Raw genomic sequence first — 57,068 nt, 5'->3', positions numbered from 1 at the left:
TTTCCCGCGCATCCTCGGCCCGTCGATCATGCGCCTGATGGACGTGATGCTGGCCCTGCCCTCGCTGCTGCTGGCAGTGGCGATTGTCGCCATCCTCGGCCCTGGCCTGATCAACACCGTGATCGCCATCGCCATTGTCTCGCTGCCGTCCTATGTGCGCCTGACCCGCGCAGCAGTGATGGGTGAACTGAACCGCGACTATGTCACCGCCGCCCGCCTGGCCGGTGCAGGCCTGCCACGGCTGATGTTCGTCACCGTGCTGCCCAACTGCATGGCGCCGCTGATCGTGCAGGCCACCTTGAGCTTCTCTTCGGCGATCCTCGATGCCGCCGCCCTGGGCTTCCTCGGCCTCGGCGTGCAACCGCCAACCCCTGAGTGGGGCACCATGCTGGCCTCGGCCCGCGACTACATCGAACGCGCCTGGTGGGTAGTGAGCCTGCCTGGCCTGACCATTTTGCTCAGCGTGCTGGCAATCAACCTGATGGGTGACGGACTGCGCGATGCGCTGGACCCGAAACTCAAGAATGCCGCCTGAGGAGATCGCCATGTCACTTCTACAAATAAAAAATCTGAATGTGCGCTTTGGCGACGCCACTGCGGTACCGGTGGTCGACGGCCTGGACCTGACGGTCAATGAGGGTGAAGTACTGGCCATCGTCGGCGAGTCGGGCTCGGGCAAGTCTGTGACCATGATGGCGCTGATGGGCCTGATCGACGCCCCCGGGCGCATCACTGCCGACGCCCTGACCTTCGACGGCACCAACATGCTCAAGCTCAGCGGCCGGCAACGGCGCAAGGTGGTGGGCAAGGATATGGCGATGGTCTTCCAGGACCCGATGACCGCCCTCAACCCCAGCTACACCGTGGGCTTCCAGATCGAGGAAGTGCTGCGCCAGCACCTGGGCCTGCGCGGCAAGGCCGCTCGCCAGCGGGCTCTGGAGCTGCTCAAGAAGGTTGAAATCCCCGGCGCCGAAAGCCGCCTGGACGCCTACCCGCACCAGCTCTCCGGCGGCATGAGCCAGCGGGTGGCGATCGCCATGGCAATTGCCGGCGAACCCAAGCTGCTGATTGCCGACGAACCGACCACGGCCCTGGACGTGACCATTCAGGCGCAGATCATGGAGCTGCTGCTCAATCTGCAAAAAGAGCAGAACATGGCCCTGATCCTGATCACCCATGACCTTGCCGTGGTCGCCGAGACCGCCAAGCGGGTCTGTGTGATGTACGCAGGCCAGGCCGTGGAAGTCGGCCAGGTGCCGGAGCTGTTCAACGTGCCAGCACACCCCTACAGCGAAGCACTGCTGGCCGCGATCCCCGAGCATAGCGAAGGCGCCGAACGCCTGGCGACCCTGCCGGGCATCGTCCCCGGGCGCTATGACCGTCCTGAAGGCTGCCTGCTCTCACCGCGCTGCCCCTATGTGCAGGACAGCTGCCGTCGGCAACGGCCAACCCTCGATCCCCAGGCCCATAGCCAGGTACGTTGTTTCTACCCGCTGAACCAGGAGGTGGCGTAATGACCGTCGTCCTTACCGCCCGTGAACTGACCCGTCACTACGAAGTATCCCGCGGCCTGTTCAAGGGCCATGCCCTGGTACGCGCGCTCAACGGTGTGTCCTTTGAACTGGAAGCCGGCAAGACCCTGGCCGTGGTCGGCGAATCCGGCTGCGGCAAGTCGACCCTGGCCCGCGCCCTGACCCTGATCGAAGAGCCCTCCTCCGGTTCGCTGAAGATTGCCGGCCAGGAAGTCGCCGGGGCCAACAAGGCCGAGCGCAAGCAGTTGCGCAAGGACGTGCAAATGGTCTTTCAGAGCCCCTATGCCTCGCTCAACCCGCGGCAGAAGATCGGCGACCAGCTGGGCGAGCCGTTGCTGATCAACACCAACCTGTCCAGGGCCGAACGCCGCGCGAAAGTCCAGGCGATGATGCAGCAGGTCGGCCTGCGCCCCGAGCATTATCAGCGCTACCCGCACATGTTTTCCGGTGGTCAGCGCCAGCGTATCGCCCTGGCCCGGGCAATGATGCTGCAACCCAAAGTGCTGGTGGCCGACGAACCGACTTCGGCCCTCGACGTATCGATCCAGGCCCAGGTGCTGAACCTGTTCATGGACCTGCAAAAAGAATTCAACACCGCCTATGTGTTCATCTCCCACAACCTTGCGGTAGTGCGCCATGTGGCCGACCAGGTGTTGGTGATGTACCTGGGCCGGCCGGCGGAAATGGGGCCCAAGGAGGACATCTACAACAAGCCGCTGCACCCCTACACCCAGGCGCTGCTGTCGGCCACGCCGACCATTCACCCCGACCCGCTCAAGCCGAAGATCAAAATCTCCGGCGAGCTGCCCAACCCGCTGAACCCGCCACCGGGCTGCGCTTTCCACAAGCGTTGCCCGTATGCCACCGAGCGTTGCGCGGCTGAGGAACCGGCGTTCAGGCAGGTGGGAACGCGGCAGGTGGCGTGCCACTACGCTGAGCAGTTCCTGTAACTGTATCGCGGGGCAAGTCGAAGCGTCGCACCGCCGCTCCCACAGGGCACACTGTAGGAGCGGGCTTGACCCGCGATTGGCCCCTCCATCACTATCGAGCAATGACCCCAGCCCCTCTCCCCGACGGCCCGGCACAAACCCCGGAAACCGCCGCCACCGTCCTGCGCTACCACCTGTGCTGGAAGCATCGCGACCTGGACGGGGTGATGGCCTTGTATCACCCCGATATCCAGTACAACGACTACTTCCAGAACCGTGTCCTGCACCTTGATGAGCTGCGTGACTACGTGCGCGTGAGCATGCCCCGCGAAGCCGATGAAGACATCGTCCACAGCGACCGCATCCGCGTCGATGGCTGTACCGCCTTCATCCAGTACCAGGTCACCCTGCGCGGTGGCGAAGGCCTGGTGGCGTTCCAGTCCAGCGAAGCGATCACCGTGTGCGACGGGCTGATCTGGCGGGTCAACGAATACGCCTCGCTGGTCCGTTCCCCCAGCCAGGACACCGGCCACAATGACCTGCGCCCGGCCGTCAGCCGCCTGGGCCTTTCACCGCGCCAGTTGAGCTTCATGGCCCAGGACCTGGAGCAGTATTTCCAGCGCCAGCAACCCTACCTCGATCCGGAACTGGACCTGCAACGGGTGGCCCGCGAAAGCGGCTACAGCCGCAACCAGATCTCCTACCTGCTCAATCAGGTGCTCGGCCAGAGCTTCTACCGCTACGTCAATCAGGCGCGCTTGCAGCACTTGCTGGCCCGCCTGGAAAGCACCACCGCGCGGGTGCCCATCGACGAGTTGGCGTTCGCCGCCGGCTTCAACTCGCTGTCGGCATTCTACAAGTGCTTTCGCCAGCACACCGGTCTGTCGCCCAAAGCCTATGTGAAGCAGAATTCTCTGCGTGCACGCACGTAAGACACAGCCCCCCGCAAGCTTCTAGGATCGCCACAGACCGTTTTGATGTGGAGCCGAACAATGCTGGCATGGCGCAGTATCAGCCTGTGGATGGACCAACTCGATGAGCCGTTGAACGCGCGCCCCGCACTGCAACAGGACCTGGACGTCGACGTTTGCATCATCGGCGCCGGCTATACCGGCCTGTGGACCGCCTACTACCTCAAGCGCCTGGCGCCGCAACTGAGTATCGCCATCGTCGAAGCGCAGATTGCAGGCTTCGGTGCCTCCGGACGCAACGGCGGCTGGCTGATGGGCAACCTGCTGGGTGAAGACCGCCTGCTCGCCGGTTGTACGGCCGAACAACGGCGTGCTGCTTACGAGCTGCTGCACAACATCCCCGATGAAGTCGCCCAGGTGCTGCAACGTGAAGGCATCGACTGCGACTACCGCAAAGGTGGCGTGCTGTACTGCGCCGCGCGCTACCCCGAGCAGGAAGCCAGCCTGCGCAATTACCTGAACAAGCTGTACAAACAAGGCCTGAACGAGGCCGACTATCGCTGGCTCAATCCCAGCGAGCTGGCCTCCCAACTGCGCATCAGCCGCCCCTTTGGTGCAATCTTCAACCCCAATGTCGCCACCCTCCAGCCGGCCAAACTGGTGCGCGGCCTGGCCCGCACGGTAGAGGCCATGGGCGTGAAGCTCTTTGAGAACAGCCCCGTGACCCAATGGCGCGCTGGTGAAGCACGCACCTCCCAGGCACGGATCAAATGCCAATGGCTGGTGCCGGCGGTCGAGGGTTACTCGGTCAACCTGCCGCCGCTGGGCCGCTACCAGATGCCGGTGCAAAGCCTGCTGGTGGCCACCGAACCGCTGTCCGATCAAGTCTGGGAGCAGATCGGCCTCGACCGCGGCCAGGCCTTCAGCGAGAACAGTCGCCAGGTCACCTATGGCCAGCGCACCCTGGACAACCGCCTGGTGTTCGGCGCCCGTGGCGGCTATCGCTTCGCCGGGCGCCTGCGGGAAAACTTCGACCTCAGCGAGAGTGAAATCGGACTGCGCCGCTACCTCATCGGCGAGCTGTTCCCACAACTGAAGGACGTCAACATCACCCACGCCTGGGGCGGCAACCTGGGCATGGCCCGGCGCTTCCAGCCGCACATGTTCTGCGACCGCAAACAGGGCATCGCCCTGGCCGGCGGCTACGGTGGCGAAGGCGTTGGCGCCAGCAACCTGGGCGGGCGAACCCTGGCCGAGCTGATCCTGGAGCGCCGCGGCGTGCTTACCGAACAGCCCTGGGCCAGCCACGACCGGGCCCTGCACAGCCTGCCCGGCTGGGAGCCCGAACCCTGCCGCTGGCTGGGCTACAACGCGATCATCAAAAGCTTCGTCCATGAAGACCAGACCCTCGCCAACCCGGCCAGCGCCCCCTGGCGCCGACGCCTGGCCAGCGGTGTGGCCGACTTCATGGAAGGTTTCATGCGCTGACTTTTCGATCCCCCTGCACAGGATTCACCGCGATGAGCATTACTCAGTTCAAGAACACCGACTGCGTCACCCTGGCCGAATCCAACCCGGTGGCCGTGCCGCTCGGCGAGCCGGTCTCTATTGCCTCGGTCACCTGCGTCGAACGCAGCGATGGCGTTGAAACCGGCATCTGGGAATGCACCCCCGGGCGCTGGCGCCGGCAGATCGTCCAGCAGGAGTTCTGCCACTTCATCAAGGGCCGCTGCACCTTCACCCCTGATGGTGGCGAGCCGCTGACCATCGAAGCTGGCGACGCCATCCTGCTGCCGGCCAACAGCACCGGCATCTGGGATATCCACGAGACCGTGCGCAAAACCTACGTGCTGATTTTCTGATCATTCGATCGCCTGCCTCCTTCGATAACAAACAGACCAAGCAAGGAATCCAGACATGCGCCCATTGCTCTTCGCACCCTTGTTACTGGCCGCCTCCGTCGCCCAGGCGGCCGATTCGGTGAAGATCTACAACTGGTCCAGCTACATCGCTCCCGACACCCTGAAGAACTTCCAGCAAGCCAGCGGCATCGTGCCGACCTACGACGTGTTCGACAGCAACGAAACCCTCGACGGCAAGCTGATGACCGGCAACTCCGGCTATGACGTGGTATTCCCGTCCAACCACTTCATGGCCCGGCAGATTCAGGGCAAGGCGCTCAAGCAACTGGACAAGCGCCAGCTGCCCAACTGGAAGAACCTCAACCCGGTACTGCTCAAGGCCCTGGAGGTCAACGACCCTGGCAACCAGTACGGCTTTCCGTACCTGTGGGGCAGTACCGGCATCGGCTACAACATCGACAAGGTCAAGGCGGTGCTGGGCGACAACGCGCCGATTGACTCCTGGGACCTGATCTTCAAGCCCGAGTACATCAGCAAACTCAAAAGCTGCGGTGTTGCGGTGCTCGACAACGGCCCGGAACTGCTGCCGATTGCCCTCAATTACCTGGGCCTGCCACATCACAGCCAAAAGCCTGAGGATTACGACAAGGCCAAGGCGCTGCTGATGAAGGTGCGCCCATACATCAGCTACTTCCATTCTTCCAAGTACACCGGCGACCTGGCCAACGGCGATGTCTGCGTGGTGGTGGGTTTCTCAGGTGATGTGCTGCAGGCCAAAAATCGCGCCGAAGAGGCCAACAATGGCGTAAAAGTCGGCTACTCGATCCCCAGGGAGGGCGCGCCGATGTGGTTCGACATGGTCGCCATGCCGGCCGATGCGCCGAACGAAAAGGCCGGCTACGCCTATATGAACTACCTGCTCGAACCCAAGGTGATGGCCAACATCAGCAACCACGTGCAGTACGCCAACGGCAACCTCCAGGCCGACACCCTGGTCGACCCAGCCCTGAAGTCCAACACCATGATCTACCCGAGCGACGAGATGCTCGGCAAGCTGTATGCCCTGGAGGCGATGCCCGCAAAGATCGACCGCCTGCGCACGCGGATCTGGACCAGTATCAAGGCCGGCAATTGATCTATGTAGTGCTTCGACGCACAAACGTCCCGGCAGACTGAAGGGTGCCGGGGCCAGTTGGCATACCGGCATACCTTGAGCACTGACGAGGCCTGCCCATGCCGCTGCGCGATCTCCCCTGTTTTCACCGTGACGTCCTGCGTGCGGGTTTTCTCCAGCATCTGAACCTGGCACACACAGCCGGTCTGCTCGACGACGAGGAGTACCGGCAGCTCCCTCTGCTCGCCCCCACCGCTGGAACGCCTGCATACTCCGGCCATTGGCGGCTCGACGGGCTCGACGCGCTGACCGCCCAGAGCCAGGCCTTGCCCCTGGACAGCAGCGTACTCATCAGCGATAGCGCAAGCAGGGTGTTTCTCTACAACCCGGATATTGGTCTGCAGCGCTTCGTCGACCGCCACCAGGCTATGGCTGAAATACTCAAGCAACTGAGCCAGCCAAGCACTGCACTGGCCTATGTACGCTATGCCACCCCGGAGCAACAAGAGTGGCTGGCCACCCGCCAGTTCGTCCAACTGCAGGTCAACCTGCTGGACCTGCCGCTGTTCGATCACCTGATGCTCACACTCAACAGTAACCTGAACCGTGCGCTGTGGCAGATGCACCAGCTGTTGAGCAACCAGCCCGAGGCCGAACAGGCCATCAGCAATACCCTCAATCGCGTCCTCAAGGGCTCCCCGCACGGCCCGGGCTCATTCGGCTATCTGGCCCCATACGCCACCTCCACACCGGCGACCCTGGATGACTTGCTGCTGGACCTGCTGCGCGAACCGCAGGCCGGGTTCAGCGGGCAATGGTTGATCAATGGTCAGCCCAGCAGCGACCACTCAACGCCTGGCACAGCGCTGCTACGTGCACGCGAGATCCTGGCCAAACAGTGCCAACGTATCCTCGAGCAATACTGGTCGAATGCCCCGGCAGGCAAACCCAGCCGTCGCGAGCAACTGGCGTCACTGCTGCGCTGTCGCCTGCAGCTCGCTTTAGAGCAGGTCCACCGGCAAGGTGCACTCGGCAGCCTGGATTACCGCAACCTGTCGAACTGGCTGAACCCGGGCGACACACCCTTGCTGCGCACCTGCACAATAGCGTTGATGGATGAAGATCAGCCTGCAATGTTCCTCGATGCGCTGCTGGTCATCGCCTCCAGCAACTCCCACGACGAACCTTGCTTCACCTACAGTGCCCGCTACGGGCTAGAACGCTTTCCCAGTGCCAAGGCTTTGCTGGCGAGCATCAACGCTCCCCTTTCCCGCACACGCTGGCTCGATTGCGCAGCACCCGGGCAACGCCTGCACCTGAGCAAACTGGCGCTTACCCAGAGCAAGCTGGTGGCCCTGGCAGCGTCAGGCGTGCAGCCGTTTGTCGACAACCTGCTCGATGGACAGCGTCAGCGTCTGGTCGCAAGCCTGACTCAGCCCAACGGCATCGACCTGCACGCCTGCTTCCAGCAGGCACGTGAACTGGGCAGCATGCTCGACCCGCAACTGGACGACCTCGCCCCATTGAGCCCCGCACGTCCTTCGCTGAGCGTCCTGCAGCAGGTCGCCGCCAACCTGGCCAGCCCGGCATCGGTCGGCAGCGAGGCCCATCTGCTGCAACAGTTGCTGGACGACTATGGCCATATGCAAACCCAGCGCCCGGGATTGCGCGCCATCACCCAGGCACTGCTTCAACTGCACCTGGGTGGCCTATTGGCGACGCAACTGCCACTCACCGCCATCACCGTGCGTCCGACCGCCGCCCACGCCCACGCCACACAGCCGCTGCACGCCCTCGCCTGGCGCTATGTCGCGGCGCAGCAATCGGCTCGGCCAGTAACACAACGCTATCAACTGAGCACCGAGTCGGCTGACGCAAATGAGCTGGCCACGCGCCTGCCCTGGATCGTGGTGGATCAGGGCCTGCGCAAGGTCGCCCAGGCATTGCCTTTACGCCTGGAGAAAATCCTTGCCCGCGATGCGCAGTACACCCAGGCCTACCAGCGTCGTCTGTTGAGTCTGTGCTTGGCCCTGGAACGGCGCCTGCCGGGTGCGGCCCAACGGCCGCCCCCGACCTGGCTGAGCGCCGGCTTCCCAGGTTCAGCCATCACGGTGCAACGCTACAGTGACCTGCTCGCAGGCTTTGAACAGGGTCTGGCTGCCGGCCTGCCGGCCAGCGAACTGGAGCGTCTGGCCCAGGGTCACGACAGCCTCGACAGGGGCCTGCAGGCCCTGCAGCGTCTGAGCGACCTGGCCCTGGATCTGCAGCAAAGCAACCAGTTGCCCGACTGGCTGGGCAAGGCCTCTTCAACACAGCGCCGACATTACCTGCAGGCGCTGCTCGGCAGCCTGGCCAGTGGCAGCGGCGCACGCGACTATCTGTTCGAGGTACCGACACTCGAGCAATACAGCCGCGACCATTTGCAAACGCAGCTGGACCTGGATTTTGGTCCTGCCGGCCTGCGCGCGGAAGATATCCAAGTGACCAGCAACCGCTGGATCGCCGCCCCCGTAGCCATCGGCCAGATTCCCTCGGCGTTTCCCGCTGCCTATGAACGCCATCGCCAGTCCCTGGTGAGCTACGCCCAGAACCACTTCCATGACTGGCAAAACCCCATCCTGCATATCGAACCGGCAACTGGCGTACAACTGCCCAATACCTTGAACGCCCGCTACCTGCTCAACCTGGTTCGGCAACTGGATATCGGTGGGCGCTACCAGTTGCTGCTGCGCTCAATCTTCGATCCGAGCGACGCGCATTATCAGACGCGCCTACAACTGTTCTGCCAGCAACTACCCGGCCAATTGCTGGAAATTGCCTGGCGCGCACGGCTGCAGGGAACGCTGGATGACCGCGGCCTGGCGTGCATCCAGCAACTGATGCTGATGCCACAAAGCAGCAGCCGGGCCGCTGTCGACGGCGGCAAGGTCGAGTTGATGCCCCTGCTGTTGCAATGCGCCGACCTTGCCCCCGACCCGGTGCCCGGCCTGTGCCTGATCAGCCCAGGGAGCCAGGGCCCGCTGCTGCTCTACTGCCCCTATGAAGCAAGCGCCCCGCTGCGCCAGTTCCGTCATGAGCAGGATCTGCTGCAACAGCTCAAAACCGATCAGACGTTGCAGCAATTGCTACTGTCGCGCCTGCCGCCGGACACACGCAAGCGTTATGCCCATGGCGGCTTCAGCGAGCCGCATCTGCCGGTCATCATCGAGTCTGACTTCGACCTGCCCTGGAGCCGGCCGGCGCCACCGCACCTGGTCCTGCAACCGATCCAGGGCAATATCCTGCACTGGTTGTTCCTGGACAACGCGCAGCAGTTGCAGGCCATGGCCAAGGCTCAACTGAGCAGCGCCGACAAGGTTCGCTGGCAAGCCTTCACACAACTGCTTGGCGATCTCTGGCAAACCGTCAGCCTGTTCCTTCCCGGCAGGCTCGGCTCACTGCTGGCATTCTGGCAAGTGGAACTTGCCGCCGTGCAGGTGCTGGACAGTATCGGCAGACGCCACTGGAGCGAGGCACTGGCCCAGTTGGGATTAGGCCTGGTCCTGGCCCTGCCGTTCGGCTGGAACGCCAGCACTGGGGAACCCAAGGCGCAATTCTGGAACAGCGTACGCAAGCTTGCACAATACGACACCACGCTGCTGCACTATGAAGCCCCGGGGCAGGAACTGGCAGCGTTGCAACTGGACCCCTCGACCCAGGTCTATCGCGCGGCCGAAGGCGAGGATCGCTTTATCGATCTCAATAGCCGGATCTATCACGTCCGCCAGTCAGGCAGCCGCTGGTACCTGCAAATCGGGAATGGCGAACCCGGTCCCAGGCTGCTGCTGGATGCCAATAGACGCTGGCTCATCGACCCGGCGCAACCCTTGCCACTGGAGTACGGCGGGGCCCTGAGCCACCTCAGCGGCCGTTTCAGCCGTTGGCGCGCCTCTCGCGCAAACACGGTGATCCTGGCCGTCGGTATGCGCCGAATCCAGCGCCTGTTCCCCGGCCACGCCCGCAAGATACGCGATGCCCACCGCATTGCCGTGCATGACCTGGTGACCTGCCACAGCAACCTGGACCGGGCTTCGGCCACACAGCTATCGGCCGAGACCGCACAGATCCTGGAAGCGTTTTTCGAACTGCCCCAGGTGACCGATGACATTCTGGAATTGGTACGTAGCAACGTGCAAAAGCTGCTGGCCAAGATGCTGGCTACGCACTACTCCCCCTCGCACTCGCAACGCTACGTCCTCGGCACCGATGCTAACGCGCCCGCCGGCTCTATGGCTTTTGTCCTGCCATTCGACTTCTCCGGACAAGTGTTTCTGCTGGACGACTTCTTCAACTTCAGCCCCAGCAGCTATCTGCCATTGCAAATGATCTATCGTCCCGAGGAAGCTGCGGACATGACCCGGGCCATGACATTGCTTCACGAGTTTTCCCACCTGGCCTGTGAGACCCGGGATATCCGCTACCTGGATGGCACCACCCCTTACGCTGACTGGCTGGTCCCGGGCGAGGAACGGACAAGGCTCGCAGGGTTGCATCAGGATGCTTTCTCGGCGCGTACTCCGGCCAACCAACTGTTCGTTGTACAGACCCCGGCCGGGCGCCTGCGCGACCTGCAGGCCATTGACCGCAACGGCTTGCGCCGGATCCTTGACATCACCGGCGCACAGAATCTGCATGATGCACGCCTGACGTTCTACAGCGATGTGAACAAACGCGTGCGGATCATACTGGCCAATGCCGACTCGCTGGTCCTGCTGATCTACCAGTTGAGCAGAACGCTGCACCCCTGAGCCTGCCAGCAGGCCGAAAAAAACCCCGCCGGGCGTGCCTGGGCGGGGTTTGGCAGATCAATGATGCTCGCGGGTCGCGCGGAACTTCACATCCGGCCAGCGCTCTTCCATCAGCGCCAGGTTGACCCGGGTCGGGGCCAGGTAGGTCAGGTGACCACCGCCGTCGATGGCCAGGTTTTCCACGGCCTTGTTCTTGAATTCCTCGAGCTTCTTCTTGTCGTCGCAACTGATCCAGCGCGCCGACCAGACGGTGATTGGCTCGTAGGCACACTCGACCTTGTACTCTTCCTTCAAGCGGCTGGCGACCACATCGAACTGCAGCACACCGACGGCGCCGAGGATGATGTCGTTGCTGCGCTCGGGGAAGAACACCTGGGTTGCGCCCTCTTCGGCCAACTGCTGCAGGCCCTGGCGTAATTGCTTGGACTTGAGCGGGTCTTTGAGGCGCACACGGCGGAACAGTTCCGGGGCGAAGTGCGGAATACCGGTGAAGCCCAGGGCTTCGCCTTCGGTGAAGGTGTCGCCGATCTGGATGGTGCCGTGGTTGTGCAAGCCGATGATGTCGCCGGCCCAGGCCTCTTCCAGTTGCTCACGCTCGGAGGAGAAGAAGGTCAGCGCGTCGCCGATACGCAGGTCCTTGCCGGTGCGGACGTGGCGCATTTTCATGCCCTTCTCGTAGCGGCCGGAGCAGATGCGCATGAAAGCGATACGGTCGCGGTGCTTGGGGTCCATGTTTGCCTGGATCTTGAACACGAAGCCGCTGAATTTCTCTTCGGTCGGCTCGACATTGCGCTCGTTGGCCTCGCGCGGCAGCGGGCGTGGCGCCCAGTCGACGACGGCATCGAGCACATGGTCGACACCGAAGTTGCCCAGTGCCGTACCGAAGAACACCGGGGTCAGCTCGCCGCGCATGAACTCGCCCTGGTCGAACTCGTGGCAGGCGCCCTGGACCAGTTCCAGTTGCTCGAGGAAGCGCTCGTACTCGTCACCCAGGTGAGCGCGGGCTTCATCGGAGTCGAGCTTCTCGATGATCTTCACCTCGGTACGCTCATGGCCGTGGCCCGGGGTGTAGACGATGATGTAGTCGCCCGCCAGGTGATACACGCCCTTGAAGTCGCGATAGCAACCGATTGGCCAGGTGATCGGCGCGGCCTTGATCTTGAGTACCGCTTCGATTTCGTCGAGCAGTTCGATCGGGTCGCGGATGTCACGGTCGAGTTTGTTGATGAAGCTGACGATCGGTGTGTCACGCAGGCGGCAGACGTCCATCAGGGCGATGGTCCGTGGCTCGACCCCTTTACCGCCGTCGAGCACCATCAGCGCCGAGTCGACGGCGGTGAGGGTACGGTAGGTATCTTCCGAGAAGTCTTCGTGGCCCGGGGTGTCGAGCAGGTTGATCATATGCTCGCGATAGGGGAACTGCATCACCGAGGTGGTGATGGAGATACCACGCTGCTTCTCCATTTCCATCCAGTCGGAGGTGGCATGGCGGTCGGACTTTCGCGATTTCACCGTACCGGCAACGGCAATTGCCTTGCCCATCAGCAACAGCTTCTCGGTGATGGTGGTCTTACCCGCATCGGGGTGGGAAATAATGGCGAAGGTGCGGCGTTTCGCGACTTCGGCGGCCTGGTTGGTCATGGGAAATCGCCTGGCAGGTGATTCAAAAAAAGGGCGCAGATTATAGCCCAAATCTGTCTCCGAACTGAACCGTTGGGTTAATCAGCGCTGGCCAAACTCCGCTTCAGATGGGAACCTTTACGGCTGTGGAGCCGTCCACTGCCCTGATACGCAATCGGTCATGACCGTTCGTCAGGGTTGCTTTCACTGGCACTACGAGCCTGACGAGGCTTCGCTTATGGCGTGTTCCGCTCCGTTTTCGGACAACGCGCTGCTTATCGCGATCACACTGCCTGCCGCCTGGAATGGTGGCCGCCACGGGAGTGTGTTCGCCGACGACAAAAGGAGTCCGCCTGTGGCTAAACGCTATGGCAAGGGGCTGATGGGATGTGCCTTCGTGCTCGTCATCCTGGCCCTGCTGATCCACTGGATCGGCATCGAGACGATCGCGCACTACCGCGCCGATCTATGGTTCTACCTGCAAGCGCACCTGATGCTGGTGTTGCTGTCGATGGTGGCGGCATTAGCCGTGGGCATACCCGCTGGGATTGCCTTGAGTCGACCGCACCGGGTCGACCGCGCCGAACGCTTCATGCAGTTTTTCAACATTGGCAACACCATCCCCCCTCTGGCCGTTCTGGCCATTGCCCTGAGTGTCCTGGGCATTGGCGCCGGTCCCGCGATCTTCGCGCTGTTCCTCGCCTCCCTCCTGCCGATCGTGCGCAACACCTACGAAGGCCTGAAAAACGTACCCGCCTCGCTCAAGGAAGCCGCCACCGGCATCGGCATGACCCCGCGCCAGAGCCTCTGGCGGGTCGAGTTGCCCAACGCCGTGCCGATCATCGTCGGCGGTGTGCGGGTAGCACTGGCGATCAACGTCGGGACTGCACCGCTGTCGTTCCTGATCGGCGCCAATAGCCTGGGCAGCCTGATCTTCCCCGGCATTGCCCTGAACAATCAGCCGCAACTGCTGCTCGGCGCTGCCTGTACCGCCCTGCTCGCCCTGCTGCTCGACGCCCTGGTGGCGCAGTCCAGCCGCCGTTGGCTTGAACGCGGCCTGGCCCACTAAGCGAAGGAGATGTCATGAAGAGAATCGCCTTGTTACTGGGTGCGGCCCTGCTGTTCGCAGGATTTGCCCAGGCCGCGAGCAAACCCGTGATCCGCCTCGGTGCGCGGGTCTTCACCGAACAAACGGTGCTGGCTGAAATCACCGCCCAGTACCTCAACCAGAACGGCTTCGACGTACGTATCACCGGTGGCCTGGGCAGTAACCTGGCCCGCAGCGCCCATGAAACCGGCCAGCTGGACATGGTCTGGGAATACACCGGTGTCTCACTGGTGTCCTACAACCATATTGACGAACGTATGCCCAGCGCCGAGGCGACCTATGCCAGGGTCAAGGCACTGGACGCCAAGAAAGACCTGATCTGGCTAACGCCGTCGAAGTTCAGCAACACCTACGCCCTGGCCCTGCCGCGCAAGGTCGCCGAGCAGTACCCGCAGGTGAACAGCATCAGCGAGCTGAACCAGGTGCTGCGCGACGAGAAGGACCGCACCCACGTGGTGGCCCTGGACACCGAGTTCGCCAACCGTCCCGATGGCCTGGTGGGCCTGAAGCAAACCTACGACCTGCAACTGACCCGCCGCGACATCCGCCAGATGGACGCAGGCTTGGTCTACACCGCGCTGCGCAACGGCCAGGTGTTCAGCGGTCTGGTGTACACCACTGACGGGCGCTTGAGCGCCTTTGACCTCAAGCTGCTCGAAGACGACAAGCACTACTTCCCCGACTACACCGCAGCCCCGGTGGTGCGCAAGGCCGTGCTCGACGCCCACCCGCAACTGGCCAGCCTGCTCAAGCCGCTGGCCGAACAGCTCGACGACCAGACCATGCGTCAGCTCAACGCCAAGGTCGATGTCGAACACCAGAGCCCGAGCAAAGTTGCCGCCCAGTACCTGCGCCAGCATCCACCTGCACAGGAGCAGCCCTGACATGCTCGATACCTTTACCCATCTGGACTGGGCCCAGGTGCTGCACCTGACCTGGCAGCACATTACCCTGGTCGGTATCGCCGTCAGCCTGGCGATCCTGTTCGGCGTGCCGCTGGGCATTCTCATGACCCGCTTCCCATCCCTCGCCGGCCCCTTGCAAGCCAGCGCCACGGTGCTGCTGACCATCCCCTCGATCGCCCTGTTCGGCTTGTTGCTGCCGTTCTATTCCAAGTTCGGCCAGGGCCTGGGGCCATTGCCGGCGATCACCGCAGTGTTTCTCTATTCGCTGCTGCCGATCCTGCGCAACACCTACCTGGCCCTGACCAACGTCGAGCCGGGCATCCGTGAGGCCGCCCGCGGCATCGGCATGACCTTCGGCCAGCGCCTGCGCATGGTCGAACTGCCCATCGCCGTGCCGGTGATCCTGGCCGGGGTGCGGACCGCCGTGGTCATGAACATCGGCGTCATGACCATCGCCGCGACCATCGGCGCCGGTGGCCTGGGCGTGCTCATCCTCACCGCCATCAGCCGCAGCGACATGTCGATGCTGCTGGTCGGTGCCGCGCTGGTGAGCCTGCTGGCCATCTTCGCCGACCTGCTGCTGCAAGCCCTGCAACGCTCCCTGACTCCAAAAGGACTGCGCCCATGATCGAACTCCAGAACCTCAGCAAGACCTTTCACGCCAATGGCAAAGACGTCAAAGCCGTCGACTCCGTCAGCCTGACCGTCAATGAAGGCGAGATCTGCGTGTTCCTCGGCCCCTCCGGTTGCGGCAAGAGCACCACGCTGAAAATGATCAACCGCCTGATCGCGCCCACCTCGGGCAAAGTACTGATCAACGGTGAAGACACCACCGGCCTGGATGAAGTGACCCTGCGCCGGCGCATCGGCTATGTGATCCAGCAGATCGGCCTGTTCCCCAACATGACTATCGAAGAGAACATCACCGTGGTCCCGCGTCTGCTTGGCTGGGATAAGCAAAAATGCCACGAGCGCGCCCGCGAGTTGATGAGCATGATCAAGCTTGAACCCAAGCAGTATCTGCAGCGCTACCCGCGTGAGTTGTCCGGTGGCCAGCAACAGCGGATCGGTGTGATCCGCGCCCTGGCCGCCGAAGCACCATTGCTGCTGATGGACGAACCCTTCGGCGCGGTCGATCCGATCAATCGCGAGATGATCCAGAACGAGTTTTTCGAGATGCAGCGCGCGCTGAACAAGACCGTAATCATGGTCAGCCATGACATCGACGAGGCCATCAAACTGGGTGACAAGATCGCAATTTTCCGCGCCGGCAAACTGATTCAGATCGACCATCCGGACACCCTGCTGGCCCATCCTGCGGATGACTTTGTCAGCAACTTCGTAGGCCAGGACAGCACGCTCAAGCGCCTGCTGCTGGTGCGCGCCGAAGACGCCGCCGACAACGCACCGTCGCTCAGCCCGCAAACACCGGTCAGCGAGGCCCTGGAACTGATGGACGAACATGACCGCCGTTACCTGGTGGTCACCGACGGGCAGAACAAGGCCATGGGGTACGTACGCCGTCGCGACCTGCATCGCCAGCAAGGCAGCTGCGCTGATTTTCTGCGCAGTTTCAACGCCACCGCCTCGCACGATGAACACCTGCGCATCCTGTTGTCGCGAATGTACGAGTTCAATCGCTCGTGGTTGCCAGTGCTGGACGCCGAACAGGTGTTCCTCGGCGAGGTGACCCAGGAATCGATTGCCGCTTATCTGAGTTCGGGGCGTTCGCGTGGGGGTAAGTCCAGCATAGTGTCGCCGGCTGAAACGGTGTGAACGCATCGCGGGGCAAGCCCGCTCCCACACAGGTCTCGTGGGAGCGGGCTTGCCCCGCGATCAGGCCTCAGAAACCGACACTGGCCTGCACATAGAAGGTGCGCGGCTCACCCAGGTAGATCCCCGAGTTGTTGTCGCTGGAGCGGGTGTAGTACTGCTTGTCGAAGAGGTTCTTCACCCCGGCCGCAAGCTTGAGGTTCGACAGCTCCTGGCCAAAGTCATAGCCACCGCGCACCGCCCAGGTCACGTAACCCGGAATGTTGCCGTACTGGCCATCGGCACTCGGCTCGGTGATATAGTTGCCGTTGAAGCTACCGTCTGCGTTCATGCCCGTACCCGGTGCGCGCTGTTTCGATTGGGCGTAGGCATCCAGGTTCCAGGTCCAGCGATTGATCTCGTAACGCAGCCCGGCGTTGACGATCTGTCGTGAGTAGAACGGCAGGTCACGGCCCTTGAAGCCGGGGATCTCACCTTCATAAGTGGCGCGGGTGTAAGTGAACCCGGCGTTGGCACTCAAGCCTTGCAGGCGCGAATCGAGGCCGGACAAATCGTAATGCATCGAGGCTTCGATGCCCTGGTGCTTGGTCGCCCCCAGGTTGGTCCAGCCGATGTCGTTGCTGATGTACTGCAACTCGTCATCGAAGTCGATGTAGAACGCCGTCAGCTCGCCCCCCCAGGTGCCGTTGTTGTAGCGCGTGCCCACTTCATAGGTCTTGGCCTTCTCGGCTTGCAGGCCGTTGGCGGTCTGGTCGCCACTGCCACCCTGGCCGAGCTGGAAATACTGCAGGCTGCCGAAGGATGTCTCGTAGTTGGCGAACAGCTTCCACTCATCGGACAGGTGATACATCACGCTCAGCGCCGGCAGCGGCTCGTTGCTGGTCACGCTGCGGCTCTTTTCCTGCACCGGCACGCCGTTGGTACCGCGCACCGGACGCTCATGCCAGTCCGTGTTGATGTGTTCGAAACGGATACCCGGGGTGATGGTCCAGTTGCCGACATCGATCTTGTCATCGATGTAGTAGGCACTGGCTTCAGTACCGCCAGTGCGGTCCTGGAACACATGGCCGTCGGAGCTTGGGGTGACGGTCGGCACGTTGTTGACCAACGCCAGGCGGCTCGACTGCTCGTGCATCGCCTCCTTGAGGTAGCGGTAACCGACGCTGACTTCCTGGGTGGTGGGACCTGCGAAGAAGATTCGCGACACCCGTGGCTCAATGGCGAAGGTGTGGTAACTGCGTGGATACGACGACAAGGTCTTCTGGTCGCGGGCGGCAATAGTGCTGCCACGGAAGCTGTCGGTGTAGTAGGTCTGCACCTCGAACTGAGTGACATCGTCGATCTGGCGCAGGTATTTGAGGGACACATCCTTGCGCCGGCCGCTGAAGTTGTCGTAGTCCCGATCGGACTGGTACGGGTCGTCGTCGAACTGGGCCTGGGTCAGGCCACCAGGCATGTCGGCCTTGGCGTCGTAGTAATGAAAGTTGAGCCAGAACTCGTCGCTGTCGGTGACCGCCCAATGGGTCTTGAGCAACACGTCATCGATATCGTTGTCGTTGTTGCTGCTGCGATAGCCATTGCCGTTGACCCCGGAATACAGCAAGGCCGCACCCAGGCCATTGTCGGCAGTGCCGCCGAGGAACGCCGATTCGATGTGCTTCCAGCCGCCATGGCGTGACGTTTCCATCGTAGTGGACAGCTCACCGGTGGCTTTCTCGGGGATCGCCCGGGTCACGAAGTTGATCACCCCGCCAACGTTTTGCGGGCCATAACGCACGGAACCGGCGCCACGCACCACATCGATGCTGTCGAGGTTGCCGGAGGAGATCGGCGCCATCGACAGCTGCGGCTGGCCATAGGGGGCAAAGGCTGCCGGGATGCCGTCGATCAACACCGTGGAGCGTGGCGACAGCCGCGAAGTCAGGCCGCGCACGCCAACGTTCAAGGCGATGTCACTGCCGCCAGTACCGTTGGAGTCCTGCACCTGAACACCCGGCACACCGCGCAGCACGTCGCGAACATTCAAGGCACCCTGCTCGATCATCGCTTCGCGGCGCACCACGGTACGGGCGCCAGGATGATTCTGCACCACGGTTTCTTCGGCGCTACCAAGCCAGTCGCCAACAACCTTGACGTCGGTCGGGGCCAGTTCGAGGCTGCCAGTGGTCAGGGTCCCGGCAGTCTGTGCCGAGTGCAGGACGACGGTGCCCTGGGAGATTTCGTAGGTCAGGCCACTGCCCTCAAGCAACGCGCGCAATGCCTCTTCGGCTTGCAGCTTGCCGGAAACCGCTGGTGCCTGCTTGCCCGCCACCAGCTCAGGGCTGAAGAACAGTTGCAGCGATGTCTGCTGACCCAGTTGGCTCAACGCCGACGCCAGAGGCTGAGCCTGGATCTGGATACTGGCGACTGCCGGTGCGGCGTAGCTGCTGGAAATACCGCCGCTGACAGCCAGGGCCAGGGCCAGGGGCAACCAGCGGGAAGAACGCGGGGAAAATTTGTTGTTGTTCACGTCGTCAAGAGGTCCTGAAGGTCCATACAGATGTCAATGCCATGCAAATGGAAATGCTTGGCAGTTGCAGTTGGCCAGGAAGACGAACAACTGAAAATAAACCTGAATCTATTTTGCGATTATTTCGCTGGAGCCATCGGCATGGGCCTTGATCGCTACCGGCAGGATGCTTGGCAGCGCCCGCAACAAAGCGTCGGTATCGTCGGCACTGAAGGTGCTGCTCAGGCGCGACGCGGCAATTCTTCCGGGGGCGACACGCAGCGGCTGTTCCCGATAGCGCGAGACTTCCTTGACCACCTCGCTCAGCGGCGCATCGTTGAACACCAGCTTGCCGTTGCGCCAGGCGGTCAGTGCAGCGGCATCCACCGCATAGGGCGCAGCCACCTGGCCCTTGCTGTCGATATGCGCGCCCAGCCCGGCACTGAGCAGGGCCTGGGAAGCATCGCGGCCTTCGACCCGTACCGAGCCGTGCTCGACCGCGACGCGGGTTTGCTCAGGGTCCTTACGAACATCGAAGCGGGTGCCGGTCACGGTCACCGTGCCATTACCCGTGCTGACCACAAAAGGCCGCGCACTGTCGCCGGCGACACTGAACATCACCTCGCCCTCTCGCAGCTCGATGCGGCGTTGGCCGGCACTGAACTGCACGACCAGGTGCGTGCGGCCGTTGATTTCAAGCTGTGAACCATCCGGCAAATCGAGCTGACGCCGCTCGCCCAGGGCGGTCTGCAACTGGCCCTGATAATTGAGCTGATGCTGCTGCCAGCCCACCCAGCCCAGGCCCAGCGCCAGGGTCGCAATGCCGGCGGCCAGCGCCTGGCGCAGAATACGTCGACGCGGCAACTGACTGACCGGATCGGCCTGGCAAAGGGCTTCGAGGCGGGCCCGGGGCACCTGCCCGGCAGCATTCCACAGTGTATCCAGCAGATCGAATTCATACTGATGCTGGTGGTGCTCGGCCAGCCAGCGCTGCAGTTCGCCCTGTTGCGCTGGCGCCAGGTCACTCTCGCGGCTGCGGGCAAACCAGAGGGCGGCCTGCTCGCGCACGGATTCGCTGCCACAACGGCACGCGTCCTGATTCATGAAAACATTCGCCTGACTCATCTCGTCGACACATCCAGGTGCTCACGCAGATGCCGGAGCGTGCGGATCATATACTTTTCGACCATGTTCTTGGTCAAGCCCATGCGCTCGGCGATCTCGGCCTGGGTCAAGCCTTCGAGTTTCTGCCAGATAAATACCCGTCGGCAGTTGAGGGGCAGTTCTGCCAAGGCGCGCTCTACGCTATCGGCCAGTTCCACGGCATTCACATAGGCCTCCGGGTCGCCGCTGGCACTGGCACTCAACTCGAACGCGTCCTGTTCCAGCGCCTGACGGCGGTCTTCACGGCGGTAACCATCCACCGCAATGTTGCGCGCGGTCTGGTGCAGGTAAGCCCGTGGTTGCTCGACTCCGGTCTGGTCGTTTTCCAGTACCCGCACAAACGCATCATGCGCCAGGTCCTCGGCCTGCTGACGACTGCGCAACTTGCGCGTCCAGGTGCCGATCAGCTCGTGGTAGTGGTCGAGAAAGCCTTTGTGTCGCGACACGGTGCGGGAGTCTTCGCAGGCGATAAAGAATGGCGTGAATAGTAATGTTTCTTATTAAGACCGGCAATCGGAGATCGCCGCGGCCGACGAAGCGCTGTTGGCGAAATTAGTTCTTAAAAAAGTGTGTGGCGAACCTGCTGTCAGAGCGGAAAAAAATTTGAACGGCAGCGTCGAAATCGCACGCACACAAGAACCACCATGCAGCCGAAAATTCCCGATATTTGCCGCACTTTCGCCACCAACTCCGACGATCATATCCATTTGCGTGTTCTACAGAAGATCCCAGCGTATACGGGTATTTTTAACGCTTTTGCCATCAAATTGAACATCTACTGTTTACCTGGGTCGGTTACAAAGAGGCCGACCCTTCCAGGGCGACGGACGTATGCAAAAACGCGACATTTTTTGTTGATCTTGAGCCCCCCAGGTCCTAAAGTTCGCGCCGAACGTCCATGCTGGAAACGATCCATCCGGCTCAAGTACTGACGACGAGACAGCAAGGTCACCCGTAGCCGCTTTATTACGCACGGTTGACCTTTTTGCTTTCGGCGACATGCCTTGGGAAGTAGGCGAACCAAAGTGGGGATACGGAGGACGTTCAGTTGCAGCCACTTATTTTTTCAGTTTGCCCATGGAGTCCCTAAGCATGTCGATTCAGGTCGAAGACTACTTCGCGCGCGATACCTTCCAGAAAATGAAGGCCTTCGCCGACAAGCAAGAAACCCCGTTCGTGCTCATCGACACGCAGATGATCAGCCAGGCCTACGACGACCTGCGCGCCGGTTTCGAATTCGCCAAAGTCTATTACGCGGTCAAGGCCAACCCGGCCGTGGAGATCATCGACCTGCTCAAGGAAAAGGGCTCAAGCTTCGACATCGCCTCGATCTACGAGCTGGACAAAGTGATGGGCCGCGGGGTCAGCGCCGATCGCATCAGCTACGGCAACACCATCAAGAAGTCCAAGGACATCCGCTACTTCTACGAGAAGGGCGTGCGCCTGTACGCCACCGACTCCGAAGCCGACCTGCGCAACATCGCCAAGGCCGCCCCAGGCTCGAAAGTCTACGTGCGCATCCTCACCGAAGGCTCGACCACCGCCGACTGGCCCTTGTCGCGCAAGTTCGGCTGCCAGACCGACATGGCCATGGACCTCTTGATCCTCGCCCGTGACCTGGGCCTGGTGCCTTACGGTGTATCGTTCCACGTCGGCTCGCAGCAGCGCGATATCAGTGTCTGGGACGCAGCGATCGCCAAAGTGAAGGTGATCTTCGAGCGCCTGAAAGAGGAAGACGGCATCGAGCTCAAACTGATCAACATGGGTGGCGGCTTCCCGGCCAACTACATCACCCGGACCAACAGCCTGGAAACCTACGCCGAGGAGATCATCCGCTTCCTCAAGGAAGACTTCGGCGACGACCTGCCGGAAATCATTCTTGAACCGGGCCGTTCGCTGATTGCCAACGCCGGCATCCTGGTCAGTGAAGTGGTGCTGGTAGCCCGTAAATCGCGTACTGCCGTCGAGCGCTGGGTGTACACCGATGTGGGCAAGTTCTCCGGCCTGATCGAAACCATGGACGAGTCGATCAAGTTTCCGATCTGGACCGAGAAGAAAGGCGAGATGGAAGAGGTCGTGATCGCAGGTCCCACCTGCGACAGCGCCGACATCATGTACGAGCACTACAAGTACGGTCTGCCGCTGAACCTGGCGATCGGCGACCGCCTGTACTGGCTGTCGACCGGTGCCTACACCACCAGCTACAGCGCGGTGGAGTTCAATGGTTTCCCACCACTCAAAGCCTACTACCTCTGATTTGGCAGCGATGGCGACGCCTAGGCGTCGCTATCGCCTCTGCGGTGCACTAGCAGGTCACGCCAGTATCTGTACGTGTCGAAGTCCGAAGGTCAAGACCTGTCCCTTACGCACATTCAAATAGTGCCAACCATCATCGCTTCGGTGATTGCAGACCCGGTAGCCATCCTTGTCTCGCAGATGAAAGCGCTCCCTCTGAGCGCCTGATTGCTCATTGAGCCGCTCGATTTTCCACAACGGCGCATCCTGTTCTCTGTAGAAACCCAAGTAGCCATTGCGGCTGATGTTCATCTTGCGCCCCTGGTAGCCCTCTACGTCGGAGGCGCAACTGACCTGGTAGTGGATCCTGTCACCCTTGGTCTGCAGATAGTCGAAACGAAACTGGATTCCGGCGACCTGTGCGCCCATGTTCTGTATTTGTAGCCAACCGCTGCTGGCCAGGTCGGTCCCACTCAGCGAGTGAGTCGTCTCAGAAACACCCACCCAGCCGAAGTGCTCCGGTGTGATGCAGATCAGACGGGCCAGAAAAGATTGCATGTGCGGAATATTCATAGAGCCTCCTGCTCTTTCGTTCAGCCCGGTTGGGCTGGGGCTAAAACTTGCTCCAACTCCCTGCGCAAGTGAATCCAGCAGCCCTTCCCATCCGAGGTCACGTCTCGACGCATGAACAGGGTCCGGACATACAATCAGGATTACGCCTGCAATTGCCGCAGGCGTTGCTTGTAGAAGGGTAGCAACGCCCTGATCCTGGCATTATCAACCTGCTCCAGACTGGCAATGCTGCTGCGCAAAAAGTTGGCATTGCCATGTTCCAGCGCCCGACGTAACCAAACCAGCGCCTCCTCGATTTCGCCTTGCTCGAGCAAAACGCTGGCATGACTGAATTGGCCACGAAAATCACCCGCCAGGGCTGAACGTCGATACCAGCGCCTGGCCCTGGCCGGGTCAGCCGTGCACCCTAGGCCCAACTCCAGATAGCGCCCCAACAAGTTCATCGATTTGGCGTGCCCTTTCTCGGCTGCCCGGCGATAGGTTGCCAAGGCAAGGCCCTGATCCATTGCCACTCCCCGTCCGGTACCCAGCAGGTTGGCATAGTTGTACAAGCCCCAATCCAACCCTGCCTGTGCCGCCTCCCGGTAGTGGAAAGCGGCCAGAACCAGGTCACACGCACCGCCCCAGCCATGCTCCAGGCAGCGCCCGAGCATGTTATGAGCCATTGCACTACCCGCTTGGGCTGCAATAGCGAACCACTTGCGGGCCAGTGGCAGGTCCTGCTCGATGCCTCGCCCATCCAGCAGGATCTGCCCCAGCAGCAGCTGCGCCTCGACACCTCCTTGCCCCGCGACGACGAGAACCGCCTGGGCGGCTTTGCCCGGACTGTGCTCGAGCATCTTTTGCAACTGTTCGGTGTCAACCAGCTCTTTGCGTCGCAGTTTAAAACTCACTTCAGACCTCGGCCCAGCGGCGCAACAGGTTGTGGTAGGTGCCGGTCAGCTGGATCAGTGCCGGGTGCTCGGGCAGGTCGGCGCTCAGTTGCTGGATGGCGTTATCCATCTCGAACAGCAGGGTGCGCTGGCTGTCTTCGCGCACCAGGCTCTGGGTCCAGAAGAACGCCGCATAACGGGCGCCACGGGTCACCGGATTGACCTTGTGCAGGCTGGTGCCCGGATACAACACCAGATCACCTGCCGCCAGTTTCACCTGCTGCAGGCCGTAGGTGTCCTGAATCACCAGCTCGCCACCGTCATAGTCCTCGGGGTTGCTCAGGAACAACGTCGAAGACAGGTCGGTGCGTACCCGCTCATGACTGCCGCGCGGCTGGCGCAGGGCATTGTCGATATGAAAGCCGAAATTACCGCCTTCGCGGTAGCAGTTGATCAGCGGCGGAAAAACCTTGTGCGGTAATGCCGCCGACATGAACTGCGGGTTCTGCCACAGGCGCTCGATCAACGCTGCGCCGATCTCCTTGGCCAATGGATGAGCTTCAGGCAATTGCAGGTTGTGCTTGGCCTTGGCCGACTGGTGACCTGCGGTGATCTTGCCGTCAGCCCACTCCGTCTGCTCCAGCGCCTCGCGAATACGCTGGACTTCCTGGGTGGTAAACAGCCCGGAGATATGTAGCAGCATGGTGTGAACACCTGAGGCGAGAAAAGACGTCAATGGTATTGATTCCCATTGCCCCTATTCAAGCCTTTTCGGCGGGAGAGACGTTTCAGCAGCAAAAAACCGCCAGTTACAAATCGTAAAGATTGTAAATTCAGCGCAATTGGCAATGCTTCTCAATTGTTACCAATATTTGTTTACATTATATTTCGCGGCCTAAAAACCTGGGGAAGGGGACCACCATGCCGCGACACTATGTGCCAACCGCTGTCAGTTCACCACGCTTGCTCACTTGCGCCATTGGTGTAGCGCTCAGCGCTACCGGCCACGCGGCTTTTGCCGCCGATGCTGAACCTGTCAAAAATGGCGCAATTGCCCTGGACGCGACCAGCGTTACCGGCCAGGCAGAAACTGCCAGCACCGACTACAAGGTCGAGCGTGCCTCTTCGCAGAAATACACCGCACCGCTGCTCGATACGCCGCGCACCGTGACAGTGGTCCCTCAGCAAGTCATCAAGGACACCAACGCCCTCAACCTGCAGGACGCCCTGCGTACCGTGCCCGGGATCACCATGGGCGCCGGTGAAGGTGGCAACCCGTCCGGCGATCGTCCGTTCATTCGCGGTTTCGACTCGCAGAGCTCGATGTACCTGGATGGCGTGCGCGACACCGGCTCGCAAACCCGCGAGATCTTCGCCATCGAATCGGTCGAAGTCGCCAAGGGCCCGAACTCGGCCATCGGCGGTCGTGGTGCGGCAGGCGGCACCATCAACCTGGTCAGCAAGCGCGCGCACCTGGGCAACTCGACCGACGGTGCCTTCACCTGGGGCTCGGACCAGACCAAGCGCTACACCTTCGATGGCAATTACCAGTTCCTCGACACCGCCGCCTTCCGTCTCAACCTGATGAGCCACGAGAGCAATGTGGCCGGGCGCAACGAAGTCAACTACGACCGTTGGGGGGTGGCACCGTCGCTGGTCTTCGGCCTGGGTACCCAGACCCGCCTGAGCCTGGACTACTACCACATGGAGAGTGATGACCTGCCTGATTCGGGAATTCCCTATAGCCTCAGGTCCGGCAGCTCCGCCAACCGTACTTCGGCCAACCCGGACAAACCCACCGACGGCGGCGACAGCGACAACTACTATGGTCTTGTGGGCCGCGACTTCTACAAAAGCCGCGCCGACATCAGCACCATCGCCCTTGAGCACGACCTGAGCGATTCGCTGACCATCAAGAACACCCTGCGCCACGGCAATACTCTGCAGGACTACATCTTCAGCCAACCCGATGACAGCAAGGGCAACATCCTCAAGGATGAAGTCTGGCGTCGTCCGAACAACCGTGTCTCCAACACCAGCACCACCACCAACCAGACCGATCTGTTCGGCGAGGTTTACATCGGTGGTTTCAAGAACAGCTTCTCGACCGGTATCGAGTTGAGCCGTGAAGCCTCGGTCAAGACCGGTTACGACGTCACCGGCTTCAGCTCCGGCAACTGCAGCAGCGCAACCGGGCAGATATCCGGTGTCTGCACCTCGTTCACCGATCCAAACCCCAACGAAGCCTGGAATGGCACCGTCAGCCGCACCCTGGCCGGTGCCGACACCACCAGCAACACCCGCGCCATCTACCTGACCGACACTCTGGAACTGGACCCGGCCTGGTTGCTGACCATGGGCCTGCGTTATGACCACTTCGACACCAAGGCCAAGACCAAAGTGGCCAGCGGTGCGACCAGCTTCAAGACTGAAGACACCAGTGAGTTCGTCACCGGCCAGCTGGGCCTGACCTGGAAACCGGCCGAAAACGGCAGTGTGTACATTTCCTACGCGACGTCAGCGACGCCAGCAGGCGCCTCGCTCGGCGAAGGCAGCGACGGCAACCCACTGCTGACGGCCACCACCAAGAGCGACCTGAAACCGGAAGAAACCACCAACTACGAAATCGGCACCAAGTGGAACCTGCTGGACGAGCGCCTGGCGCTCACCGCAGCGATCTTCCGTACCGAGAAAGAGAATGCCCGGGTTCTGGTCAGCACCAATACCTACGAGAACGTTGGCACGAGCCGCGTTGATGGCCTGGAACTGACCGCCACTGGCAAACTGACCAACGACTGGCAAGTCTTTGCCGGTTACACCTACATGGATGCCAAGTTGATCGATGGTGGCAAACAGAACGTTGGCGGCGTGTTTGTCGACAGCCCGAACAACGACAACCAGATGCCCAACACGCCAAACAACAGCCTGACCCTGTGGACCACCTACAACGTCACGCCGAAACTGACCGTCGGTGGCGGTGCCTTCTACGTCGATGACGTGTTCGGCAACGTCAACAACACCGTGATGGTCGACTCCTACTGGCGTTACGACGCAATGGCCAGCTACAAACTGACCAAGAACGTCGACCTGCAACTCAACGTGCAGAACCTCACCAACGAGGTGTACTACGACAAGGCCTACGCGGCCCACTACGCCAATCAGGCCGCCGGGCGCACTGCCCTGCTGACCACCAGCTTCCACTTCTGACAGACGCTGACTGGCAAGCCCCGTTCATTTAGGTGAACGGGGCTTTTGTGTATCAAGGCATAATGTGCGTCGCATTCGCATTTGCGACACGACAAGGTGGTTGATGTGGTGAAGAAATCCCTGTTTCAACTGCACTGGTTCTTCGGTATCACCGCAGGTCTGGTGCTGGCCCTGATGGGAATTACCGGCGCTGCCTGGTCGTTCCAGGACGAGCTGTTGCAGCTGTGCAACCCTGACGTGCTCAAAGTCGAGGTGCGCCAGGAAGGTGTACTGCCGATGCCCGAGCTGGTTCGGCGTATAGAGGCAGAACAGGGCGACAAGATCGCCATGCTCTGGATCCAGGCCGACCAGGACAAAGCGGCGCGGGTGTTCTTCACCCCTGCCCCGGGCGAACGCCGGGGCCTGATGCGTTATGCCGACCCCTACACCGGCAAGTTGCAGGGTGAGGTCGGTGGCCAGGCGTTCTTCGACCTGATGCTCCAGTTGCACCGCTTCCTGGCCATGGGTGACACCGGCCGGCAGATCACCGGCGCCTGTACCTTGATGCTGATTTTCTTCTGCCTGTCCGGGCTGTACTTGCGCTGGCCGCGCAAAGCACTGAACTGGCGGGTCTGGCTGACCCTGGAGTGGGCGAAAAAGGGGCGTGCCTTCAACTGGGACCTGCACGCCGTAGCCGGCACCTGGTGCCTGTTGTTCTATCTGTTGTTCGCCCTCACCGGCCTGTTCTGGTCCTACGAATGGTACCGCGAAGGCCTGAACAAACTGCTGGGCGATGCCCCTGCCGCGGGCGAGCAGCACAAGCGCGGCGAAGCTCGCGGCGGGCGCCCTGGCGGCGCCCCGGGCAAGGACAGCAAACCCCTGGTGGTCGATTACGACGCTGTCTGGACCAACCTGAAAGCGGCCGCAGGCCCCGGGATGACCAGTTACAACTTGCGCCTGCCGCCAGCGGGCGGGCAACCGGCGATGATCTTCTACCTGCTTGAAGGCGCCGAACACGAACGCGCCCTCAACAGCCTGAGCCTCGACCCGGCCAGTGGCCAGGTGAAAAAGCACGAGCGCTATGCCGACAAGTCGTTCAAGGCGCAGCTGCTGGCCAGCGTCTATGCCCTGCACGTGGGCAGCTACTTCGGCCTGACCGGGCGCATCCTGGTGACCATCGCCAGCCTGAGCATGCCGTTGTTCTTCGTCACCGGCTGGCTGCTCTACCTCGATCGTCGGCGCAAGAAACGCCAGGTCCGTGCCGCACGCGGCAACCTTGCGCCAACAAACGGGCAAAGTGACAGCTGGCTGGTTGGTTTTGCCAGCCAGAGTGGCTTTGCCGAGCAACTGGCCTGGCAGAGTGCCGGACAATTGCAGGCAGCAGGTTTGCCGGTGCAGGTACGGCCTTTGACCGAACTCACCGAACACGACCTGAAACAGGCGCAAAAGGCCCTGTTCGTGGTCAGTACCTTCGGCGATGGCGAAGCGCCCGACAGCGCTCGCGGATTCGAACGCAAGGTGCTTGGCCAGCCCTGGGCCCTGGGTAACCTGAGCTATGCCCTGCTCGCCCTGGGTGATCGCCAGTACCCGGACTTTTGCGGCTTCGCCCGCCGCCTGCAGGCCTGGCTTGGCGAACGCGGGGCGACCAGCGCCTTCGCTCCGGTTGAAGTCGACAGCGCCGACCCAGCCGCCCTGCAACACTGGCAACAGCAGTTGGCACAGTTGACCGGGAGCGCGCCGCCAGCGGCCTGGCAAGCTCCCGAGTTCGGCAACTGGCGCTTGCTCAGTCGCACATTGATGAACCCTGGCAGTCAGGGTTCGGCGGTCTACCTGCTCGGCCTCAAGCCTGAACAACCAGCGCAATGGCAGGCCGGCGACCTGGTGGAGATCCTGCCGCGCAACAGCACCGCAAGCCTTGAGCTATTCCTCAAAGGGCTGGGCCTTGATGGCGAAGCACCGGTACAGGTCGACGGCCTGCGCGAGAGCCTGCTGCAAGCCCTGGCCAGCCGGCAACTGCCCAAGAGCCGCGAACATCTGGTCGGGCTGCACGCCCAGGCCCTGGTCGATGCACTGATCCCGTTGGCAGCGCGGGAATACTCGATTGCCTCGATCGCCAGCGATGGCGTGCTGGAACTGATCGTCCGTCAGGAACGCCACAGCGATGGCAGCGTGGGGCTTTGTTCCGGCTGGCTGACCGAGCACCTGGCTGTGGATAACAGCGTCAGCCTGCGCCTGCGTCGCAACAATGGTTTCCACCTGCCGGCAGCGGCAACGCCGATGATCCTGATCGGCAACGGCACTGGCCTTGCCGGGCTACGAAGCCTGCTCAAGGCGCGCATCGTAGCCGGCGAGCAGCGCAACTGGTTGCTGTTCGGCGAGCGCAACCAGGCCTATGACTTCCTCTGCGCGCTGGAGCTGCAAGGCTGGCAACACAGTGGTGACCTGGCGCGGCTGGACCTGGCCTTCTCTCGCGACCAGAGCCACAAGGTCTATGTCCAGGACCGTCTACGCGAACAGGCGCCAGAGTTGCGGCGCTGGCTGGATCAGGGCGCGTCGATCTACATTTGCGGCAGTTTGCAGGGCATGGCCAGCGGCGTGGATGAGGTGCTCAACGAGGTGCTCGGGGTAGCCGAGGTTGAAAGGCTGATTGAGCTTGGGCGCTATCGGCGGGATGTGTACTGATTCGCGGGGCAAGCCCGCTCCTACCGTAGGAGCGGGCTTGCCCCGCGATCGGGCTCAATGCAGATCGAAGGTATCAGCATCCAGATTGGCCGGAAACCGCGTACGGTAGGCCGCAAGGTCCGCCGCACTGAGCACCACGGTGAATACCCCGTCCGCCTCCCCTGCACCGAGCAGGCTCTCACCCTGGAAGTCCAGCACCTGGCTGTCGCCAGTATAGGCAAAGCCCTTGCCGTCAGTACCCACACGGTTGACTGCCGCCACATAACACAGGTTTTCGATACCCCGCGCCGGCAGCAGGCGATTCCAGTGCTGACGCCGGGCCGCGGGCCAGTTGGCGGTGTACAGCAACAAATCGGTGTCCTGAGCGTCGCGGCTCCACACCGGAAAACGCAGGTCGTAGCAAATCAATGGTCGTACCCGCCAGCCCTTGAGCTCGAACTGCACCTGACGCTCACCCGGGGTGTAGTGCTTGTGTTCACCGGCCATGCGAAACAGGTGGCGTTTGTCGTAGAACAGAATCTCGCCATCAGGCCGGGCCCACAGCAGGCGGTTGCGGTGGCTGCCATCAGCGGCCTGGATAATCACGCTGCCGGTGACCACGGCATCGAGCTTCTTGGCCTGGCTCTTGAGCCACTTGTAGGTCGGGCCATTCTCAGGCTCGGCCAGGCTTTCGGAGTCCATGGAAAAGCCGGTGGTGAACATTTCCGGAAGGACAATCAGGTCAGCGCCACGGGCCTGCTCCAGTAGCGTTTCGAAATGTTCGTAGTTGGCCAGGCGATCCTGCCAGGCCAGGGTAGTCTGAACCAGAGCCACTTTCAGATTGGGCAGAGCACTCAGATCGCGCATAACTTCTCCGCTGCCTGACGCAGCGTCTCCTCGCGTTTGGCAAAGCACAGGCGCACCAGGCGCTGCTCGGGGATGGGTTGCTGGTAGAACACCGACACCGGGATGGTCGCCACGCCGTGCTCACGGGTCAGCCACAGCGCCATGTCGACATCGTTCAAGTCCGGGCGAATCTGCGAGTAATCCACCAACTGAAAGTAAGTACCCGGTGTGGGCTTGAACTGAAAACGAGATGACGCCAGCAGCTCGCAAAAAAGGTCACGTTTGGTTTGATAGAACGCTGGCAGCTCTTCAACGTGCTCAGGGTGTGCGGCCATGAAGTCGGCCAGCGCCCATTGCAGCGGCGTCACCCCGCAAAAGTTGACGTACTGGTGGACCTTGCGCAATTCAGCGCTAAGGGCCGGCGGCGCCACCACATAGCCCGTTTTCCAACCGGTGACGTGGTAGGTCTTGCCGAACGAGCTGACCACGAAAGCACGCTGATACAGCGCTTCATGGGCCAGCACGCTGGCATGCTGGACACCGTCGAACACCAGGTGCTCGTAGACTTCGTCGCTGATCAGATAGATATCACGCTCGGCAATCAGTAACGCCAGCTTGTCCAGGTCATCACGGCTGATCAGCGCGCCGCTGGGGTTATGTGGCGAATTGATGATGATCATCCGCGTGCGCGGGCTCAAGGCATCCGTGAGCTTCTGCCAGTCGATGGCAAACGCGCCATCAGTCAGTTGCACATGCACGCAACGTCCGCCGGCCAGTTCCACCGAGGGCTCATAGCTGTCATAGCTGGGGTCGAAAACGATGACCTCATCGCCCACACGAATCACCGCCTGGATGGCACAGAAGATCGCTTCGGTGGCGCCGGGGGTGATGGTGATTTCGTTGTCGGCATCGACACTGACGCCATAGCTGCGGGCGATCTTGCCGGCCACTTGCTCGCGCAATGCCGGTAGGCCGGTCATGGGGCTGTACTGGTTGTGCCCGGCACTGACATGCCGGCCAACCGCATCGAGCAATGCTTGCGGGCCGTTGAAATCGGGGAACCCCTGGGACAGGTTCAAGGCGCCGGTTTGCGCGGCGAGCTGGGACATGGTGGTAAAGATGGTCGTGCCGACATTCGGCAACTTGCTGCTGATCATGGAACCCTCTTTCCTGGGCGGTCAGAGGTCGAGCATAGCGGATTGATTGGGCAGGAAAAAGGTTGTAACGGTCGCAGGCCAATCGCGGGGCAAGCCCGCTCCTACAGAACGCTCTGTGGGAGCGGGCTTGCCCCGCGATGATTTTTAGCGCTTGTCTTTACGCTTTTTCTCGGCCTTCTTGTGGTGCGACATCAAGCGACGCTTCTTGTTGACCTGGCGGTCGGTCAGCGTGTTCTTGTTGCCTTCGTACGGGTTTTCGCTGCCTTTGTACTCGATGCGAATCGGCGTACCGACCAGCTTGAGCACCCGGCGGTAGGTGTTTTCCAGATAGCGCGAGTAAGACTTGGGCACCTTCTCGACCTGGTTGCCGTGGATCACGATGATCGGCGGGTTGGCGCCACCCAGGTGGGCATAGCGCAGCTTGATCCGACGGCCGTTGACCAACGGTGGCTGGTGCTCGCTGACTGCGTCCTCGAGGATCTGGGTCAGGCGGCTGGTCGGCCAGCGGGTGACCGCCGACTTGAACGAGTTCTGCACCGACTGGTACAGGTTGCCCACGCCAGTGCCGTGCAGCGCCGAGATGAAGTGGATGTCGGCGAAGTCGACGAAGAACAGCCGGCGCTCCAGCTCGGTCTTCACATAGTCGCGCTCACCGGGCTGCATGCCGTCCCACTTGTTCAGGGCGATGACGATGGCGCGGCCCGCTTCCAGGGCAAAGCCCAGCAGGTTCAGGTCATGGTCGACCACGCCTTCACGGGCGTCCATGACGAAGATCACCACGTTGGCGTCCTTGATCGCCTGCAGGGTCTTGACCACGGAGAACTTCTCGACTTCTTCGTGGATCTTGCCGCGCTTGCGCACCCCGGCCGTGTCGATCAGGGTGTACTTCTCTTCGTTACGCTCGAAGGGAATGTAGATACTGTCGCGGGTAGTGCCAGGCTGGTCATAGACGATGACCCGGTCTTCACCGAGCATGCGGTTGACCAGGGTCGACTTGCCGACGTTCGGCCGGCCGATGATGGCGATCTTGATCCCGTCTTTTTCGCTCGGGCCAGGAATGCGTACCGCTTCCTCGCCTTCGGCGACGTCGGTGTCGATTTCTTCGTCGGCATTGTCCCGCGGGAAGTCGCTGAGCACGGCTTCCAGCAGGTTGTTGACGCCACGGCCTTGAGCGCCGGCCACGCCAATGGCGTTGCCCATACCCAACGGCGAGAACTCGGCGATCGCGGTGTTCGGATCGATATTGTCGATCTTGTTCGCCACCAGAACCGAGCGTTTGTTGCGCTTGCGCAGGTGCTCGGAAATCATCTGGTCAGCGGCGGTCAGGCCAGCACGGGCATCGACCAGGAACAGCACCACATCGGCTTCTTCGATGGCCATCAGCGACTGCTCGGCCATCTTCTCGTCCATGCCGTGCTCGTCACCGGAAATACCGCCGGTGTCGACCAGGATGTACGAACGACCTTGCCAGCTTGCTTCACCGTACTGGCGGTCTCGGGTCAGCCCGGACAGGTCGCCGACGATGGCGTCGCGGGTCCTGGTCAGGCGGTTGAACATGGTGGATTTACCGACGTTCGGTCGGCCCACCAGGGCGATTACGGGAACCATTCGGCTCTCCACTGCATAAATTCAAAAAATACAAAGGCCGCTGCATAGCAGCGGCCGGAGTTCGAGCGGCACCCGAAGTGCCGCAGCCCGAGGCCGGCATGGCCTCAAGCATAGCCTCAGCGGATGGTCAGCGCCTCGAGCTTGCCGCTGTTGCCGTACACATAGATGGTGTCACCCACCACCAGTGGACGGGCGCGCAGGCCATCGCTGTCGATACGCTCACGACCGACGAAACGACCATCGACCTGGCTGAGCAGGTGCAAGTAACCTTCCAGGTCACCCACCGCGACGTAGCTGGAGAACACTTCCGGCGCCGACAGTTGGCGGCGTGCCAGCGAGTCATTGCTCCACAGGGCGCTGGAGGAACGCTCGTCGATACCTTCGACGGTGCCCGAAGCCAGGCTCACGTAGACGTTACCGAAGCCCTGGGCCACACCGGCGTAGCTGGAAGCATCACGCTGCCACAACATCCGGCCGCTTTCCAGATCAAGGCCTGCAACACGGCCCTGGTAGCTGGAGACGTACAGGGTACCGCCGGACAGCAGCAGGCCGCCGTCGATGTCCACAACCCGGTCAAGCTCCGAGCGACCTTGCGGGATGGCCACACGCTGCTCCCAGACCGGCGCGCCGTTCTGGGTGTCGAGGGCAACCACTTTACCCGTCGACAGACCAGCAACGGCCAGGCGGTTGGTCACGATCGGGGCGCCAGTACCGCGCAGGGTCAGTACTGCCGGGGTGCTTTCGTAGATCCAGCGACGGTCGCCGGTGCTGGCATCCAGACCGATCACGCGGTCGTCCTGAGTCTGTACCACCACCACGTCACCGTTGGTAGCCGGCGGCGCCAGCACTTCACTGGTAACGCGCGAGCGCCAGCGTTCTTCACCGGTGCTGGCATCCAGGGCAATCACTTCGCCCTTGAGGGTACCGAGCATGACCAGGCCGTAGCCCACGCCAACGGCGCCGGAAACTGGCAACTCCAGGTCCTTCTTCCAGACCACGTCGCCGTTGCTGCGATCCAGCGCCATGACCACGCCGGTCACATCGGCCGCGTAGATACGCTCGTTTTCGATCGCCGGCACCAGCATGTTGAAGGTTTCGCCCTGACCGTCACCGATCGAGCGGCTCCACTGCTTCTTGAGGACCACCTCTTCGGTGAACTTGGTGAGTTCGGCCGGCGGCAATTCCTTTTTGCTGTTGCTGCTGCAACCCACGGCCAGAAGGGCCAGGGTCAGCACTGCTGCATGTTTCCAACCGATCACGTCACGCATCCCCTTTGGCCAGGTCGTCGAGCTTGAGTTGCAGGCCACCGATCGCGGCGTCATCAGACAGCGCAGCCTTGGCTTTTTCGTAAGCGGCATGAGCATCGCCAGCACGGCCCAGCTGTACCAGCAGGTCGCCTTTGAGCTCTTCACGGCTGGCCAGGAATGCCTTGTCGGCATCGCCGTCGAGCAGTTTCAGTGCATCTTCGACCTTCTGTTGCGCAGCCAGGACACGGGCCAGGCGCTGCCGGGCGATTTCACCCAGGGTGACGTCGGCCGGCTTGTCCATCACCGACTTGAGCTCGGCGGCGGCGTCATCGAGCTTGCCGCTGTCGACCGCGACCTTGGCCACGAACAGACTGGCGTACTGGGCATAGGCCGAGCCGCCGAATTCGTTCTTGAGCTTGCCAGACAGCTCCGCAACCTTGGCCTTGTCAGGCTCGCCGCTTGGCGTCAGGGTAGTCTCCAGCAGGGCCTGGTAGAGGTTCGAGGCGCCTTGCGACTGGTTGGTCTGGTATTTCTGCCAGGCTTGCCAGCCGAACACCACGACCAGCGCCAGCAGGCCACCGGTTACCAGCGGCTTGCCATTGCGGTCCCACCAGTCCTTCATCGCGACCAGTTGTTCATCATCGGTACTCGACACCCCAATACTCCTTTTCACCAAATCGGCTGTTGACTCGCCTCACGCCTGCGCGAACGAGGCTTCCAGGTGCTCTGCCAGAGCATCCCAGGCAATGTTTTGTTGTTCGCCCTGACCGCGCAGGGGTTTGAAACCTACCACTTGTTGCGCCAGTTCGTCGTCCCCCAGGATCAAGGCGAACAGCGCGTTGCTCTTGTCGGCTTTCTTGAACTGGCTCTTGAAGCTGCCAGCACCGGCATTGACCTGCAGGCGCAGGTTTGGCAGACGGTCACGCAGGCGCTCGCTCATGGCCAGGCCGGCCAGCTCGGCCTGCTCGCCGAAGGCGCACAGATAGACGTCGACCTGACGGTTGATCGACTCAGGCACCTGCTCGAGGGTTTCCAGCAGCAGGATCAAACGCTCGATACCCATGGCGAAACCAACGCCCGGGGTCGGCTTGCCGCCCATCTGCTCGACCAGGCCGTCGTAGCGCCCGCCGGCACAGACGGTGCCCTGGGAACCAAGCTTGTCAGTGACCCACTCGAACACGGTTTTGCTGTAGTAGTCCAGGCCGCGCACCAGCTTGGTATTGATCACGAACGGAATGCCGGCGACATCCAGACGTGCCTTGAGGCCTTCGAAGTGTACGCGGGACTCTTCGTCCAGGTAGTCTTCGAGCTTCGGCGCATCGACCAGCACGGCCTGGGTGTTGGCGTCCTTGCTGTCGAGGATGCGCAGCGGATTGCTTTTCAGGCGGCGCTGGCTGTCTTCGTCCAGTTGTTCCAGGCGCGCCGAGAGGAACTCGACCAGCGCATCACGGTAACGGGCACGGGCTTCGCTGGTGCCCAGGCTGTTGAGTTCGAGCTTGACCGCGTCGCGGATGCCCAGCAGGCCCCAAAGACGCCAGGTGAGCATGATCAGCTCGGCGTCGATGTCAGGACCGTCGAGGTTGAAGACTTCGACACCGATCTGGTTGAACTGGCGATAACGGCCTTTCTGTGGGCGCTCGTGGCGGAACATCTGGCCGATGTACCAGAGCTTCTGTACCTGGCCACTGCCGGTGATGCCGTGCTCGAGCACTGCGCGCACGCAGGCCGCGGTGCCTTCCGGACGCAGGGTCAGGGAGTCGCCGTTACGGTCATCGAAGGTGTACATCTCTTTTTCGACGATGTCAGTGACTTCACCAATCGAGCGCTTGAACAGCTCGGTGAACTCGACGATCGGCGTGCGAATCTGGCGATAGCCATAGGTGTCCAGCAGGCCTGCGACCGTGCTCTCGAAATAACGCCACAGCGGTGTTTGCTCCGGCAGGATGTCGTTCATGCCACGAATGGCTTGCAGCGATTTGCTCACGGAAAATCCCTTAACAATTCTGTGTCAGTCAGCCACGGGCGATCAGCGCCGCGTCGGCTTCGGCTTTTTCAGCCGCTTTCTGGCGGATGAGCCTTTCCAGCTCATCGACCAGGTTGTCATTGGTCAGCTTCTGCGCAGGCTTGCCGTCGATGTAGATCAGGTTCGGCGTGCCACCGGTGAGCCCGACATGGGCTTCCTTGGCCTCGCCCGGACCGTTGACCACACAACCGATCACCGCGACGTCCAGCGGCACCAGCAGGTCTTCCAGACGCCCTTCCAGCTCGTTCATGGTCTTGACCACATCGAAGTTCTGCCGCGAGCAGCTCGGGCAGGCGATGAAGTTGATGCCACGCGAACGCAGGTGCAGGGACTTGAGGATGTCGTAACCGACCTTGACCTCTTCGACCGGGTCGGCTGCCAGCGAAATGCGAATAGTATCGCCAATCCCGTCAGCAAGCAGCATACCGAGGCCGACCGCGGATTTCACCGTGCCCGAGCGTAGGCCACCAGCTTCGGTGATGCCCAGGTGCAACGGCTGGATGATCTGTTTGGCCAGCAGGCGGTAGGCTTCGACGGCCATGAACACGTCAGAGGCCTTGACGCTCACCTTGAAGTCCTGAAAATCCAGGCGGTCGAGGTGCTCGACGTGACGCATGGCCGACTCGACCAGGGCCGCCGGAGTTGGTTCGCCGTACTTCTTCTGCAGGTCCTTTTCCAGGGAACCGGCGTTGACGCCGATACGGATCGGGATACCGCGGTCGCGGGCGGCATCGACCACCGCACGCACACGGTCTTCGCGACCGATGTTGCCCGGGTTGATGCGCAGGCAGTCCACCCCAAGCTCGGCCACACGCAAGGCAATGCGATAGTCGAAGTGGATGTCGGCGACCAGCGGCACGCTGACCTGCTGCTTGATCTTGCCGAAGGCTTCGGCAGCGTCCATGTCCGGTACCGAGACGCGCACGATATCCACGCCGGCATCGATCAGGCGGTTGATCTGCGCCACGGTCGCGGCCACGTCATTGGTGTCGGTGTTGGTCATGCTCTGGACCGCGATGGGAGCATCGCCGCCAACAGGTACATTACCTACCCAGATTTTCCGGGATTCGCGACGTTTGATCGGTGATTCGCCGTGCATGACTTATTGTCCCAACTTCAGGCGAGCAGTCTCGCCACTGGTGAACGGCGCAACGTCGACTGGCTGGCCGTTGTAGCTGACCTGCACGCCACGGGCAAAGCCCAGGCGTACCGCGAACGGCGGCTTGCCGGTCAGGTCCAGGCTGTCGCCCTTGCGCTTGATAGCACTGAATAGCACCTTGCCATTGCCATCGGTAACCGACGTCCAGCAATCGGCATTGAATTGCATGTGCAACTGGCCGCTGCCGGCCGGCGCTGGGGCGGCAACAGCAGGTGCTGCTGGCGTGACAGCCACCACGTTGCTGACCACTGGCGCTGCCGGGGCAGGCGCAGGTACAACTGGGGCGACCGGAGTTACGGGTGCCATTGGGGTCGCCGGAGCACTGGCCAGCGGGGCAACGGGCACGACAGCCGGGCTGGCCGGGGCCTGCTCAGGTGCTGCAGTTGCCACGGATTCGGCGGGTGCCGGAGCGGGTTCGAGGTTCAGGGTGGTGCTTTGCGGTTGCTGCCCTGCGCTCACCGCCTGGTCTTCAGGCTCGTCCAGCGGGTGAATCTGAGTGGTGCCGTCGGCGCTTTCGACCTCGACATGCTCAAGGGCCATGGTGGTCAGGTCCTTGCCACGCAGGCTGGTCTGGTCCTGCCACCAGAAGAAGCCACCGCCGATCACCACCACCAGCAGCACCAGGCTGACAATGCGCAGAATATTGTGGGACAGGCGTACCGGCTCTTCGATACGCCCCAGGGCATGTACATCGCTGCCCTGGGCATGGGTACCGGTGCACTGGTCGAAGGCCTGCACCAGGGGCGCCTGATCCATGTCCAGCAGCTTGGCGTAGGCACGGATGTAACCACGGGCAAAGGTATGCCCCGGCAGCTTGTCGAAGGCGCCGGTTTCAAGATTGTTCAGGGAACTCACGGTGAGGTTGAGCTTGCGGGCCACTTCGGCCTGGGACAAGTCCCTGCTTTCGCGGGCCTGACGCAGGATTTCACCGGGATTTTCGCGAGTCGCTGCTGCTGCTTCGGGATGCGCCGCTTTCATCATTGCTCCGACAGGTATTGCTGATATTCCGGCGTACCGGGATAAAGTCGTTGTAATTGCAGGCCCAGTTCACTGGCCTTGTTCCGTTCTTCGAAGACACTGGCCAGGCGACTGCCCAGCAGCAGGCTGCGGGCACTGGGGTCGCTCAGCTGGCTGAAACGATCGTAGTAGTCACGTGCCGGCACATAATGCCTGTCTTCATAAGACAACTCAGCCATTTCCAGCAACGCGCGCGGCTGCTGGCGGTTGAGCCGCAAAGCTTTTACCAGGTATTCCTGCGCTTCGGCGCGCTGGCCTTGCCTGAGCGCAGTCAGGCCAAGGTTCTCGAACACCCGGGAGCGTTCAGGATACAGGGTATCGGCCGCCGCTTGGGCAAACATCTGCTGCGCCTGGGCGTATTGCCCACGAGCATAAAGGAAACTGCCGTAATTGTTGCGAATTCGGGTGTCGCCCGGACGGCTGGCCAAGGCCTTGCGAAAATGCGCCTGAGCCAGTTCCGGCTCATCTTCGGCCTGAAACACCAAAGCCAGGGCGGCATGGGCTGCGGCATCCTGGCTATCGAGGTCGAGGGCTTTTTTCAGCGGCGCCTTGGCCTGCTCGGTCAAACCTTGTTGCAAATATCCCAGACCCAATTGCACATAGGCCTGCCGCGCCTGCTCACGCCCTTCACGACTGCCCAACGCGTCCGAACTCCCGCCGGACACGCAACCTGCAAGCAGGGCGAGCGCCAGGATCGACAGCGCGAAGCGCAGGGTCATGGAGGTCCTCTCTATCAGTTGCGCGCAGCGCTTTCTTGCCCATCACCGTCGGCGTTCAGCTGACGCACGGCGATGTAGCGTTCACTGCGACGAGTGCGGTCCATTACCTGGCCGACCAGTTGGCCGCAGGCGGCATCGATGTCTTCACCACGGGTGGTGCGCACGGTAACGTTGTAGCCGGCGTGATGCAGGTGATCCTGGAAGCGGCGAATGGCATTGTTGCTCGGCCGCTCATAACCCGAATGCGGGAACGGGTTGAACGGGATCAGGTTGATCTTGCACGGCACGTTCTTGAGCAACTCGGCCATTTCCACAGCGTGCTCGAGCTTGTCGTTGACGTCCTTGAGCAGGGTGTACTCGATGGTCAGCACGCGCTTTTCGCCCAACTGCGCCATGTAGTTCATGCACGCCGCGAGCAGCACCTTGAGCGGGTACTTCTTGTTCAGCGGCACCAGCTCGTTGCGCAGCGCATCGTTCGGCGCGTGCAGCGACAGGGCCAGGGACACGTCGATGTGCTTGGCCAGCTCTTCGATCATCGGGACCACGCCGGAGGTGGACAGGGTCACCCGGCGCTTGGAAATGCCGTAGCCGAGGTCGTCCATCATCAGGTGCATGGCGGCGACCACGTTGTCGAAGTTCAGCAGCGGCTCACCCATGCCCATCATCACCACGTTGGTGATGGCACGGTCGATGGTGGCTGGAACGCTACCGAACGACTTGTTGGCAATCCACACCTGGCCGATCACTTCGGCGGCGGTGAGGTTGCTATTGAATCCTTGCTTGCCGGTGGAGCAGAAACTGCAGTCCAGGGCGCAACCGGCCTGGGACGAGACACACAGGGTGCCACGCTTGCCCTGGGGGATGTACACGGTCTCGACGCAGCTGCCGGACGCCACGCGCACCACCCATTTACGGGTACCGTCGCTGGAGATGTCCTCGCTGACCACTTCGGGGCCGCGAATCTCGGCAACAGCCTTGAGCTTTTCGCGCAAGGCCTTGCCGACATTCGTCATGGCGTCGAAATCATCGACGCCAAAGTGGTGAATCCATTTCATTACCTGACCGGCACGGAAACGCTTCTCCCCGATAGAGTCGAAGAATTTTTCCATTTCCGGTTGGGTTAGCCCCAACAGGTTAGTTTTACCAGTCGATGTCGTCATGGATTCACCCTCACTCGTAAGCTTTCGCTTAGCGAGTGGTTACCTCGGTAGCTGCGAAGAAGTACGAGATTTCGCGAGCAGCAGCGGCTTCGGAGTCCGAACCGTGAACGGCGTTGGCGTCGATCGACTCGGCGAAGTCAGCGCGGATGGTACCGGCAGCAGCTTCTTTAGGGTTGGTAGCGCCCATCAGCTCACGGTTCAGAGCGATAGCGTTTTCGCCTTCCAGAACCTGAACAACGACAGGACCGGAAATCATGAAGGCAACCAGGTCGCCGAAGAAACCGCGCTCTTTGTGCTCGGCGTAGAAGCCTTCGGCTTCGGCTTTGGACAGTTGCTTGAGTTTCGAGGCAACGACGCGCAGGCCGGCTTTTTCGAAACGGGTGGTGATCTCGCCGATCACGTTTTTAGCAACGGCGTCAGGCTTGATGATCGAGAAAGTACGTTGAACAGCCATGGTGAAACTCCAGAAACGTTGAGTGAAGCGAAAAATTAAACCCGCGAATTATACGCGGGTTCCGGGGGATTGCCTAACCTGCCGAGCGCGCTCAGTCGGCTTCTTCGATCCAGGCCGCCTGGATGGCTTCGAGAACCTTCTCGCCGCCACGGGACGGATCGTCACTAAATTCCGGCAATGCCAGCACCCACTGGTGCAGATCGACGAAGTTCACATAACGAGGATCGACTTCCGGCTTGCTTTCGGCAAGCTGGATTGCAATTTCAAGTACATCAACCCATTTCAGACTCATGATGGCCTCCTGAATCAGTGCGGCGCTTCGGCGGCGTGGTTGAGCGAGTACTTGGGTATCTCGATGGTCAGGTCTTGCTCACCAACGATCACCTGGCACGCCAGGCGCGACTGGCGCTCCAGGCCCCAGGCCTTGTCGAGCATGTCTTCTTCGAGCTCGTCGGCTTCTTCCAGCGAATCGAAGCCCTCACGCACGATGCAGTGGCAGGTGGTGCAGGCACACACGCCGCCACAGGCGCTTTCCATCTCGATGTGGTGCTCGTGGGCCAGTTCCAGGATGTTGGTCCCTGGCGCCACCTCCACCACCAGCCCGTCCGGGCAGAATGTTTCGTGGGGCAGAAAAATCACCTGCGGCATCAGTTATTCCTCGATCTCATTCAGGTTGCGCCCGGCCAAAGCGGCTTTTACCGTCGAATCAAGGCGACGGGCGGCAAAGGCATCGGTCACCTGCGACAGACGCTTGGTCTGCTGCTCGATGGCCGCGCCATCGGTGCCGTTGATCAAATCACGCAAGTCTTGCATCTGTTGCTCGATCGCCAGACGCTCTTCGGCGTCCAGCAGGCGCTCGCCATCGGCGTCCAGCGCGCCCTGCACCGCTTCGAGCAGGCGCTCGGCGTCCACCTGGTGCTCGCGCAGCTGGCGCGCCACCTTGTCGAAACCGGCATGTTCGAAGGAGTCCTTGAGCATGCGCGCGATTTCGCCGTCGGTCAGGCCGTAGGATGGCTTGACCTGGATGCTCGATTCGACGCCCGAGCCCAGCTCGCGCGCCGAAACGCTGAGCAGGCCGTCAGCATCGACCTGGAAGGTCACGCGGATTTTTGCAGCACCGGCAACCATCGCCGGAATGCCACGCAACTCGAAACGCGCCAGGGAGCGACAGTCACTGATCAGTTCACGCTCACCCTGCAGCACGTGAATCATCATGGCCGACTGGCCATCTTTGTAGGTGGTGAACTCCTGGGCACGGGCAACCGGGATGGTGGTGTTGCGCGGAATCACCTTCTCCATCAGCCCGCCCATGGTTTCCAGACCCAGGGACAGCGGAATCACGTCAAGCAGCAGCAGTTCGCCACCATCGCGGCGGTTGCCGGCCAGGGTGTCGGCCTGGATGGCGGCGCCGATGGCAACCACCTGATCCGGGTCGATTTCGGTCAGTGGCGTGCGGCCAAACAGCGCGCCAACAGCTTCGCGCACACGCGGCACGCGGGTCGAACCACCGACCATGACCACTGCGGCGACCTCATCGAGCTCGACGCTACTGTCACGCACCGCGCGACGGCAGGCCTTGAGGCTGCGGGCGACCATCGGCTCGATCAGGGCGTCGAAGGCACTGCGGGTCAGCTCGGCCTGCCAGTTGCCATGGGCAACGGTTACCGAATCGGCGTCGGTCAGGGCTTCCTTGGCCGCGCAGGCGGTTTGCAGCAACTGCCGCTGGGCACCTGGATCGAGGTCCGAGGACAAGCCGGCCTGTTCGACGATCCAGCTGGCAATGGCATGGTCGAAGTCGTCGCCACCCAGGGCGCTGTCACCACCAGTGGCCAGCACTTCAAAGACACCGCCGGTCAGGCGCAGGATCGAGATATCGAAGGTACCGCCACCCAGGTCATAGATGGCCACCAGGCCTTCGGCATTCTGGTCCAGGCCGTAGGCCACGGCCGCAGCAGTCGGCTCGTTGAGCAGACGCAATACATTCAGCCCGGCCAGACGCGCGGCGTCCTTGGTGGCCTGGCGCTGGGCGTCGTCGAAATAAGCCGGCACGGTAATCACCGCACCGACCAGCTCGCCACCCAGGGTTTCTTCGGCACGCTGACGCAGCACCTTGAGGATATCGGCCGAGACTTCCACCGGGCTTTTCGGGCCCTGGACCGTGTCGATGAACGGCATGTGCGACTCGCCGCCGACAAAGCGGTAAGGCAGTTGCTCACCCAGTTGCTTGACGTCCGCCAGGCCACGGCCCATCAGGCGCTTGACCGACAGTACGGTGTTGAGCGGGTCGCCGGAGGCGGCTTCACGGGCGATCTGGCCGACGTCGATGTGGTCGGCGTGATAACGCACGGCGGACGGCAGGATGACCTGGCCCTGGGCATCGGGCAGGGGCTCGCTGCGGCCGCTGCGCAACGCGGCAACCAGGGAATTGGTGGTACCAAGGTCAATACCCACCGCCAGGCGACGCTGGTGCGGCTGAGGGCTCTGACCGGGTTCGGCGATCTGCAGTAGGGCCATGCTTATCTGAATACCAAAGGCGCCGCCAGAAGCAGCGTCGGGTTAATCGTCGAGGCGCTCTTCCAGCTGGCGCACTTCGTAGGCGAGCTTGTCGAGAAACTGCATGCGGCGCATCAGGCGCTCGGCCTGTTCACGCTGCGCAGGATCATCCCAGCAGGCGGCGAAGTCCTCGTTGAGTGCTTCCTGGGCTGCCTTCAAGCGGCGCTTGAACACGGCCACGCCATCGAGGTCGGCACTGTCCTGGAGGTCTTCGAGCTCTTCGCGCAGTTGCATCTGCTGCAAAAGGAACTCGGGATCATGGACGGTGACTTCCTGCGGCACTTCATGGCCGCCGATCGCCAGCAGGTAGCGGGCACGCCGGGGCGCGCTCTTGAGCGTCTGGTAGGCCTCGTTCAGCGCAGCCGAACGCTCCAGCGCAATGCGCTGCTCACGTTCGGAAGCATCGGCGAAGCCATCCGGGTGGACCTCGCGGGCCAGCTCGCGATAGCGAACAGCCAGCTTGTCGAGGTCCAGGCGGAAGCCAGGTTGCAGGTCAAACAGGGCGAAATGACAAGGAGTACCCACGCGCAGCCTCAGACGTTGAAGCTTTCGCCGCAGCCACACTCACCGCGCACGTTGGGGTTGTTGAACTTGAAGCCTTCGTTCAACCCTTCCTTGACGAAATCAAGCTCGGTACCGTCGAGGTACGTCAGGCTTTTCGGATCGATGATCACCTTCTCGCCATGGCTTTCGAAGACCTGGTCATCGGAAGTTACTTCATCGACGAACTCCAGCACATAGGCCAGGCCCGAGCAGCCAGTGGTGCGCACGCCAAGGCGAATACCTTCACCCTTGCCACGTCCATCGAGGGAGCGCCGCACATGCTTGGCGGCGGCTTCTGTCATGCTGATAGCCATCGAGACTCCTTACCTGCAACAGGCGACCTTAGAGCAAACCTTTCTTCTGCTTGTAATCGCGCACGGCCGCCTTGATGGCGTCCTCGGCGAGTACCGAACAGTGGATCTTCACCGGCGGCAGGGCCAGTTCTTCGGCCAGCTGGGTGTTCTTGATGGTCTCGGCTTCGTCCAGGGTCTTGCCCTTCATCCACTCAGTGGCCAGGGAGCTGGAAGCGATGGCCGAACCGCAGCCGTAGGTCTTGAACTTGGCGTCTTCGATGACGCCCTGCTCGTTGACCTTGATCTGCAGGCGCATGACGTCGCCGCACGCAGGAGCGCCGACCATGCCGGTGCCGACATCCGGGTCCTCGGCATTCATCTTGCCGACGTTACGCGGGTTTTCGTAGTGGTCGATGACCTTTTCACTGTATGCCATGGTGCAATTCCTTCCTCATCAGAGAGCCGCTCTTGCCGGCGACTACTTAGTGCGCGGCCCACTCGATCTTGGAGATGTCGACGCCGTCTTTGAACATATCCCACAGCGGCGACAATTCGCGCAGCTTGGTCACGGCCTCGCATACCTTCTGCGCGGCGTAGTCGATTTCTTCTTCGGTGCTGAAACGGCCGAAGGTGAAGCGGATCGAGCTGTGTGCCAATTCGTCGTTGCGGCCCAGGGCGCGCAACACGTAGGACGGCTCGAGCGATGCCGAAGTACAGGCCGAACCGGACGAAACGGCCAGGTCCTTGAGCGCCATGATCAGCGACTCGCCTTCGACGTAGTTGAAGCTCAGGTTCAGGTTGTGCGGGATGCGCGCGGTCATGCTGCCGTTGATGTACAGCTCTTCGAGGCCTTCGACCTGCTTGTAGAAACGGTCACTCAGGGCCTTGATGCGCAGGTTTTCGCTGGCCATCAGCTCTTTGGCGATGGCGAAGGCTTCGCCCATGCCGACGATCTGGTGGGTGGCCAGGGTACCCGAACGCATGCCGCGCTCGTGACCGCCGCCGTGCATGGTGGCCTCCAGGCGCACACGAGGCTTGCGGCTGACGTACAGCGCGCCGATGCCTTTAGGGCCGTAGGTCTTGTGCGCCGAGAACGACATCAGGTCGACTTTCAGCTTCTGCAGGTCGATTTCGACCTTGCCGGTGGACTGCGCGGCGTCGACGTGGAACATGACGCCGCGGGCGCGGGTCAGCTCGCCGATGGCGGCGATGTCGTTGATGGTGCCGATTTCGTTGTTCACGTGCATGATCGACACCAGGATGGTGTCTTCACGCAGGGCCGCTTCGACCATGGCCGGAGTGATCAGGCCGTCGGCACCTGGCTCGATGTAGGTGACCTCGAAGCCTTCACGCTCCAGTTGACGCGTGCTGTCCAGGACCGCCTTGTGCTCGATCTTGGAGGTGATCAGGTGCTTGCCCTTGGTGCTGTAGAAGTGCGCGATACCCTTGATTGCCAGGTTGTCGGACTCGGTTGCACCGCTGGTCCAGACAATTTCCCGCGGGTCGGCGTTGACCAGGTCGGCGACCTGGCGACGGGCGTTCTCGACCGCTTCCTCGGCCTTCCAGCCAAAGACGTGGGAGCGCGACGCCGGGTTACCGAAGTTCCCGTCGACCAGCAGGCAGTCGCTCATCTTCTGGGCAACGCGTGGATCGACCGGGGTGGTCGCGGAGTAATCGAGGTAGATCGGCAACTTCATTGAATATCTCCTATCAGGCGGTCGCGCCGCGCGTCGAAACGGTCATTCGACGGCGGACGTCTCAATCTTGTCCAGCTGCGGTGCCCGGCCTGCGATACGACGCAGGTCCTGGCGCTGGGCGACTTCTTGTACCTCACGGCGAGTAACAAGGTCAGCCAGGCTGATGCCGCTGAGGAATTCGTGAATCTGCTGGCTCAGGTCACACCACAAGTGGTGGGTCAGGCAGGTGTCGCCGGCGTGGCAATCACCCAGCCCCTGACAGCGCGTGGCATCGACCGATTCGTTGACCGCATCGATGACCTGGGCGACCTGAATGCTCTCCATGCTTCGCGACAGCTGATAGCCGCCGCCAGGGCCGCGCACACTGGAAACCAGGCTGCTGCGGCGCAGCTTTGCAAACAGCTGCTCCAGATAAGAGAGGGAGATGCCTTGGCGCTCGGAAATGTCGGCCAGAGACACCGGCCCATTCTGCGCGTGCAACGCCAGGTCGAGCATGGCGGTCACGGCGTATCGGCCTTTTGTAGTCAGTCGCATGGCTAGTAGGTACCACGGGTTTCGGAATGGGAGCGAGTATGCTATTCCCGAGCATTTAAGTCAACTATAAGACCTAGTGCTTTAGTCGGGTTTACCGCAAGAGGGCGGCCGAATGATAGCAAACTAAGGGGCGCTTGCGCACGCCCCTTCTGTCAATGCGTCGACGCGTCGCTACGGGCTTCGTCCTTGATTTCGGCGAAGTCCTCTTCGCGCAGCGCTGGTAGTTCTTTGGCGCAGTAGTCGCTGCCCAGGTTCTTCAGTGCACCACACATGTCTTCCAGGCGGCCATCGACGGCTTGAAGGTGGTCGAGCAACTGACCAATGGCGCGGGCAACCGGGTCGGGCATGTCTTCGCTGACGCCGTAGGCATCGAAGCCGATCTTCTCGGCCATGGCCTTGCGCCTGGCCTCCACTTCGGCATCGCTCTTGACGATGATCCGCCCCGGAATACCAACAGCCGTGGCCCCTGCAGGCACGGCCTTGGTGACCACTGCGTTGGAACCGATCTTGGCCCCGGCACCGACGGTGAACGGGCCCAGCACCTTGGCCCCGGCGCCGACCACCACTCCGTCCTCCAGGGTCGGATGGCGCTTGCCTTTGTTCCAGGTGGTGCCACCCAGGGTCACGCCCTGGTACAGGGTGACGTCGTCGCCGATCTCGGCGGTTTCGCCAATGACAATCCCCATGCCATGGTCAATGAAAAAGCGCCGGCCAACCTTGGCCCCCGGGTGAATCTCGATACCGGTCAGCCAGCGGCCGAAGTTCGACACCAACCGCGCCAGCCATTTCCAGTCCCGCACCCACAAGGCGTGCGCTGCGCGATGCAGCCAGATCGCATGCATGCCCGGATAGCAGGTCAGCACTTCAAAGGCATTGCGCGCCGCCGGGTCACGGTGGAAAACGCTCTGGATATCTTCACGCAGACGCTCGAACATCTATTGATCCTTCCGCTTATGCGGTTCGCCACGGGCCGCTTTCTGGGTTTCCGTAAGAATGCCGCGCAAAATATTCAATTCCGAACGATCGACCGAGCTGCGCCCGTACAGGCGACGCAGGCGCGGCATCAGGTGCTTGGGTTTCTGCGGGTCGAGAAAACCGATATCGACCAGGGTCTTTTCCAGGTGCTCGTAAAACAGCTCCATTTCATCCATGGTCGCCAGCTCGCCGCTGTCGACAGTTTCCGTCGGCGACGCCTGACCTTCCAGCGCCAGCCAGGCCATGCGCACTTCATAGGCCAGCACCTGCACCGCAGCACCGAGGTTCAGCGAGCTGAAGTCCGGGTTCGAGGGGATGTGCACATGAAAGTGGCAACGCTGCAGCTCTTCGTTGGTCAGGCCAGCGTGCTCGCGACCAAACACCAGGGCAATCTCCTCGCCTTGGGCGGCATGCTCAATGACCTTGCTGGCGCACTCGCGCGGATCGACCAACGGCCAAGGGATACGCCGCTCGCGAGCACTGGTGCCAAGCACCAGGTTGCAACCGACCAACGCCTCTTCGAGGGTGGCGACCACTTGCGCACCGGCTAGCACGTCATCGGCACCCGACGCACGGGCATCGGCCTCAGGCGAAGGGAAATGCTGCGGATCGACCAGCACCAGGCGCGACAAGCCCATGTTTTTCATGGCACGCGCAGCGCCGCCGATATTGCCGGGGTGGCTGGTATTGACCAGAACAACACGAATATTTTGCAGCAAGGCGAAGTGCTCACAGACGCGGGAAAGGGGGAGTAAATCTTACATAAGCGACCAGCGTAACGCCACGAAAGCAAATCTCACACTTCTGCGAAGAAAGTTTTCTGCTAGAATGTGCGGCTTTATTCTTTAACATCCCCAGGTGAAACGCCCATGCAGCCTATGCTGAATATCGCGCTGCGCGCCGCTCGCAGCGCCAGTGAACTGATTTTCCGCTCCATCGAACGCCTGGATACCATCAAGGTTGATGAGAAGGACGCCAAAGACTACGTCTCCGAGGTTGATCGCGCCGCCGAGAAAATGATCGTCGACGCCCTGCGCAAGGCATACCCGAACCACACCATCCGTGGTGAAGAGACTGGCCTGCATGCCGGCAGCGGCGAAGAAGGCAAGGACTACGAGTGGATCATCGACCCTCTGGACGGTACCACCAACTTCCTGCGTGGCGTTCCACACTTCGCCGTCAGCATTGCCTGCAAATACCGTGGCCGCCTTGAGCACGCCGTGGTGCTGGACCCTGTCCGCCAGGAAGAATTCACCGCCAGCCGTGGCCGTGGTGCCCAGCTCAATGGCCGCCGCCTGCGCGTCAGCTCGCGCACCAGCCTGGAAGGCGCCCTGCTGGGTACCGGCTTCCCGTTCCGCGACAACCAGCTGGCTGACCTGGACAACTACCTGGGCATGTTCCGCGCCCTGGTTGGCCAGACCGCCGGCATTCGCCGCGCCGGCGCTGCCAGCCTGGACCTGGCCTATGTAGCCGCCGGTCGCTTCGATGCCTTCTGGGAATCGGGCCTATCGGAATGGGACATGGCTGCAGGCGTCCTGCTGATCCAGGAAGCAGGTGGCCTGGTGAGCGACTTCACCGGCGGCCACGACTTCCTCGAGAAGGGTCACATCGTTGCCGGCAACACCAAGTGCTTCAAGGCTGTTCTGACCGCTATCCAGCCGCACCTGCCTGCCTCGATCAAACGCTGAGTTTCGATCAGGCACAAAAAGCACCCCTCGGGGTGCTTTTTTTATGGGCTTGCGTGGGAGCGGGCTTGCCCCGCGATGCGATGCGACTGACAGATCGCAATCGCGGGGCAAGCCCGCTCCTACCAGGTAGGGTTACTGGCCGGGCTGGGCCTGGCTCAGTACCAGCTTGCCCTCTTTATCCAGCGGAATCTGCGCGCCCGGGTCACGGTCCATGCGCACCTGACCGACCTTGTCGCCGATCGAATACTTCACGTCATACCCGACAACCTTCTCACTCAGGTCGTTGACCGTGTTGCAGCGGGTTTGCGTGGTGGTGTAGGTATCACGCTCCTGCATGCCTTCCTGCACCTTGTTACCAGCGTAGCCACCACCGACCGCACCGGCCACGGTAGCGATCTTCTTACCGGTACCGCCGCCAATCTGATTCCCCAGCAAGCCGCCTGCCAACGCACCGACCACGGTACCGGCAATCTGGTGCTGGTCTTTGACCGGCGCCTGACGCGTCACCGTGACATCCTTGCACACTTCCCGTGGCGTCTTGACGGTCTGTTTGACCGGTTGCACCGCCAACACCTCGGCGTACTCCGGCCCACCCTTGACCAGGCTGTAGGTGGCAACAGCACCTCCGGCGGTTACACCGACAGCACCCAGAACCGCACCCACCAGCATCGACTTGTTCACGTGAACCTCCTGATCGTACCTGCGGGACACAGCCCGCCTTCTCCCTGCCTTGGAGCATAAAAAAAGGCGCGAGTTCAACACTCGCGCCCTTTGTACGACCAACAGCGTGGGAAAACCCCTTATGGGCGGTCGTCCACACCCTCGGCTTTCACCGTCGGGATCAGGTCTTCGCTGTTCAGGTTCAGCCAGATCAGCACCACGTTGGCGATGTAGATCGACGAGTAGGTACCGGCCATGACACCGATGAACAGTGCCAGGGAGAAGCCCCACAGGTTGTCACCACCGAAGAACAGCAGCGCGGCAATGGCCAGCAAGGTCGATACCGAGGTCGCGACAGTGCGCAGCAGGGTCTGGGTGGTCGAGATGTTGATGTTCTCGATCAACGAAGCCTTGCGCAGCACCCGGAAGTTCTCACGAACCCGGTCGAACACGACAATGGTGTCGTTGAGCGAGTAACCGATGATCGCCAATACTGCCGCCAGCACCGTCAGGTCGAAGGTGATCTGGAAGAACGAAAGGATACCCATGGTCACGACAACGTCGTGGATCAGCGACAGGATCGCACCCAGGGCGAACTTCCACTGAAAGCGGAAGGCCAGGTAGATCATGATGCCGCCCAGGGCCAGCAGCATGCCCAGGCCGCCCTGGTCGCGCAGCTCTTCACCCACCTGTGGGCCAACGAACTCGACACGCTTGACCACGGCCGGGTTGTCGGTGCTGACCTTCTGCAGCGCCTCGGAGACACGGTTGCCCAGCAGCGGGTCATCGCCCGGCATGCGCACCAGCAGGTCGGTGGTAGCACCGAAGCTCTGCACCACGGCATCCTGGAAGCCGGCCTTGACCAGCTGCTCACGTACCTCGCCGAGGTTGGCCGGACGCTCGTAGGTCAGCTCGATGAGCGTACCGCCGGTGAAGTCCAGGCCGAAGTTCAGACCCTTGTAGAACCAGCTGAACAACGCCAGCACAGTCAGAAGCAGGGTGATGCCGAACGCAAGGTTGCGCACACCCATGAAGTTGATGGTACGTAACATGGCAGCCCCTTAAACCCACAGCTTCTTGATATCACGCCCGCCGCAGGTCAGGTTGACCATTGCGCGGGTCACCATGACGGCGGTGAACATCGAGGTGAAAATCCCGAGGGACATGGTAACCGCGAAGCCCTTGACCGGCCCGGTCCCCATGGCGAAGAGGATGCCGCCGACCAGCAAGGTGGTCAGGTTGGCGTCGACAATCGCCGTGTAGGCACGGTTGAAACCTTCGTGGATGGCGCGTTGCACCGACATGCCATTGGCCAGCTCTTCGCGAATCCGCGAGAAGATCAGCACGTTGGCGTCCACGGCCATACCCATGGTCAGAACGATACCGGCGATACCTGGCAGGGTCAGCGTCGCACCCAGCAAGGACATCAGCGCCAGCAGCATGACCATGTTACCGGCCAGGGCAATGGTGGCGATCAGGCCGAAGAAGCGGTAGATGGCCATGATGAACAGCGAAACGAACAGCATGCCCCACAGGGATGCATCGATACCCTTGGTGATGTTGTCGGCACCCAGACTCGGGCCAATGGTGCGCTCTTCAGCAAAGTACATCGGCGCCGCCAGGCCACCGGCACGCAGCAGCAGGGCCAGTTCCGACGATTCGCCCTGACCGTTCAGTCCGGTGATACGGAACTGACTGCCCAGTGGCGACTGAATGGTCGCCAGGCTGATGATCTTCTTCTCTTCGGTGAAGGTCTGCACGGCAACGTCTTTCTCGACGCCATCGACCATCTGCTTGACGTAGCGGGTGGTTGGACGCTGCTCGATGAAGATCACCGCCATGCTGCGACCGACGTTGCTGCGGGTGGCGCGGCTCATCAGCTCGCCGCCATGACCATCCAGACGGATGTTCACTTGCGGGCGGCCCTGCTCGTCGAAACTGGCCTGGGCGTCGGTGACCTGGTCACCGGTGATGATCAGGCCACGCTCGACCGCAGCCGAACGACCGCCTTCACGGAACTCGAAGGTTTCGGTGGTGGCTTTCGAGGCACCCGGCTCTGCACCCAGGCGGAACTCGAGGTTGGCGGTCTTGCCGAGAATACGCTTGGCTTCGGCGGTATCCTGCACACCTGGCAGCTCAACCACGATGCGGTTGGCACCCTGGCGCTGAACCAGTGGCTCGGCCACACCCAGCTCGTTGACGCGGTTACGTACCGTGGTCAGGTTCTGCTTGATCGAGTACTCACGGATTTCCGCGACCTTGGCCGGGGTAATCGCCAGACGCAACACGGACAGGCCGTTACGCTCGGTGGTGGTCAACTCGAAATCATTGAAATTCTTGCGGATCAGGCTACGGGCCTGTTCGCGGGAAGCATCGTCGGAAAAGCCCAGCTGAATGCCGCCATCTTGTTGCGGCAGGCTGCGGTAGCGCACGCGCTCTTTGCGCAGCAGGCTTTTGACTTCACCTTCGTAGACTTTCAGGCGGGCCGCCATGGCCTTGTCCATGTCCACTTCAAGCAGGAAGTGCACACCACCGGAAAGGTCCAGACCCAGCTTCATCGGGCTTGCGCCCAGGTTGCGCAGCCATTGCGGAGTGGTCGGGGCCAGGTTGAGCGCTACTACATAGTCGTCGCCCAGTGCCTTGCGCACTACATCCTTGGCTGGCAGTTGGTCTTCCTGCTTGGTCAGGCGCACCAGACCAACCTTGCCCTTCTCGCCAAGGCTTGCGGCCTTGACCTGGATACCGGACTCGTTGAGCGCTTTGCTCACGCGGTCCAGATCAGCCTGAGTGACCTGCAGTGCAGTACTGGCACCACTGACCTGAACGGCCGGATCATCAGGGTAGAGGTTGGGAGCGGAATAAATAAAACCGATCGCCAGTACCACCAGGATCAGTGCGTATTTCCACAGAGGGTATTTGTTCAGCATCACGCCGCCCGTTCAAGACGCGGGGCGCCTTGCGCGCCCCGTCGATTGGTAAAAAACTGAAACTTAGATCGCTTTGAGCGTGCCTTTAGGCAGGGTCGCGGCTACGGCGCCCTTCTGGAACTTCAGCTCAACGTTGTCGGACACTTCCAGAACCACGAAGTCGTCGGCAACTTTGACGATCTTGCCGGCGATGCCGCCGTTGGTAACAACTTCGTCACCTTTTTGCAGGTTGCTCAGCAGGTTCTTCTGCTCTTTGGCACGTTTGGCCTGCGGGCGCCAGATCATCAGGTAGAAGATGACCAGGAAACCGACCAGGAAAATCCACTCGAAGCCAGTACCGGCTGGGCCGGCGGCTGGGGCAGCAGCGTCCGCGTATGCGGCAGGGATCAAAAAGCTCATTTAGCACTCCAGTTGCAAATCAGTACTTGTTAGGGATCGACAATACATCAGTCCAAGGGCGGCACAGGCAGCCCGCGCTTGGCGTAAAAGGCATCGACAAAGGCGGCCAATGTACCTTGTTGAATAGCCTCGCGTAAACCAGCCATCAAGCGCTGGTAATGACGCAAGTTATGGATCGTATTCAACATACTGCCCAACATTTCGCCGCATTTATCCAGGTGATGCAGATAGGCGCGGGAGAAGTTCTGGCAGGTATAGCAATCGCAGGTCGCGTCCAGGGGCGAATCATCATGGCGATGGAACGCGTTACGGATCTTCAGCACACCGGTATCGACAAACAGATGGCCGTTGCGCGCGTTGCGCGTGGGCATCACGCAATCGAACATGTCGACGCCGCGGCGCACACCCTCAACGAGATCTTCCGGCTTGCCTACCCCCATAAGGTAACGAGGTTTGTCAGCCGGCATGCGTCCTGGCAGGTAGTCCAGCACTTTGATCATTTCGTGCTTGGGCTCACCCACCGACAGGCCGCCAATGGCCAGGCCATCGAAGCCGATCTTTTCCAGGCCTTCGAGCGAGCGCATGCGCAGGTTTTCGTGCATGCCGCCCTGGACGATGCCGAACAGCGCCGCAGTGCTGTCGCCATGGGCGTTCTTCGAACGCTGGGCCCAGCGCAGGGAAAGCTCCATGGACACCCGGGCAACGTCTTCATCCGCCGGGTACGGGGTGCATTCGTCGAAGATCATCACCACGTCCGAACCCAAGTCGCGCTGGACCTGCATCGACTCTTCCGGGCCCATGAACACCTTGGAACCGTCGACCGGCGAGGCGAACGTCACACCCTCTTCGCGGATCTTGCGCATGGCGCCCAGGCTGAACACCTGGAATCCACCGGAGTCAGTGAGGATAGGACCCTGCCACTTCATGAAATCGTGCAGGTCACCATGGGCCTTGATCACCTCGGTGCCCGGGCGCAGCCACAGGTGGAAGGTGTTGCCGAGGATCATGTGCGCGCCGATGGCCTCGATGTCGCGCGGCAGCATGCCCTTGACCGTGCCATAGGTGCCCACCGGCATGAACGCCGGAGTCTCGACCACGCCACGAGGGAAGGTCAGGCGGCCACGACGGGCTTTACCATCGGTGGCGAGCAATTCGAAGGACATACGACAGGTGCGACTCATGCTTGATCCTCGGGGCCGCGTGGCGCCGGATTGCGGGTGATGAACATGGCATCACCGTAACTGAAGAAGCGGTACCCGTTCTCGACCGCTGCCGCATAGGCAGCCATGGTCTCTGGGTAACCGGCGAAGGCCGAAACCAGCATCAGCAGCGTGGATTCAGGCAGGTGGAAGTTGGTCACCAGGGCATCGACCACGTGGAACGGCCGGCCCGGGAAGATAAAGATGTCGGTGTCGCCGCTGAACGCCTTGAGCACGCCATCACGGGCAGCGCTTTCCAGCGAGCGCACGCTGGTCGTGCCCACGGCGATCACCCGTCCGCCACGGGCACGGCAAGCGGCCACGGCATCGACTACATCCTGGCCGACCTCCAGCCACTCTTTATGCATGTGGTGGTCTTCGATACGCTCGACCCGCACCGGCTGGAACGTGCCAGCACCGACATGCAGGGTGACGAAGGCGGTTTCCACGCCCTTGGCGGCGATTTTACCCAGCAGCTCTTCATCGAAGTGCAGGCCGGCGGTCGGCGCAGCCACGGCGCCGGCACGCTCGGCGTACACAGTCTGGTAACGCTCGCGATCGGCGCCCTCGTCCGGACGGTCGATGTACGGCGGCAGCGGCATGTGACCGACGCGATCGAGCAGCGGCAATACCTCTTCGGCGAAGCGCAGTTCGAACAGCGTGTCGTGACGGCCGACCATTTCGGCCTCGCCCCCGCCGTCGATGACGATCTGCGCACCCGGCTTGGGCGCCTTGCTCGAACGCACGTGGGCCAGCACTCGGTGGCTGTCGAGCACGCGCTCAACGAGGATTTCCAGCTTGCCGCCGCTGACCTTCTGGCCGAACAGACGTGCCGGAATTACCCGGGTATTGTTGAACACCATCAGATCGCCCGGGCGCAGATGCTCGAGCAAGTCGGTGAATTGACGATGTGCCAGCGCCCCGCTTGGCCCGTCGAGGGTCAGCAGCCGGCTGCTATGGCGCTGCGCCAAAGGATGGCGAGCGATCAGGGAATCAGGGAGCTCAAAAGAGAAATCGGCGACGCGCATGATGGTGTTCGGTTCGACAGGGCCGCAAAGTTTAGCCGAAACGATGAAAATTGACCATGAAAGCTGATTGACCAACGGTAAACGTCTCTCTATACTTCGCCGCCACAAGCCCTGATGGCGGAATTGGTAGACGCGGCGGATTCAAAATCCGTTTTCGAAAGGAGTGGGAGTTCGAGTCTCCCTCGGGGCACCAAATAGCAGTATCTGAGAGTCTCTACCAGCCTCTCAGACCCAGAGAAACCGGCCACATGGCCGGTTTTTTTGTGGCTATCGTTCCGACACCGCCATCCGCACCGCCAAACCCCGCGACAAGCCGTATCGCGCGCCTGCCGCTCACCGTTCATGCCTTGAGGTCACAACGCCCGGCAGCAAGCTGTGGCGCGTCAGCTACCGATTCGAAGGGATTACAGTATCTGGACCCAGACATTCCCCCTGTGATCGGCAAGCGGCCCGCTGCAGAGCTACAACGCCCAGAGCTGCGACTGGCGCCCTGGGGCGAGGTGGACCTGGATTCGGCGACCTGGACGACCCCAGCGACGCCCTCACATCGTCCCCGCGCCACATCAGGCAGTGGATCTGCGGCGCACCCTGCATGAGCTGACCGGTACCTGTCCCTTCGCCTTCCCTGGGCGCAACGACCGGCCCAGGCCCATGTCACGATGGGTGAGGGTCGGCAAGCTCTGACATAGTGAACTTCTGAGTCAACGCGAGGGGGCCATTCCAACCGATGTAAGACTGGTGGGAGCGGGCTAGCCCCGCGATGCGATGTGCCTGACAGAATGCTATCGCGGGGCAAGCCCGCTCCTACAGTCGAGGCAAACGCAAGAAAGACAAAACCCCTACCTGCATGCGCAGATAGGGGTTTCGGAATTTAATCTTGACGATGACCTACTCTCACATGGGGAAACCCCACACTACCATCGGCGATGCATCGTTTCACTGCTGAGTTCGGGATGGGATCAGGTGGTTCCAATGCTCTATGGTCGTCAAGAAATTCTGTTGCCAGAAGGTCTTGTTTAAGACACTCCAGCGAATCGGGTATGTGATGGTTTGTGAGGTACAAATTCTCGGCTTTGTGTCTTCACAACACCGCAATCTGATGCTCTTTCGAGTAGTCAAATTGCTTGGGTGTTATATGGTCAAGCCTCACGGGCAATTAGTATTGGTTAGCTCAACGCCTCACAGCGCTTACACACCCAACCTATCAACGTCGTAGTCTTCGACGGCCCTTCAGGGAGCTCAAGGCTCCAGTGAGATCTCATCTTGAGGCAAGTTTCCCGCTTAGATGCTTTCAGCGGTTATCTCTTCCGAACATAGCTACCCGGCAATGCCACTGGCGTGACAACCGGAACACCAGAGGTTCGTCCACTCCGGTCCTCTCGTACTAGGAGCAGCCCCTCTCAAATCTCAAACGTCCACGGCAGATAGGGACCGAACTGTCTCACGACGTTCTAAACCCAGC

Annotated in this window: 51 protein-coding genes, 1 tRNA gene and 2 rRNA genes (2 of these 54 only partly in view); 17 read left to right on the top strand and 37 right to left on the bottom strand. The window is 61.6% G+C overall.

The genetic code is table 11. From position 1 onward, the window contains the following. The 8 genes from EXN22_RS06245 to EXN22_RS06210 all read left to right on the top strand — a co-directional run. Positions 1–535 carry the 3' portion of an ABC transporter permease subunit gene (locus EXN22_RS06245; protein WP_130263239.1) on the top strand. Its footprint begins 395 nt before the window's first position, so only the last 535 of its 930 coding nucleotides appear in the window; its start codon lies off the left edge, out of view; its stop codon occupies positions 533–535. 10 nt (positions 536–545) lie between these two features. Continuing rightward, positions 546–1,514: an ABC transporter ATP-binding protein gene (locus tag EXN22_RS06240; protein ID WP_130263238.1), complete on the top strand. Its 969-nt coding sequence runs from the start codon at positions 546–548 to the stop codon at positions 1,512–1,514. After that, positions 1,514–2,482 carry a peptide ABC transporter ATP-binding protein gene (locus EXN22_RS06235; protein ID WP_130263237.1) on the top strand — a complete coding sequence of 323 codons (969 nt, stop codon included), beginning with the start codon at positions 1,514–1,516 and terminating at the stop codon, positions 2,480–2,482. The genes EXN22_RS06240 and EXN22_RS06235 overlap by 1 nt, the downstream gene beginning before the upstream one ends. Positions 2,483–2,583: 101 nt before the next feature. After that, complete coding sequence (locus tag EXN22_RS06230; protein WP_130263236.1) at positions 2,584–3,393, top strand: AraC family transcriptional regulator; 810 nt, start codon at positions 2,584–2,586, stop codon at positions 3,391–3,393. Positions 3,394–3,453: 60 nt separating this feature from the next. Continuing rightward, positions 3,454–4,860, top strand: coding sequence for an NAD(P)/FAD-dependent oxidoreductase (locus EXN22_RS06225; RefSeq protein ID WP_130263235.1), 1,407 nt, complete (start codon positions 3,454–3,456; stop codon positions 4,858–4,860). Between the two features lie 32 nt (positions 4,861–4,892). Beyond that, positions 4,893–5,234: a cupin domain-containing protein gene (locus tag EXN22_RS06220; protein ID WP_130263234.1), complete on the top strand. Its 342-nt coding sequence runs from the start codon at positions 4,893–4,895 to the stop codon at positions 5,232–5,234. Between the two features lie 55 nt (positions 5,235–5,289). Next, positions 5,290–6,369, top strand: coding sequence for a polyamine ABC transporter substrate-binding protein (locus tag EXN22_RS06215; protein ID WP_130263233.1), 1,080 nt, complete (start codon positions 5,290–5,292; stop codon positions 6,367–6,369). 98 nt (positions 6,370–6,467) lie between these two features. After that, on the top strand, positions 6,468–11,135 hold the full coding sequence (locus EXN22_RS06210) for a dermonecrotic toxin domain-containing protein (protein WP_130263232.1): 4,668 nt from the start codon (positions 6,468–6,470) through the stop codon (positions 11,133–11,135). 57 nt (positions 11,136–11,192) lie between these two features. Here the strand turns inward: EXN22_RS06210 and EXN22_RS06205 are convergent, their stop codons facing one another. Next, positions 11,193–12,776 (bottom strand): peptide chain release factor 3, encoded by a 1,584-nt coding sequence (locus tag EXN22_RS06205; protein WP_130263231.1) that lies wholly within the window; start codon positions 12,774–12,776, stop codon positions 11,193–11,195. A 334-nt stretch (positions 12,777–13,110) separates the two neighbouring features. Between EXN22_RS06205 and EXN22_RS06200 the strand changes: the two genes are divergently transcribed. Genes EXN22_RS06200 through EXN22_RS06185 form a run of 4 tightly spaced genes read left to right on the top strand, consistent with a single transcriptional unit; the run spans position 13,111 to position 16,544 of the window. Beyond that, entirely contained in the window at positions 13,111–13,824 is a 714-nt protein-coding gene (locus EXN22_RS06200) for an ABC transporter permease (protein WP_130263230.1), read from the top strand. A 14-nt stretch (positions 13,825–13,838) separates the two neighbouring features. Beyond that, the gene (locus tag EXN22_RS06195; RefSeq protein WP_130263229.1) at positions 13,839–14,747 is read left to right on the top strand and encodes a glycine betaine ABC transporter substrate-binding protein; all 909 of its coding nucleotides are present in this window, start codon (positions 13,839–13,841) and stop codon (positions 14,745–14,747) included. Between the two features lies 1 nt (position 14,748). After that, positions 14,749–15,396, top strand: coding sequence for an ABC transporter permease (locus EXN22_RS06190; RefSeq protein WP_130263228.1), 648 nt, complete (start codon positions 14,749–14,751; stop codon positions 15,394–15,396). Next, positions 15,393–16,544, top strand: coding sequence for an osmoprotectant ABC transporter ATP-binding protein OsmV (locus EXN22_RS06185; RefSeq protein ID WP_130263227.1), 1,152 nt, complete (start codon positions 15,393–15,395; stop codon positions 16,542–16,544). Before EXN22_RS06190 ends, EXN22_RS06185 begins: the two co-directional genes overlap by 4 nt. Positions 16,545–16,611: 67 nt before the next feature. Here EXN22_RS06185 and EXN22_RS06180 read toward each other — a convergent pair whose 3' ends face one another. The 4 genes from EXN22_RS06180 to EXN22_RS06165 form a co-directional block, all read right to left on the bottom strand. Further along, positions 16,612–19,050, bottom strand: coding sequence for a TonB-dependent siderophore receptor (locus EXN22_RS06180; protein WP_130263226.1), 2,439 nt, complete (start codon positions 19,048–19,050; stop codon positions 16,612–16,614). 108 nt (positions 19,051–19,158) lie between these two features. Continuing rightward, positions 19,159–20,133 carry a FecR family protein gene (locus tag EXN22_RS06175; protein WP_130263225.1) on the bottom strand — a complete coding sequence of 325 codons (975 nt, stop codon included), beginning with the start codon at positions 20,131–20,133 and terminating at the stop codon, positions 19,159–19,161. Positions 20,134–20,150: 17 nt separating this feature from the next. Beyond that, complete coding sequence (locus tag EXN22_RS06170; protein WP_130263224.1) at positions 20,151–20,639, bottom strand: RNA polymerase sigma factor; 489 nt, start codon at positions 20,637–20,639, stop codon at positions 20,151–20,153. Between the two features lie 54 nt (positions 20,640–20,693). Next, the gene (locus tag EXN22_RS06165) at positions 20,694–20,900 is read right to left on the bottom strand and encodes a hypothetical protein (protein WP_130263223.1); all 207 of its coding nucleotides are present in this window, start codon (positions 20,898–20,900) and stop codon (positions 20,694–20,696) included. A 385-nt stretch (positions 20,901–21,285) separates the two neighbouring features. Between EXN22_RS06165 and EXN22_RS06160 the strand changes: the two genes are divergently transcribed. Next, a complete protein-coding gene (locus EXN22_RS06160; RefSeq protein WP_036993923.1) occupies positions 21,286–22,449 on the top strand; it encodes a type III PLP-dependent enzyme in 1,164 nt (387 codons plus the stop codon). 57 nt (positions 22,450–22,506) lie between these two features. Here EXN22_RS06160 and EXN22_RS06155 read toward each other — a convergent pair whose 3' ends face one another. From EXN22_RS06155 to EXN22_RS06145, 3 genes are all read right to left on the bottom strand, one after another. Beyond that, positions 22,507–23,001 (bottom strand): hypothetical protein, encoded by a 495-nt coding sequence (locus EXN22_RS06155; RefSeq protein WP_130263222.1) that lies wholly within the window; start codon positions 22,999–23,001, stop codon positions 22,507–22,509. A gap of 140 nt (positions 23,002–23,141) precedes the next feature. After that, on the bottom strand, positions 23,142–23,894 hold the full coding sequence (locus EXN22_RS06150; RefSeq protein ID WP_130263221.1) for a tetratricopeptide repeat protein: 753 nt from the start codon (positions 23,892–23,894) through the stop codon (positions 23,142–23,144). A 1-nt stretch (position 23,895) separates the two neighbouring features. Beyond that, the gene (locus EXN22_RS06145; protein WP_130263220.1) at positions 23,896–24,576 is read right to left on the bottom strand and encodes a Fe2+-dependent dioxygenase; all 681 of its coding nucleotides are present in this window, start codon (positions 24,574–24,576) and stop codon (positions 23,896–23,898) included. 218 nt (positions 24,577–24,794) lie between these two features. Here EXN22_RS06145 and EXN22_RS06140 point away from each other — a divergent pair, with 218 nt between their 5' ends. After that, positions 24,795–27,080, top strand: a complete 2,286-nt coding sequence (locus EXN22_RS06140; protein ID WP_130263219.1) for a TonB-dependent receptor — start codon at positions 24,795–24,797, stop codon at positions 27,078–27,080. 105 nt (positions 27,081–27,185) lie between these two features. Continuing rightward, positions 27,186–29,741, top strand: coding sequence for a PepSY domain-containing protein (locus EXN22_RS06135; RefSeq protein ID WP_130263218.1), 2,556 nt, complete (start codon positions 27,186–27,188; stop codon positions 29,739–29,741). A gap of 54 nt (positions 29,742–29,795) precedes the next feature. On the opposite strand, the gene EXN22_RS06130 is transcribed toward EXN22_RS06135, so the two are convergent. From EXN22_RS06130 to trmJ, 21 genes are all read right to left on the bottom strand, one after another. Beyond that, the gene (locus EXN22_RS06130; RefSeq protein ID WP_130263217.1) at positions 29,796–30,587 is read right to left on the bottom strand and encodes an amidohydrolase; all 792 of its coding nucleotides are present in this window, start codon (positions 30,585–30,587) and stop codon (positions 29,796–29,798) included. Next, positions 30,575–31,723: a pyridoxal phosphate-dependent aminotransferase gene (locus EXN22_RS06125; protein ID WP_130263216.1), complete on the bottom strand. Its 1,149-nt coding sequence runs from the start codon at positions 31,721–31,723 to the stop codon at positions 30,575–30,577. The genes EXN22_RS06130 and EXN22_RS06125 overlap by 13 nt, the downstream gene beginning before the upstream one ends. A gap of 144 nt (positions 31,724–31,867) precedes the next feature. Beyond that, on the bottom strand, positions 31,868–33,331 hold the full coding sequence (gene der / locus EXN22_RS06120; RefSeq protein ID WP_130263215.1) for a ribosome biogenesis GTPase Der: 1,464 nt from the start codon (positions 33,329–33,331) through the stop codon (positions 31,868–31,870). A gap of 116 nt (positions 33,332–33,447) precedes the next feature. Next, on the bottom strand, positions 33,448–34,599 hold the full coding sequence (bamB, locus tag EXN22_RS06115; RefSeq protein ID WP_130263214.1) for an outer membrane protein assembly factor BamB: 1,152 nt from the start codon (positions 34,597–34,599) through the stop codon (positions 33,448–33,450). Then, positions 34,592–35,200 (bottom strand): tetratricopeptide repeat protein, encoded by a 609-nt coding sequence (locus EXN22_RS06110; RefSeq protein WP_177414058.1) that lies wholly within the window; start codon positions 35,198–35,200, stop codon positions 34,592–34,594. Before EXN22_RS06110 ends, bamB begins: the two co-directional genes overlap by 8 nt. Before the next feature lie 72 nt (positions 35,201–35,272). Then, positions 35,273–36,562, bottom strand: a complete 1,290-nt coding sequence (hisS, locus tag EXN22_RS06105) for a histidine--tRNA ligase (protein ID WP_130263212.1) — start codon at positions 36,560–36,562, stop codon at positions 35,273–35,275. 28 nt (positions 36,563–36,590) lie between these two features. Then, positions 36,591–37,700, bottom strand: coding sequence for a flavodoxin-dependent (E)-4-hydroxy-3-methylbut-2-enyl-diphosphate synthase (gene ispG / locus EXN22_RS06100; protein WP_130263211.1), 1,110 nt, complete (start codon positions 37,698–37,700; stop codon positions 36,591–36,593). 3 nt (positions 37,701–37,703) lie between these two features. Then, on the bottom strand, positions 37,704–38,738 hold the full coding sequence (locus tag EXN22_RS06095; RefSeq protein WP_130263210.1) for a RodZ domain-containing protein: 1,035 nt from the start codon (positions 38,736–38,738) through the stop codon (positions 37,704–37,706). Next, the gene (gene pilW, locus EXN22_RS06090; protein ID WP_130263209.1) at positions 38,738–39,496 is read right to left on the bottom strand and encodes a type IV pilus biogenesis/stability protein PilW; all 759 of its coding nucleotides are present in this window, start codon (positions 39,494–39,496) and stop codon (positions 38,738–38,740) included. Before pilW ends, EXN22_RS06095 begins: the two co-directional genes overlap by 1 nt. Positions 39,497–39,510: 14 nt before the next feature. After that, entirely contained in the window at positions 39,511–40,656 is a 1,146-nt protein-coding gene (gene rlmN / locus EXN22_RS06085; protein ID WP_130263208.1) for a 23S rRNA (adenine(2503)-C(2))-methyltransferase RlmN, read from the bottom strand. 28 nt (positions 40,657–40,684) lie between these two features. Continuing rightward, a complete protein-coding gene (ndk, locus tag EXN22_RS06080) occupies positions 40,685–41,110 on the bottom strand; it encodes a nucleoside-diphosphate kinase (protein ID WP_007964426.1) in 426 nt (141 codons plus the stop codon). 91 nt (positions 41,111–41,201) lie between these two features. Then, the gene (iscX, locus tag EXN22_RS06075; RefSeq protein ID WP_116549434.1) at positions 41,202–41,402 is read right to left on the bottom strand and encodes a Fe-S cluster assembly protein IscX; all 201 of its coding nucleotides are present in this window, start codon (positions 41,400–41,402) and stop codon (positions 41,202–41,204) included. Positions 41,403–41,416: 14 nt separating this feature from the next. Continuing rightward, the gene (fdx, locus tag EXN22_RS06070) at positions 41,417–41,758 is read right to left on the bottom strand and encodes an ISC system 2Fe-2S type ferredoxin (protein WP_130263207.1); all 342 of its coding nucleotides are present in this window, start codon (positions 41,756–41,758) and stop codon (positions 41,417–41,419) included. A 3-nt stretch (positions 41,759–41,761) separates the two neighbouring features. Beyond that, on the bottom strand, positions 41,762–43,624 hold the full coding sequence (hscA, locus tag EXN22_RS06065) for a Fe-S protein assembly chaperone HscA (protein ID WP_130263206.1): 1,863 nt from the start codon (positions 43,622–43,624) through the stop codon (positions 41,762–41,764). Between the two features lie 42 nt (positions 43,625–43,666). Further along, entirely contained in the window at positions 43,667–44,188 is a 522-nt protein-coding gene (hscB, locus tag EXN22_RS06060; RefSeq protein ID WP_130263205.1) for a co-chaperone HscB, read from the bottom strand. Positions 44,189–44,196: 8 nt separating this feature from the next. Then, positions 44,197–44,520 carry an iron-sulfur cluster assembly protein IscA gene (iscA, locus tag EXN22_RS06055; RefSeq protein WP_045196204.1) on the bottom strand — a complete coding sequence of 108 codons (324 nt, stop codon included), beginning with the start codon at positions 44,518–44,520 and terminating at the stop codon, positions 44,197–44,199. A 28-nt stretch (positions 44,521–44,548) separates the two neighbouring features. Further along, positions 44,549–44,935, bottom strand: coding sequence for a Fe-S cluster assembly scaffold IscU (iscU, locus tag EXN22_RS06050; protein WP_002552476.1), 387 nt, complete (start codon positions 44,933–44,935; stop codon positions 44,549–44,551). A gap of 46 nt (positions 44,936–44,981) precedes the next feature. Then, positions 44,982–46,196, bottom strand: coding sequence for an IscS subfamily cysteine desulfurase (locus EXN22_RS06045; RefSeq protein ID WP_130263204.1), 1,215 nt, complete (start codon positions 46,194–46,196; stop codon positions 44,982–44,984). 42 nt (positions 46,197–46,238) lie between these two features. After that, positions 46,239–46,730: a Fe-S cluster assembly transcriptional regulator IscR gene (gene iscR, locus EXN22_RS06040; RefSeq protein WP_036993915.1), complete on the bottom strand. Its 492-nt coding sequence runs from the start codon at positions 46,728–46,730 to the stop codon at positions 46,239–46,241. 152 nt (positions 46,731–46,882) lie between these two features. Further along, positions 46,883–47,665 (bottom strand): serine O-acetyltransferase, encoded by a 783-nt coding sequence (cysE, locus tag EXN22_RS06035; protein ID WP_130263203.1) that lies wholly within the window; start codon positions 47,663–47,665, stop codon positions 46,883–46,885. Then, positions 47,666–48,424, bottom strand: a complete 759-nt coding sequence (trmJ, locus tag EXN22_RS06030) for a tRNA (cytosine(32)/uridine(32)-2'-O)-methyltransferase TrmJ (protein WP_130263202.1) — start codon at positions 48,422–48,424, stop codon at positions 47,666–47,668. 150 nt (positions 48,425–48,574) lie between these two features. Between trmJ and suhB the strand changes: the two genes are divergently transcribed. Beyond that, on the top strand, positions 48,575–49,393 hold the full coding sequence (gene suhB / locus EXN22_RS06025) for a type III secretion system regulator SuhB (RefSeq protein ID WP_130263201.1): 819 nt from the start codon (positions 48,575–48,577) through the stop codon (positions 49,391–49,393). A gap of 132 nt (positions 49,394–49,525) precedes the next feature. Here the strand turns inward: suhB and EXN22_RS06020 are convergent, their stop codons facing one another. The 6 genes from EXN22_RS06020 to queA form a co-directional block, all read right to left on the bottom strand. Next, entirely contained in the window at positions 49,526–50,074 is a 549-nt protein-coding gene (locus EXN22_RS06020; protein ID WP_130263200.1) for a glycine zipper 2TM domain-containing protein, read from the bottom strand. Between the two features lie 119 nt (positions 50,075–50,193). After that, positions 50,194–51,105: a protein translocase subunit SecF gene (gene secF, locus EXN22_RS06015; RefSeq protein ID WP_130263199.1), complete on the bottom strand. Its 912-nt coding sequence runs from the start codon at positions 51,103–51,105 to the stop codon at positions 50,194–50,196. A 9-nt stretch (positions 51,106–51,114) separates the two neighbouring features. Beyond that, entirely contained in the window at positions 51,115–52,980 is a 1,866-nt protein-coding gene (gene secD / locus EXN22_RS06010; RefSeq protein ID WP_130263198.1) for a protein translocase subunit SecD, read from the bottom strand. A gap of 63 nt (positions 52,981–53,043) precedes the next feature. After that, complete coding sequence (gene yajC / locus EXN22_RS06005) at positions 53,044–53,379, bottom strand: preprotein translocase subunit YajC (protein WP_010223473.1); 336 nt, start codon at positions 53,377–53,379, stop codon at positions 53,044–53,046. 47 nt (positions 53,380–53,426) lie between these two features. Continuing rightward, positions 53,427–54,542, bottom strand: a complete 1,116-nt coding sequence (tgt, locus tag EXN22_RS06000; RefSeq protein WP_162195925.1) for a tRNA guanosine(34) transglycosylase Tgt — start codon at positions 54,540–54,542, stop codon at positions 53,427–53,429. Between the two features lie 14 nt (positions 54,543–54,556). Continuing rightward, the gene (gene queA, locus EXN22_RS05995) at positions 54,557–55,606 is read right to left on the bottom strand and encodes a tRNA preQ1(34) S-adenosylmethionine ribosyltransferase-isomerase QueA (protein WP_130263197.1); all 1,050 of its coding nucleotides are present in this window, start codon (positions 55,604–55,606) and stop codon (positions 54,557–54,559) included. A gap of 108 nt (positions 55,607–55,714) precedes the next feature. On the opposite strand from queA, the gene EXN22_RS05990 reads away from it, so the two are divergent. After that, a tRNA-Leu gene (locus EXN22_RS05990) sits at positions 55,715–55,799 on the top strand. Between the two features lie 682 nt (positions 55,800–56,481). Here the strand turns inward: EXN22_RS05990 and rrf are convergent. Together rrf and EXN22_RS05975 are read right to left on the bottom strand one after the other, a co-directional pair. After that, positions 56,482–56,597, bottom strand: a 5S ribosomal RNA gene (gene rrf / locus EXN22_RS05980). 144 nt (positions 56,598–56,741) lie between these two features. Continuing rightward, positions 56,742–57,068: ribosomal RNA gene (locus EXN22_RS05975) — 23S ribosomal RNA — on the bottom strand; it runs 2,563 nt beyond the window's last position.

Source organism: Pseudomonas tructae (assembly GCF_004214895.1).
Classification (GTDB): domain Bacteria; phylum Pseudomonadota; class Gammaproteobacteria; order Pseudomonadales; family Pseudomonadaceae; genus Aquipseudomonas; species Aquipseudomonas tructae.
This window is presented reverse-complemented; position numbering and strand designations above follow the sequence as displayed.

What these genes read in the sequence shown, in the direction of transcription:
- EXN22_RS06240 (WP_130263238.1), top strand. Translation starts at nt 546, where the DNA reads ATGTCACTTCTACAAATAAAAAATCTGAATGTGCGCTTTGGCGACGCC.
- EXN22_RS06235 (WP_130263237.1), top strand. Translation starts at nt 1,514, where the DNA reads ATGACCGTCGTCCTTACCGCCCGTGAACTGACCCGTCACTACGAAGTA.
- EXN22_RS06230 (WP_130263236.1), top strand. Translation starts at nt 2,584, where the DNA reads ATGACCCCAGCCCCTCTCCCCGACGGCCCGGCACAAACCCCGGAAACC.
- EXN22_RS06225 (WP_130263235.1), top strand. Translation starts at nt 3,454, where the DNA reads ATGCTGGCATGGCGCAGTATCAGCCTGTGGATGGACCAACTCGATGAG.
- EXN22_RS06220 (WP_130263234.1), top strand. Translation starts at nt 4,893, where the DNA reads ATGAGCATTACTCAGTTCAAGAACACCGACTGCGTCACCCTGGCCGAA.
- EXN22_RS06215 (WP_130263233.1), top strand. Translation starts at nt 5,290, where the DNA reads ATGCGCCCATTGCTCTTCGCACCCTTGTTACTGGCCGCCTCCGTCGCC.
- EXN22_RS06210 (WP_130263232.1), top strand. Translation starts at nt 6,468, where the DNA reads ATGCCGCTGCGCGATCTCCCCTGTTTTCACCGTGACGTCCTGCGTGCG.
- EXN22_RS06205 (WP_130263231.1), bottom strand. Translation starts at nt 12,776, where the DNA reads ATGACCAACCAGGCCGCCGAAGTCGCGAAACGCCGCACCTTCGCCATT.
- EXN22_RS06195 (WP_130263229.1), top strand. Translation starts at nt 13,839, where the DNA reads ATGAAGAGAATCGCCTTGTTACTGGGTGCGGCCCTGCTGTTCGCAGGA.
- EXN22_RS06190 (WP_130263228.1), top strand. Translation starts at nt 14,749, where the DNA reads ATGCTCGATACCTTTACCCATCTGGACTGGGCCCAGGTGCTGCACCTG.
- EXN22_RS06185 (WP_130263227.1), top strand. Translation starts at nt 15,393, where the DNA reads ATGATCGAACTCCAGAACCTCAGCAAGACCTTTCACGCCAATGGCAAA.
- EXN22_RS06175 (WP_130263225.1), bottom strand. Translation starts at nt 20,133, where the DNA reads ATGAATCAGGACGCGTGCCGTTGTGGCAGCGAATCCGTGCGCGAGCAG.
- EXN22_RS06165 (WP_130263223.1), bottom strand. Translation starts at nt 20,900, where the DNA reads ATGGATATGATCGTCGGAGTTGGTGGCGAAAGTGCGGCAAATATCGGG.
- EXN22_RS06160 (WP_036993923.1), top strand. Translation starts at nt 21,286, where the DNA reads ATGTCGATTCAGGTCGAAGACTACTTCGCGCGCGATACCTTCCAGAAA.
- EXN22_RS06155 (WP_130263222.1), bottom strand. Translation starts at nt 23,001, where the DNA reads ATGAATATTCCGCACATGCAATCTTTTCTGGCCCGTCTGATCTGCATC.
- EXN22_RS06145 (WP_130263220.1), bottom strand. Translation starts at nt 24,576, where the DNA reads ATGCTGCTACATATCTCCGGGCTGTTTACCACCCAGGAAGTCCAGCGT.
- EXN22_RS06140 (WP_130263219.1), top strand. Translation starts at nt 24,795, where the DNA reads ATGCCGCGACACTATGTGCCAACCGCTGTCAGTTCACCACGCTTGCTC.
- EXN22_RS06130 (WP_130263217.1), bottom strand. Translation starts at nt 30,587, where the DNA reads ATGCGCGATCTGAGTGCTCTGCCCAATCTGAAAGTGGCTCTGGTTCAG.
- EXN22_RS06125 (WP_130263216.1), bottom strand. Translation starts at nt 31,723, where the DNA reads ATGATCAGCAGCAAGTTGCCGAATGTCGGCACGACCATCTTTACCACC.
- der (WP_130263215.1), bottom strand. Translation starts at nt 33,331, where the DNA reads ATGGTTCCCGTAATCGCCCTGGTGGGCCGACCGAACGTCGGTAAATCC.
- bamB (WP_130263214.1), bottom strand. Translation starts at nt 34,599, where the DNA reads ATGCGTGACGTGATCGGTTGGAAACATGCAGCAGTGCTGACCCTGGCC.
- EXN22_RS06110 (WP_177414058.1), bottom strand. Translation starts at nt 35,200, where the DNA reads ATGAAGGACTGGTGGGACCGCAATGGCAAGCCGCTGGTAACCGGTGGC.
- ispG (WP_130263211.1), bottom strand. Translation starts at nt 37,700, where the DNA reads ATGCACGGCGAATCACCGATCAAACGTCGCGAATCCCGGAAAATCTGG.
- EXN22_RS06095 (WP_130263210.1), bottom strand. Translation starts at nt 38,738, where the DNA reads ATGAAAGCGGCGCATCCCGAAGCAGCAGCAGCGACTCGCGAAAATCCC.
- pilW (WP_130263209.1), bottom strand. Translation starts at nt 39,496, where the DNA reads ATGACCCTGCGCTTCGCGCTGTCGATCCTGGCGCTCGCCCTGCTTGCA.
- rlmN (WP_130263208.1), bottom strand. Translation starts at nt 40,656, where the DNA reads ATGACGACATCGACTGGTAAAACTAACCTGTTGGGGCTAACCCAACCG.
- ndk (WP_007964426.1), bottom strand. Translation starts at nt 41,110, where the DNA reads ATGGCTGTTCAACGTACTTTCTCGATCATCAAGCCTGACGCCGTTGCT.
- iscX (WP_116549434.1), bottom strand. Translation starts at nt 41,402, where the DNA reads ATGAGTCTGAAATGGGTTGATGTACTTGAAATTGCAATCCAGCTTGCC.
- fdx (WP_130263207.1), bottom strand. Translation starts at nt 41,758, where the DNA reads ATGCCGCAGGTGATTTTTCTGCCCCACGAAACATTCTGCCCGGACGGG.
- hscA (WP_130263206.1), bottom strand. Translation starts at nt 43,624, where the DNA reads ATGGCCCTACTGCAGATCGCCGAACCCGGTCAGAGCCCTCAGCCGCAC.
- iscA (WP_045196204.1), bottom strand. Translation starts at nt 44,520, where the DNA reads ATGGCTATCAGCATGACAGAAGCCGCCGCCAAGCATGTGCGGCGCTCC.
- iscU (WP_002552476.1), bottom strand. Translation starts at nt 44,935, where the DNA reads ATGGCATACAGTGAAAAGGTCATCGACCACTACGAAAACCCGCGTAAC.
- EXN22_RS06045 (WP_130263204.1), bottom strand. Translation starts at nt 46,196, where the DNA reads ATGAAGTTGCCGATCTACCTCGATTACTCCGCGACCACCCCGGTCGAT.
- iscR (WP_036993915.1), bottom strand. Translation starts at nt 46,730, where the DNA reads ATGCGACTGACTACAAAAGGCCGATACGCCGTGACCGCCATGCTCGAC.
- cysE (WP_130263203.1), bottom strand. Translation starts at nt 47,665, where the DNA reads ATGTTCGAGCGTCTGCGTGAAGATATCCAGAGCGTTTTCCACCGTGAC.
- suhB (WP_130263201.1), top strand. Translation starts at nt 48,575, where the DNA reads ATGCAGCCTATGCTGAATATCGCGCTGCGCGCCGCTCGCAGCGCCAGT.
- secF (WP_130263199.1), bottom strand. Translation starts at nt 51,105, where the DNA reads ATGTTACGTACCATCAACTTCATGGGTGTGCGCAACCTTGCGTTCGGC.
- secD (WP_130263198.1), bottom strand. Translation starts at nt 52,980, where the DNA reads ATGCTGAACAAATACCCTCTGTGGAAATACGCACTGATCCTGGTGGTA.
- yajC (WP_010223473.1), bottom strand. Translation starts at nt 53,379, where the DNA reads ATGAGCTTTTTGATCCCTGCCGCATACGCGGACGCTGCTGCCCCAGCC.
- tgt (WP_162195925.1), bottom strand. Translation starts at nt 54,542, where the DNA reads ATGTCCTTCGAATTGCTCGCCACCGATGGTAAAGCCCGTCGTGGCCGC.
- queA (WP_130263197.1), bottom strand. Translation starts at nt 55,606, where the DNA reads ATGCGCGTCGCCGATTTCTCTTTTGAGCTCCCTGATTCCCTGATCGCT.